General features: G+C 37.1%; 47 protein-coding genes and 1 tRNA gene (1 of these 48 running past the window's edge). 21 read left to right on the top strand and 27 right to left on the bottom strand.

Annotated features, from left to right (window positions below; translation table 11 throughout):
* Nucleotides 1-288 carry the end of an excinuclease ABC subunit UvrB gene (gene uvrB, locus K350_RS29055; RefSeq protein ID WP_081671028.1) on the top strand. 1,833 nt of this gene lie to the left of the window's left edge, so 288 of the gene's 2,121 nt are visible here — the last part of the coding sequence; its start codon lies beyond the left edge, outside the window; the stop codon is at nt 286-288.
* Nucleotides 289-419: 131 nt separating this feature from the next.
* On the opposite strand, the gene K350_RS0115565 is transcribed toward uvrB, so the two are convergent.
* The 4 genes from K350_RS0115565 to era form a co-directional block, all read right to left on the bottom strand.
* On the bottom strand, nt 420-626 hold the full coding sequence (locus K350_RS0115565) for a hypothetical protein (protein WP_037575958.1): 207 nt from the start codon (nt 624-626) through the stop codon (nt 420-422).
* A 115-nt stretch (nt 627-741) separates the two neighbouring features.
* A complete protein-coding gene (locus tag K350_RS0115560) occupies nt 742-960 on the bottom strand; it encodes a hypothetical protein (RefSeq protein ID WP_028980698.1) in 219 nt (72 codons plus the stop codon).
* 11 nt (nt 961-971) lie between these two features.
* Nucleotides 972-2,282 carry a ribosome biogenesis GTPase Der gene (gene der, locus K350_RS0115555; RefSeq protein WP_028980697.1) on the bottom strand — a complete coding sequence of 437 codons (1,311 nt, stop codon included), beginning with the start codon at nt 2,280-2,282 and terminating at the stop codon, nt 972-974.
* A gap of 69 nt (nt 2,283-2,351) precedes the next feature.
* Nucleotides 2,352-3,248, bottom strand: a complete 897-nt coding sequence (gene era / locus K350_RS0115550; RefSeq protein WP_028980696.1) for a GTPase Era — start codon at nt 3,246-3,248, stop codon at nt 2,352-2,354.
* 302 nt (nt 3,249-3,550) lie between these two features.
* Between era and K350_RS0115545 the strand changes: the two genes are divergently transcribed.
* The 5 genes from K350_RS0115545 to K350_RS0115525 all read left to right on the top strand — a co-directional run bounded on the left by K350_RS0115545 (nt 3,551) and on the right by K350_RS0115525 (nt 7,582).
* A tRNA-Met gene (locus K350_RS0115545) sits at nt 3,551-3,623 on the top strand.
* Nucleotides 3,624-3,806: 183 nt separating this feature from the next.
* Entirely contained in the window at nt 3,807-4,238 is a 432-nt protein-coding gene (locus K350_RS0115540) for a hypothetical protein (protein WP_156027059.1), read from the top strand.
* A gap of 159 nt (nt 4,239-4,397) precedes the next feature.
* Nucleotides 4,398-5,174, top strand: coding sequence for a helix-turn-helix domain-containing protein (locus tag K350_RS29050; RefSeq protein WP_051313188.1), 777 nt, complete (start codon nt 4,398-4,400; stop codon nt 5,172-5,174).
* Nucleotides 5,175-5,281: 107 nt separating this feature from the next.
* Complete coding sequence (locus K350_RS0115530) at nt 5,282-6,403, top strand: FAD-dependent monooxygenase (RefSeq protein ID WP_028980694.1); 1,122 nt, start codon at nt 5,282-5,284, stop codon at nt 6,401-6,403.
* Nucleotides 6,404-6,415: 12 nt separating this feature from the next.
* Complete coding sequence (locus K350_RS0115525; protein WP_081671027.1) at nt 6,416-7,582, top strand: FAD-dependent oxidoreductase; 1,167 nt, start codon at nt 6,416-6,418, stop codon at nt 7,580-7,582.
* Nucleotides 7,583-7,696: 114 nt separating this feature from the next.
* Here K350_RS0115525 and K350_RS0115520 read toward each other — a convergent pair whose 3' ends face one another.
* The 4 genes from K350_RS0115520 to K350_RS31345 form a co-directional block, all read right to left on the bottom strand.
* A complete protein-coding gene (locus tag K350_RS0115520; protein ID WP_028980692.1) occupies nt 7,697-9,223 on the bottom strand; it encodes a hypothetical protein in 1,527 nt (508 codons plus the stop codon).
* Between the two features lie 233 nt (nt 9,224-9,456).
* Complete coding sequence (locus tag K350_RS0115510; protein ID WP_028980691.1) at nt 9,457-10,788, bottom strand: pectate lyase family protein; 1,332 nt, start codon at nt 10,786-10,788, stop codon at nt 9,457-9,459.
* Nucleotides 10,789-10,967: 179 nt separating this feature from the next.
* On the bottom strand, nt 10,968-13,373 hold the full coding sequence (locus K350_RS31350) for a glucuronyl esterase domain-containing protein (RefSeq protein ID WP_162144183.1): 2,406 nt from the start codon (nt 13,371-13,373) through the stop codon (nt 10,968-10,970).
* A 559-nt stretch (nt 13,374-13,932) separates the two neighbouring features.
* Nucleotides 13,933-15,906, bottom strand: coding sequence for a glycosyl hydrolase family 8 (locus K350_RS31345; protein ID WP_051313186.1), 1,974 nt, complete (start codon nt 15,904-15,906; stop codon nt 13,933-13,935).
* A gap of 632 nt (nt 15,907-16,538) precedes the next feature.
* On the opposite strand from K350_RS31345, the gene K350_RS0115490 reads away from it, so the two are divergent.
* Nucleotides 16,539-19,925 carry a T9SS type A sorting domain-containing protein gene (locus tag K350_RS0115490; protein ID WP_028980690.1) on the top strand — a complete coding sequence of 1,129 codons (3,387 nt, stop codon included), beginning with the start codon at nt 16,539-16,541 and terminating at the stop codon, nt 19,923-19,925.
* A gap of 84 nt (nt 19,926-20,009) precedes the next feature.
* Here K350_RS0115490 and K350_RS32030 read toward each other — a convergent pair whose 3' ends face one another.
* Both K350_RS32030 and K350_RS0115480 read right to left on the bottom strand, forming a co-directional pair.
* Nucleotides 20,010-21,713, bottom strand: a complete 1,704-nt coding sequence (locus K350_RS32030; protein ID WP_081671026.1) for a family 16 glycosylhydrolase — start codon at nt 21,711-21,713, stop codon at nt 20,010-20,012.
* A gap of 47 nt (nt 21,714-21,760) precedes the next feature.
* Nucleotides 21,761-22,051: a GNAT family N-acetyltransferase gene (locus K350_RS0115480; protein WP_028980689.1), complete on the bottom strand. Its 291-nt coding sequence runs from the start codon at nt 22,049-22,051 to the stop codon at nt 21,761-21,763.
* Between the two features lie 106 nt (nt 22,052-22,157).
* Between K350_RS0115480 and K350_RS0115475 the strand changes: the two genes are divergently transcribed.
* Nucleotides 22,158-24,242 (top strand): carboxy terminal-processing peptidase, encoded by a 2,085-nt coding sequence (locus K350_RS0115475; RefSeq protein WP_028980688.1) that lies wholly within the window; start codon nt 22,158-22,160, stop codon nt 24,240-24,242.
* Between the two features lie 11 nt (nt 24,243-24,253).
* On the top strand, nt 24,254-25,300 hold the full coding sequence (locus K350_RS0115470) for an LIC11966 family surface protein (protein ID WP_037575955.1): 1,047 nt from the start codon (nt 24,254-24,256) through the stop codon (nt 25,298-25,300).
* A gap of 158 nt (nt 25,301-25,458) precedes the next feature.
* Here K350_RS0115470 and K350_RS0115465 read toward each other — a convergent pair whose 3' ends face one another.
* Nucleotides 25,459-26,106 (bottom strand): carbonic anhydrase family protein, encoded by a 648-nt coding sequence (locus K350_RS0115465; protein ID WP_051313185.1) that lies wholly within the window; start codon nt 26,104-26,106, stop codon nt 25,459-25,461.
* A 148-nt stretch (nt 26,107-26,254) separates the two neighbouring features.
* Nucleotides 26,255-29,626, bottom strand: coding sequence for a transcription-repair coupling factor (gene mfd, locus K350_RS0115460; RefSeq protein ID WP_028980685.1), 3,372 nt, complete (start codon nt 29,624-29,626; stop codon nt 26,255-26,257).
* A gap of 375 nt (nt 29,627-30,001) precedes the next feature.
* Between mfd and K350_RS0115455 the strand changes: the two genes are divergently transcribed.
* Nucleotides 30,002-34,588, top strand: coding sequence for a T9SS type A sorting domain-containing protein (locus K350_RS0115455; protein ID WP_028980684.1), 4,587 nt, complete (start codon nt 30,002-30,004; stop codon nt 34,586-34,588).
* Nucleotides 34,589-34,649: 61 nt separating this feature from the next.
* Here the strand turns inward: K350_RS0115455 and K350_RS0115450 are convergent, their stop codons facing one another.
* Nucleotides 34,650-35,048 carry an acyl-CoA thioesterase gene (locus K350_RS0115450; protein ID WP_028980683.1) on the bottom strand — a complete coding sequence of 133 codons (399 nt, stop codon included), beginning with the start codon at nt 35,046-35,048 and terminating at the stop codon, nt 34,650-34,652.
* A gap of 184 nt (nt 35,049-35,232) precedes the next feature.
* On the opposite strand from K350_RS0115450, the gene K350_RS0115445 reads away from it, so the two are divergent.
* Together K350_RS0115445 and K350_RS0115440 are read left to right on the top strand one after the other, a co-directional pair.
* Entirely contained in the window at nt 35,233-37,512 is a 2,280-nt protein-coding gene (locus K350_RS0115445; protein ID WP_037575953.1) for a TonB-dependent receptor, read from the top strand.
* Nucleotides 37,513-37,602: 90 nt separating this feature from the next.
* Nucleotides 37,603-38,289 (top strand): type 1 glutamine amidotransferase, encoded by a 687-nt coding sequence (locus K350_RS0115440; protein WP_028980681.1) that lies wholly within the window; start codon nt 37,603-37,605, stop codon nt 38,287-38,289.
* On the opposite strand, the gene K350_RS0115435 is transcribed toward K350_RS0115440, so the two are convergent.
* From K350_RS0115435 to K350_RS0115415, 5 genes are all read right to left on the bottom strand, one after another.
* The gene (locus tag K350_RS0115435; protein ID WP_028980680.1) at nt 38,269-38,895 is read right to left on the bottom strand and encodes a LysE family translocator; all 627 of its coding nucleotides are present in this window, start codon (nt 38,893-38,895) and stop codon (nt 38,269-38,271) included. The genes K350_RS0115440 and K350_RS0115435 overlap by 21 nt on opposite strands.
* A gap of 172 nt (nt 38,896-39,067) precedes the next feature.
* Nucleotides 39,068-39,832, bottom strand: a complete 765-nt coding sequence (locus K350_RS0115430; RefSeq protein ID WP_028980679.1) for a TPM domain-containing protein — start codon at nt 39,830-39,832, stop codon at nt 39,068-39,070.
* Between the two features lie 13 nt (nt 39,833-39,845).
* Nucleotides 39,846-40,589 (bottom strand): TPM domain-containing protein, encoded by a 744-nt coding sequence (locus K350_RS0115425; RefSeq protein ID WP_037575951.1) that lies wholly within the window; start codon nt 40,587-40,589, stop codon nt 39,846-39,848.
* Nucleotides 40,590-40,592: 3 nt separating this feature from the next.
* Nucleotides 40,593-41,030 carry a TPM domain-containing protein gene (locus tag K350_RS0115420; protein ID WP_028980677.1) on the bottom strand — a complete coding sequence of 146 codons (438 nt, stop codon included), beginning with the start codon at nt 41,028-41,030 and terminating at the stop codon, nt 40,593-40,595.
* Between the two features lie 6 nt (nt 41,031-41,036).
* Nucleotides 41,037-41,615 (bottom strand): LemA family protein, encoded by a 579-nt coding sequence (locus tag K350_RS0115415; RefSeq protein ID WP_028980676.1) that lies wholly within the window; start codon nt 41,613-41,615, stop codon nt 41,037-41,039.
* A 405-nt stretch (nt 41,616-42,020) separates the two neighbouring features.
* Between K350_RS0115415 and K350_RS32745 the strand changes: the two genes are divergently transcribed.
* From K350_RS32745 to K350_RS32385, 8 genes are all read left to right on the top strand, one after another.
* Nucleotides 42,021-42,158 carry a hypothetical protein gene (locus K350_RS32745; protein ID WP_211236754.1) on the top strand — a complete coding sequence of 46 codons (138 nt, stop codon included), beginning with the start codon at nt 42,021-42,023 and terminating at the stop codon, nt 42,156-42,158.
* Between the two features lie 179 nt (nt 42,159-42,337).
* Nucleotides 42,338-42,940, top strand: coding sequence for an outer membrane beta-barrel protein (locus K350_RS0115400; RefSeq protein WP_028980674.1), 603 nt, complete (start codon nt 42,338-42,340; stop codon nt 42,938-42,940).
* An 80-nt stretch (nt 42,941-43,020) separates the two neighbouring features.
* On the top strand, nt 43,021-43,335 hold the full coding sequence (locus K350_RS0115395; RefSeq protein ID WP_028980673.1) for an ArsR/SmtB family transcription factor: 315 nt from the start codon (nt 43,021-43,023) through the stop codon (nt 43,333-43,335).
* A gap of 56 nt (nt 43,336-43,391) precedes the next feature.
* The gene (locus K350_RS0115390) at nt 43,392-44,207 is read left to right on the top strand and encodes a sulfite exporter TauE/SafE family protein (protein WP_028980672.1); all 816 of its coding nucleotides are present in this window, start codon (nt 43,392-43,394) and stop codon (nt 44,205-44,207) included.
* 8 nt (nt 44,208-44,215) lie between these two features.
* Nucleotides 44,216-45,631 carry an MBL fold metallo-hydrolase gene (locus K350_RS0115385; RefSeq protein ID WP_028980671.1) on the top strand — a complete coding sequence of 472 codons (1,416 nt, stop codon included), beginning with the start codon at nt 44,216-44,218 and terminating at the stop codon, nt 45,629-45,631.
* Between the two features lie 203 nt (nt 45,632-45,834).
* Nucleotides 45,835-46,404 carry a YeeE/YedE family protein gene (locus K350_RS0115380; RefSeq protein WP_211236753.1) on the top strand — a complete coding sequence of 190 codons (570 nt, stop codon included), beginning with the start codon at nt 45,835-45,837 and terminating at the stop codon, nt 46,402-46,404.
* 12 nt (nt 46,405-46,416) lie between these two features.
* Nucleotides 46,417-46,863, top strand: a complete 447-nt coding sequence (locus K350_RS0115375) for a DUF6691 family protein (protein ID WP_028980669.1) — start codon at nt 46,417-46,419, stop codon at nt 46,861-46,863.
* 184 nt (nt 46,864-47,047) lie between these two features.
* Entirely contained in the window at nt 47,048-47,203 is a 156-nt protein-coding gene (locus tag K350_RS32385) for a hypothetical protein (RefSeq protein ID WP_156027058.1), read from the top strand.
* A gap of 176 nt (nt 47,204-47,379) precedes the next feature.
* Here the strand turns inward: K350_RS32385 and K350_RS0115360 are convergent, their stop codons facing one another.
* Nucleotides 47,380-47,679 carry a hypothetical protein gene (locus K350_RS0115360; RefSeq protein WP_028980668.1) on the bottom strand — a complete coding sequence of 100 codons (300 nt, stop codon included), beginning with the start codon at nt 47,677-47,679 and terminating at the stop codon, nt 47,380-47,382.
* A gap of 260 nt (nt 47,680-47,939) precedes the next feature.
* On the opposite strand from K350_RS0115360, the gene K350_RS0115355 reads away from it, so the two are divergent.
* The gene (locus K350_RS0115355) at nt 47,940-49,421 is read left to right on the top strand and encodes a hypothetical protein (protein WP_156027057.1); all 1,482 of its coding nucleotides are present in this window, start codon (nt 47,940-47,942) and stop codon (nt 49,419-49,421) included.
* Between the two features lie 75 nt (nt 49,422-49,496).
* Here K350_RS0115355 and bcp read toward each other — a convergent pair whose 3' ends face one another.
* The 8 genes from bcp to K350_RS32545 all read right to left on the bottom strand — a co-directional run.
* Nucleotides 49,497-50,012: a thioredoxin-dependent thiol peroxidase gene (gene bcp / locus K350_RS0115350; RefSeq protein ID WP_081671025.1), complete on the bottom strand. Its 516-nt coding sequence runs from the start codon at nt 50,010-50,012 to the stop codon at nt 49,497-49,499.
* Between the two features lie 121 nt (nt 50,013-50,133).
* Entirely contained in the window at nt 50,134-50,556 is a 423-nt protein-coding gene (locus K350_RS0115345; RefSeq protein ID WP_211236752.1) for a hypothetical protein, read from the bottom strand.
* 102 nt (nt 50,557-50,658) lie between these two features.
* Nucleotides 50,659-51,786 (bottom strand): T9SS type A sorting domain-containing protein, encoded by a 1,128-nt coding sequence (locus tag K350_RS0115340; protein WP_028980664.1) that lies wholly within the window; start codon nt 51,784-51,786, stop codon nt 50,659-50,661.
* A gap of 495 nt (nt 51,787-52,281) precedes the next feature.
* Nucleotides 52,282-52,686 (bottom strand): hypothetical protein, encoded by a 405-nt coding sequence (locus K350_RS0115330; protein ID WP_028980663.1) that lies wholly within the window; start codon nt 52,684-52,686, stop codon nt 52,282-52,284.
* 206 nt (nt 52,687-52,892) lie between these two features.
* Nucleotides 52,893-53,222 (bottom strand): hypothetical protein, encoded by a 330-nt coding sequence (locus K350_RS0115325; protein ID WP_028980662.1) that lies wholly within the window; start codon nt 53,220-53,222, stop codon nt 52,893-52,895.
* Between the two features lie 4 nt (nt 53,223-53,226).
* Nucleotides 53,227-55,041 (bottom strand): eCIS core domain-containing protein, encoded by a 1,815-nt coding sequence (locus K350_RS31340; RefSeq protein ID WP_051313184.1) that lies wholly within the window; start codon nt 55,039-55,041, stop codon nt 53,227-53,229.
* Nucleotides 55,042-55,498: 457 nt separating this feature from the next.
* Complete coding sequence (locus K350_RS31335) at nt 55,499-56,116, bottom strand: FISUMP domain-containing protein (RefSeq protein ID WP_051313183.1); 618 nt, start codon at nt 56,114-56,116, stop codon at nt 55,499-55,501.
* A gap of 552 nt (nt 56,117-56,668) precedes the next feature.
* Nucleotides 56,669-57,671, bottom strand: a 1,003-nt coding sequence (locus tag K350_RS32545) for a hypothetical protein (protein ID WP_028980661.1), incomplete at its 5' end; no start/stop codon positions are given.

Raw genomic sequence — 57,671 nt, 5'->3', positions numbered from 1 at the left:
GATTCCCGAAAAGAGACCAGAACATACTATGTTCAGGAAGAACATAAAGATCTTGCCGCAGATCCGGTATTGCAATATCTGAGCAAACCTGAGCTGGAAAAGATGATTCAGAGAACACAGAAGGAAATGGAAAAAGCAGCAAAAGAAATGGACTTCATGGAAGCTGCCCGTTTGCGTGATGAATTATTTGAGTTAAAAAAGCTTGCAGAAAAGAATGATTCTGGAAGTGTACAACAGCAAGAGAAGAAAAGTAGCGAAACCGGAAAAAAAGCCAAAAAATCAAAATAGAATTCTGTCAAGAATACAAAGCTTTAGGTAATCTGTTGAAATTATTCTAAAGCTTTTTTCAATTGATACAAATAAAAAAGCCCTAGTCTAACCAGGGCTTTTTTGAATGTCTTTTGACCAGAGGTCACTAATTAGTGAGCAGCTGGAGCTTCTGCAGGAGCAGCAGCAGTAGTGTCAGCAGGAGCAGCAGCAGTTGTATCTACTGGAGCAACTGGAGCCTCTTCAACGTGAGCAGTGTCAACAGTTTCAGTAGTTGCAGCCTCTTCAGCTTTTTTCTCAGAGCAAGAAGCGAATGATAATGTACCAGCTACGAATAATAACGCAAATAATTTTCTCATAGTAATTAAAACTTTTAATTTAGATTTAAGATGCAAATATATAGATATTTTTAAATCGCAAAAGGAAAAATGGGATTTTTTTAAAAAAAAAATATGTTCCCACTTCCACAATAAACTAATCTTCTAGCAGTTTTTTCAACTTCTTTTTTGCTTTTTTTCCAGCCTTTTCTCCCTCTTCTGCTGTCGCTTCAGCAGCTTCGCCGGTTGCCTCAGCAGCTTCCTCGGATTTTTCTTTCAGTTTATCAAGTGCTTTTTCAGATTTGGATTTTTCCTCGCAAGAAGAAATCATCGCAACCGCTAAAATAAACAAGCTTCCAAATAAAATCTTTTTCATAGGTAGTGAAATTATTTTTTTCTGAATACGATATTAACAGGGACACCTTCAAATCCAAAGTGTTCTCTTAGTTTATTTTCAAGAAACTTTGCGTACGGTGCTTTTATATACTGAGGCAGATTGCAGAAAAACGCAAACGTAGGAGAATGTGTCGGCAACTGCGTTATGTATTTGATCTTGATATGCTTACCCTTCAAAGCAGGAGGGGGATATCTTTCAATTTCAGGTAATAAAGCCTCATTCAAAGCAGAGGTTGAAACCTTCTTGTTTCTACTTTCATAAACGTCAATTGCTGTTTCTATTGCCTTATGAATCCTCTGTTTATTTAAAACAGACACAAAAATAATTGGAATAAAGTCCATACCCGCCAGTTCTGACCTGATCTGATCTTCGAATTTCTTAGCCGTATTGGTATCTTTCTCAATCAAATCCCATTTGTTGACCAGGAGTACTATTCCTTTCCTGTTTCTATTGGCAAGTCCGATTATATTTAGATCCTGAGTTTCCAGTCCATTCTTGGAATCAATGATGATGATACAGACGTCAGAAGCCTCTAGAGCTCTGATAGATCTTAAGACTGAATAAAACTCAATATCTTCCTTTACCTTTGCCTTTTTACGCAGACCTGCAGTATCCGTAATAATAAATTCCTTATTGAATGCGGTATACTTAGCATCAACAGCATCTCTGGTCGTTCCTGCAATATCGGTTACAATACTTCTTTGTCTTCCAAGCAATACGTTAAGAAAAGAAGATTTGCCGACATTTGGCCTTCCAATAATGGAAATTCTTGGTATACCTTCGTCAGGATTTTCAATACCGTCATTTGAAAAATGCTTCACAACATCATCCAGTAATTCACCAGTACCTGATCCGTTCTGAGAACTGATAGGATATACAACGTCACCAATGCCAAGTGCATAGAATTCTCCTGAAAGATTTGCTCTGTCATGTGTGTCTGCTTTATTGGCAACAAGGAAAACCGGCTTTTTAGCTCTTCTTAACTTATGCGCAAATTCTTCATCAAGCGGGTGAAGACCAGCAAATGTATCAACAACAAACAACACTACTGTAGCTTCTTCCAATGCTACATCAACTTGCTCCTTTATTGCTTCTTCAAAAAGATCATCAGTATTTGATACATATCCACCTGTATCTACTACAGTAAAAAACTTCCCGATCCATTCTCCATACCCGTAATGTCTGTCTCTTGTAACGCCACTTACGTCATCCATGATCGCAGTCCTGGTACCTACGAGACGGTTAAATAGTGTGGATTTTCCCACGTTAGGTCTTCCAACAATTGCTATAATATTAGCCATGCCTTCTTTATATAATTCTTAAATACTTTTACTTTTCTTTGATCCGGACCATTCCGATATAATATTGGCTTACTGCAGATAACCAAACCGTTTTAACTTATCGGCTTTGGTTCTCCACTCCGGCTCTACTTTTACATGCTGCTCAAGAAAAACTTTCTTTGCAAAAAACTTTTCCATTTCTTGTCTGGCCTGGGTACCTGTTTTTTTCAAAGCCGCACCTTTATGGCCAATTAAAATACCTTTTTGACTGTCTCTTTCGACAAGAATATCGGCTCTTATAGAGATAAGATCATCCTTTTCTTTAAACTCTGAAATAATTACCTCGCAACTATAGGGTACTTCCTTTTTGTAGTTGAGCAGAATCTTCTCTCTCAGAATTTCTGCTGCAAAGAAACGCTCTGGCCTGTCTGTCAGCTCATCTTTGCCATAATAGGGTGGATGAACAGGCATATGTTCAAGAATTGTGTTAAAAAGCAGTTCAAGGTTAAATTTCTCTAGTGCAGAAACAGGCAAGACCTCTTTTGCAGGAAATACTGTAGACCAGTAATTAAGCTTTTCCTTAAGCTCATCTTGACTTTTTATCTGATCTACTTTATTTACAATTACGATAATCGGAGCATCCATCTTTTTGATCTTTTCAGTGATCTCAAAAACTTCCTCTTCCTTTTCGTAAATATCGGTAACAAATAAAACTACATCCGCATCCTGCAATGAACCTGTCACAAAGCCCATCATCGCTTTATGAAGTTCATATTGCGGATTTAGTATTCCTGGAGTATCCGAATAAACGATCTGAAAATCTTCCCCGTTCAGAATTCCCATAATTCTATGGCGAGTTGTTTGTGCTTTAGAAGTAATAATTGACAAACGCTCGCCAATAAGCGCATTCATTAATGTCGATTTACCTACATTGGGCTTACCAACAATACTTACAAAACCGGCTTTATGAGATTTAATTTCAGACATTAGTACTCAGATTTTTTATCTAAAAGGAAGGAAAATTTTAATTATTGAAAATTAATCAATAAATAATTTTTACGTATTCCGTTGATTCTCTTTACCTTTAGATAAAATGGTTATTTTTTCAGTAAAAAGAATTTCAAAGGTAGTTGATTTAATTAAATAAAGCATTACATTTGCATCCGAATTACAGAAACAAGGAGAAAAAATCCTGAACAATTCTGGGAGATTCCGGGTTAATATAAAGTTGCCCGATTACGAAAAGCAGAAGGCTTTTAAAATATAGATTTAAAGTATTAAAAATATAGCGCGGGATGGAGCAGTTGGTAGCTCGTTGGGCTCATAACCCAAAGGCCGCAGGTTCGAGTCCTGCTCCCGCTACTAAGTAAAGCCTTGAAGGAAACTTCGAGGCTTTTTTGTTTTTATGCAGTTAAGCTTTTTATCTGTTCTCCTTCATCTTGATTTTTACATCCAGACGCTTTAAGCAAATCCAATGGGATTCACCTCCCAACTTAATGAGGAAAATTACCGCTCTGCAAAAATGCCGAATTCATTAAAAAATTTATGATCTGTAAAATTATAATTTCTATACTTGTTGCGTGCTTCATGCTTTGCTCAAATTGTTTACATGTTTTTGGTCAAGTTACAAATGAAGACAAAAGTAAATTTATTATTGGAAGCTGGAAAGAATGCCATAGCTTAAAATTTGATCCTCATTTTAATTGCGAAAAAGAAAATATCATTTACGTTTTTAATTCCGATTATACTTACTCAGAAATACAAAATTTTCAGGAAGATAAAATTAATACTACTAAATACGGGAAATGGGGTTTAACTAGCAAGCATTTAACGTTAGACCTTGATGATATTGAAAACCATAAAATTCATCCATTTACAAACCCAATTTTTTGGATTAACAATGACCTTTTCTATTTGAAAGGCAGAGAGGGGAAAGACCGTACAATCGTTTACACTTATTTTCAAAAAATTAAATAAAACTTATCCTTCCAAAGAGTGACACTAACCTGCAAAACTGATTACACCTAGGAATAACAGTTTAGCCCAGAAATTAATGAATAAACTAATACATTTCATATTACGTTTTTAATACTGCACATACTTCTTATACCTTCAACCTAAACACTTCGTACCAGAATGCAGCATCAGGAATTTGAAGCACCTAAAGAGCTAAGAGATGCCATACAAGGCTTTTGGTACAACAGCATAGACTTCGAAAAATTACCCTCGGGGTTAGAGGTATTACCTGATGGCTATGCTGAAATTATATTTCATTTCGGAAGCGACTGCAGTATTTCTTATCATGGAACATTATTACCATTGCCATCACCTTTTCTTATAGGATTGTTGGACAAGCCAGTTCATTTTTACGGCAAAGGTCATTTACAAATTATTGGAATCAAGTGCTTTCCCTGGACTGTGTTCGATTTGCTGGGATTGCCAGCATGTAAAGAAAGTGTACGAACGTTTGAACATCCTGTTGCACAACTTCATTCGACCTTGGAACAACTGATTTATGAGGGTAAAATATCAGAGGCTCTGGCAGAAGTAAAACAGTATTTCCTTAATGTTCACTCACAAATAAATCCTGACCTCATGCTAGTCAAAGCGGGACAGGCAATGAGAGAAGCAACCGGCACCATACCTGTAGGTCAAATCGCCGCTACTGCTCATTCAACAGTCAGAACGCTGGAAAGGAACTTTAAGAAATCTTCTGGTCATACTGTTAAAGACGTGTCCGCTCTGATACGATTTGAGCAGGTTCGAAATCAATTATTGCTCTATCCTGATACCAACATTGCAGGTTTAGCTTATGAACTGGGCTATACCGATCAATCCCATCTTAGCAAAGAATTCAAGCGCTTCAGTGGCACTACACCAGCAGCATTTGCGCGAAAAGCAAAAAAAAACTAACATCCTACAAACAACAATTTTGTCGCTTTTTTACAATCCTACCTAAAGAACTTTCCTGAATTTTGTGATTCCAATCATTCAATGGTTAAAAGATAACTCCGTTAAAAATGGAATTACTACAAGATAAAAAAGTACTCGTTTCTGGAGCAAGCATCGCCGGACTTTCAACTGCCTATTGGATGAATAAAATAGGCTACAAAGTAACTGTTGTTGAAATTGCAAATGCTCCTCGAACTAATGGTGCCGCTATTGATTTTCGTGGGAAAGCTATAGATAGCATTAGCCGCATGAGTGTTTTTGAGCAATTAAAATCAAACAGACTCAATGTGGAAATGATTGAATTTAAAAATGCAGTTGATGTCACGGTAGGCTCAATATCGCTCAAATCTGAGAATAATGAATTACCCAATGATGAAATCGAAATTGAACGAGATAAATTTATAAGTATTCTTTTTGATGAGTTAAAGGATGATGTTGAATTTATCTTCAACAATAGTATCATAGCATTAACCGAATCAAAAGATGATATAAAAGTAACTTTTAAAACTGGTTCACAAGAAGCGTTTGACCTTGTCTTTGGCTGCGATGGTATACATTCGGGTGTAAGAAAAATCTGGTTCGGAAACGAAAGTGAATACTCTCATTTTCTTGAAGCATATTTTTCTATTACAATCGTAAACAAGTTGTTGATAAAGGAAAAAACAATGCAAATGTTTAATGTTCCTGATAAGGCCATTACTCTCAATGCCTACAACAATAAGACTGATATAATTTTTTGTTTCTTCTCGGAAAACGAAATTCCCTATGACTATCGTGATGTCGAACAACAAAGAAAAATCATTTCAAGACAGTTTGACGATCAAAGCTGGAGAACCCAGGAGCTGCTGCACGAAATGATGAATGCACAAAATTTTTATTTCGATAAATTCTGTCAAATAAAAATGTCTTCGTGGACAAAAGGGAGGGTGGCACTGGTGGGAGATGCTGGTTACTGTGCATCACCAGCTGCGGGAATGGGGGCGTCTTTATCAATATGTGGTGCAACCACATTAGCAGACGCTTTGCAAAAATACAGTGGAAATTTTGAGTTGGCTTTTCAAGATTACAACAAAAAACTAAGAACGTTTATTGAGGAGGTTCAAGCTACAGCCGAAACAAACATAAGAGAGAATTTTATTCCAAGAACTGAGGAAGCTATTCGCATGAGAAACGAACAGAAAGAATTCTAGCTGAATTCATGAATGCTGTCAAAAATAAATTTACGGAACATGAACAATCTTTTATTAAAGAATAAAAAGGTAGCCATCATAGGAGCAGGACCAGTAGGTCTTACAATGGCTAAATTACTTCAACAAAAAGGAATAGACGTAACAGTATACGAAAGAGATAAAGACGCGCTTACAAGAATTTCAGGTGGCACTCTTGACTTACATAAAGGCTCAGGACAAGATGCATTGGAAAAAGCAGGATTGCTTGAACAATATTATGCATTGGCTAACCCCATGGGAAGGACCATAGCCAATGAACAAGGAAAAGTATTGTTTTCTAGAAAACCAACCACTGAAGATCAATATGACAATCCTGAAATAAATAGAAACGACTTAAGAAAAATTTTGCTCGAAAGCTTAACGAGTGAAACTGTTGTCTGGAATAAGAAGCTTACAGGGCTTGAAGAATATAATGGGAAATGGCTATTACATTTTGATAATGACATTAATGCAACAGCAGATTTTGTTATTGGAGCTAACGGCGGAATGTCTGCAGTAAGAAAATATGTTACGGATGCCGAAGTCGAATATACTGGAACACTGATTTTACAAGGTGACGTTTCCGAGCCGAAAGTAAATTGTCCGCAATTTTATCAGCTATGTGATGCTACTATATTGATGACAGCACACAAAGGTAATTTGCTTGTCGCTAATCCTAAAAATGGCAGCCTTCTGAGTTACAGTGTGATTTTTAAAATGCCAGTAGAATGGCCACTTGAAAATGACTTAAAATTTCATGATACAAACAGTATTGTCTCATTCCTTTCCAATAAATTCTCTCATTGGCATGAATCATATCGACAATTGTTCAATTCAACTGCGGCTTTTGTTAAATGGCCAACCAGAAAAATTTCATTAGACAAACCCTGGAATAATCATCGTCCATTGCCTATCACACTTATTGGAGATGCCGCACATATAATGCCGCCCTTTGCAGGTCAAGGAGTAAACATTGGACTTTTGGATGCATTAATTCTATCCGATAATCTTACTAATGGAAAGTATGCAACTATCGAAGCAGCCATACAAGACTACGAACAACGTATGTTTGCATATGCAAATGAAGCTCAATTAGAAACAAGCAAGAACGAAAAGGAGATGCTTTCCCCTGAATTTTCTTTCCAGAAATTTTATCAATAAGTCCTGCAACGACTATGAAACCAAAGAATCGAAAGGAAAGTAAAAAAAGGTGCCCATTCTAGAGCAAAGAGAATGAACACACCTTTTTACCATTTCTTCTAATCATAAAAGCGATTATTCCTTTATAACTTTCAATACACACTGCTCTCCATTCGCACCGAAAATCTTAAGGAAATAAAGACCAGATGGGCCGGTTAGCTCCAATGAAAGATCTGACATATCATTATACTTATTTCTACTTATGGGATGTCCTTCTGAGGTCAGCATTTCAATTTCAATGGAACCTTTTATCTTTCCTGATGCCAATTTTATCCAACCATCTGTAGGATTAGGAAAACAAGTCATTTCATAACTGCTTGCTTCTTCATTGTTAATTCCACTTATTACTATATCATTTTCGAAAAAATAAACCTTGCCCATTGGTGAACTTATACCTGTTCTTCTTGTCGGAGATGCTATAAGAGAGACTTTGCCATCTCCTGAAATTGCCAGAGACGATCCGAACCTGTCATAATCTACAGGTTCTGACGAATAGATTTCATCAAGTTTTGACCAGCTAGCTCCTTGTCTGACATACACAAATACTTTACCTCGGGCTGTTCCCCCTAATTTTCTCTCTCCATTTCCAAAAAGTATAATATTGCCATCGTCAGAGATAACACATCTTCCCATATTGTCATAAACTAATCCGGAAGAATCAATAAAGCTTGCCTGCTCTGTCCATGTGTTTCCAGACTTTCCAAATACATATATCTTTCCTCTGAATTTAATCTGATCTATTTCCTTTCCTGAAGCAGCAATTACAGCAGTATTCCCATCGCCAGATATATCCACAAATGTGCCGAAACGATCATAAGAATTCTTATCTGTTGCCGAAAATTTAGTAATCTGGCTCCACACTGACCCTGTGCGTGAATAGACATAGACCACCCCTTGCTGGCTGAACTGTTGACTTTTATAATATGCTCCTATCATTGCTGTATTACCATCACTGGTCAGGCATACAGATTCTCCAAAACTATCTCCGTTGCTTTCTCCCATTATATCTCCTTGCTTAGTCCACGTATTTCCTGACCGAGTATAGATGTAAACTTTTCCTTTTGAACTAACCCTTTTAGCTCCTACAATTGCAGTTTTGCCATCACCTGCCATGCTTACACTCCACCCATAAACGGAAGACTGTGTCGCTTCACCGGATATAAACTCTGCCTGTTTGCTCCACAAAGAACCTGTACGACTGAATATATACACTTTGCCAGCATTTTCGATAGTGTCATTTTTTTTGTAAGGAGCTCCTACAATTGCAGTATTACCATCAGAAGAAAGGCTCACAGTCATACCGAACCTGGCATTCATTTCAGGGTCATCTGCTATAAGCTCAGCCTGTAAAACCCATTTCCCATTTTCGCGCACATATACCAAGGCTTTACCTGTATCTGGTTTTCCGTTTACAATAAATCCATGTGCACCAACTAAGGCCGTGCTACCATTGTTAGAAAGACTAACAGATGAACCAAAAAAATCGATAGCCGATCCATCTTTTACAATGGCACTATCCACTTCAGCCAAACTCTGAGCATATAACTTAAATGTCGTTATAACTAAAAAAAACAGAAGTAATATTTTCTTAATTTTATTCATTTGGAATTAAAAGGTTTACAAATCCAAATATAAAAAACATTCTCAAAGAGATATACACTTCAGAAGAATTCATGTTGCTTAAACATTTGACTTTGGAACAAAAACTTAATCGGGCAGATGATATAAAAAAAATAACTTAGACCTTATGAAGGGGGAAATATAAGTCAGGCAGTGCCAAGAAAGTTTTCATCTCTTGCCATTGCCCATACTTTTGATAGATAATTCACAATCACTTATTGCTTTTGAATTTTCACAACCTTATGATCTAATTTTAAAAAATATATACCTGCTTTATTTCCACTTAAATCAATTGTCTCAGATTGACCTTCCAAAAGAATTTGCCCTTGCAGATCAGATAAAACCCAGGTATGCATACCATTTAAGTTTATCAAACCTTGAGTTGGGTTTGGATAAACCTGCATGGCCAAATCTTCTTTTGTACCAACTAAGCTTGTAACTACAGAAGGCGCAAGAACCTTTCCCACTCCTACATACTGATTAACTTTAGAAGGAACCTCAAGCACCGGGTAAGTGATGGAAGCACATTGGTAAGGAGGAATGTAGCTGCTACTCTCAAACTCTTCAGTGTTGCTCAATGGTGATGCATTTGGAGATAAAGCATTTGGCAGTGTAATGGCAGGCATTCTATCACAGTTTTTGAAAATATTATCCTTCAATGATGCCCTTCCACCTTCTGACAATTTTCCGAAGAGTGGTTTCTTTACATTTTCATAATAGTTTTTCTCCAGATATGCATTGGAATTAATTCTTACATTTAGTCCATTGCCTTCTAAACATCTGGTAGTATAATTATTAAACATATGTAATTTGCCGAAACGCATGAGGGGCATGCGAGACCCTATATTTTCAAATTTGTTATGATGCATGGTAATCTTCCTGTCATAATCATCAGAGTTGCCTTTTCCAAAAAGGCAGGCTTTGTGATGATCATGAAAGTAATTCCATGATATGGTGATGTACTGACAATCGTTTTTAGCATCCAGAAGCCCGTCATAGCGGTCATAATCGGTCATCACAGTAGGATCCTCGTTATAAAATTCGCAATGGTCTATCCAGATATGGCTTGACTTTCGCTGAGCTTCGGGCAAAGTCTCATCATCGGCCTGAATCGCAATACAATCAGGATCAAAGTTAAATCCAGATATTTTGTTTTCACCATCATTAGTAATAGGAACACCTTTCATTGTAAACTTCAGGTTGCGAATGATGATGTTATGCTGACACTGAATACTCACCCCTATCTGATTGATAAAGCCTTTAGTTCCTACACCAAAAAGTGTTTTATTAGATCCTAGCTTCAAGACATTAGGACCTTTAAATTCCCGGTCTATAAGTATAATGACGGGATTAGTACCAGAAGCATATTGTTGTAGTTCCGCAAAAGTAGTAGGTACAACTACCGGACCACCTACCCCTCCTGTTGTTCCGCCTTCCAGCGAAGCATATCCGCAAGGTTCTGAATCCTGAACTTGAGCGCTCAACTGCAGCGAACCAGCTGTGAGAATTGACCCCAACAGCAATTTTACTATTCCCTTTTTAAACATCTTTATAGACAGTTATTATTTCAACGAATTCTGGTATAAAACAAAGGAAAACCGTAAAGGTAACGTTTCCGAAAAAATTAAATAACGACCTCAATAAAAAACAAGACGCCATCTTATAGGATGGCGCCTTGTTTTGCTATTTTAAGAGGTTTAATTTAAATCTAAACTTAGGTTAACTTTTACTCCTTTATCAATTTAATCACCTTCGATCTCTCATCCTGAGTAAATTTTAAAAGGTATATACCCTTTGCATAGTTTTGAGTCATAAGTGACGCTTTATCGTTTGATTGACCTGAATCCAATATTTGTCCCATTTGGTTCATCAACTGGTAAGTAAAATATCCTTTAGCTTCAATATTAAATTCAGAGATGAAAGGATTTGGATAACTAAGGATACCCAAAGAAGAATTCTGTTCTTCTATGCTCGTAATCACTTCATCGACCAACCTGGCCACGCCGAACAAAGATGGATCTTGCCATGCATTATCAGCAGTTGAGTTCCATGCAAGCTTCTTATCTCTCGTACCACTATTATCATCATCATTAATCATGAATTCAATACCCAGCAATTGATTCGAAGCAGGATTACCCTGTACAGTTGTCCATGGTATTCTAGCTTCAATGACATAACCATTAGCACTGCTCACTGCACTATAAGTAATACCGGCTGTTGACCTACCCGTGGGCAGTGCCCCTACCGTAGTTCCATCATTCCATCCAAAGGTATATTGAACATCATTGGCGCCATAGGTAGTAGCTTTGTCATTATTAATATCCAGATAAATTTCTACAGCATCATCATCAAATATATTTTGACTATCATTTTGCTTAGTATTATCACTAACTTTAGCAAAGACATAAAGATAATTATTGTCCCATAGAAATTTTGCGCTGCCACCAAGATCACTAGGTCCAGATACCGTACCGCTTAACGTATTGCCAGCCATGACAGATAAAATATTGGGGTTATCCCATATACCAGCATCGTCAGTGCCATCAATTATCGGAGCTATCGCTGTTCTTTGGATTTTGAATGGAGGAGCATTTATGATTACTGTTACAGTAGCTGAAGTTCCGGAAAGATTTTCTGCATCGGTTGCCTTTGCAGATAATGTATATGTTCCAGCGGACAGATCCTCCAGTGACAAACTGTATGGTGCTGTAGCGTCTTCTCCTAATTTAGTTGTTCCATTGAAAAATTCCACTTTAGTAACATTGTTATTTGCATCTGTCACAGATGCAGAAAGTAAGAGCGAAGCAGGTGCTTCTAAATTGTTGCTTGCAACCGGAGAGGTCAATGTTGGCTTAGGTGCGTTGTTGTTTGGTTCTACAAAAGTAATCGTAGGAGCTGTCCAGTTTATGGCCGAGGTTAAGCTCAAATCCTGCTTTGTGCCTTTGGTAGGATTTACCCTTATATTTGTATTTGCAGTAGTGCTGTTTTTTAAGAATTTATTTATAAAAGCTGTTGCCGCATCATTTTGTGCTTGTGCTGCAGAACAATGATTATGATCTGGAGTGAATATAAAGCCAAACCTTTCCGAAACGCCCATGGCTTTCCAGACCTCTGCTGCTGCCATACATGATTTATAACCAGACTCATCGCATAGCCATTCTTGGGTTGGGTTTCCTAATACCAGCAAAGCCCTTGGAGCAATCATCGCAACTAATTCATGGTGGTCGTGAGGTAGAGTGTTTGGATTTAAATTTTTCATGCTCGCCTTAAACCAACTATAGTTAGTGTTGTCAATTTTTTCAACATTTACACCTGTTCTGGTTGTATAAGCTTGAGACATTCTCCATGAGTTGATACCTCCTCCACCTGATTCCTGAGCAATAGTAAGTGCTACCCTTTCATCAAATGCACCACCAAACAGGGCCATTTTACCGGCATAGCTGCAACCGGTAACGCATATCCTTTTAGGATCTGCATTCATCTGAGATTTTACGATTTCGATTCCATCAATTAAACGGCTGATCCCCCAGGACCATGCACTGTATTTACCAATATTTGTGCCTGGGTAAAGTTTGAAGTAAGGATCATTTGCATTCATTGATCCTGAGCCTGCGCCATAAGAGACCACCTGATCATGATTAAACGGAATTTGTATAACACCAGTAAAGAGACTTGACGATAATGAACCAGTACCAGAATTCATTCCAATTACAACAGGGAATGGACCTGTACCAGATGGTATTGTAACATTAGATGTTAATGTCAATGTTTGGCCGCTTACTGTTACATTTACAGTAAGTTTTCCACTTGTATAGGTAGCTGTGACATTTGAAGGCTTTGGAGGCTTTGGACCAATTTCGTACTGCTCTATATCAGACTTGATCTGATTTCTTCTACACGTCCAATCATCAAAGGTCGCTACTCTTCCACCATTAGTAAATGCAAAAGGATCTGGCAAATAGGTATTAGAAGTGTTTGTGTTTCCAGCAGCAGTATTACAACCGGCAGCAGGAGTTCTGTTTTCAACATCAAATACCAGTGGTACTTGACCCAACAAGTTATTGATCATCCCAACGTTTAGTATAAGCAGTAATGCAAATGCTTTAAATCTCATATGTATATTTGTTTTCATTTTTATTAAGCAATACTTTTTCACAACCATCCGCAAAAACCCTATTTTACTTAATATTAAAGAGTCTTGAATGGCTTATTGATCACCCAGAGTGATTGATCCTTATATTTTATTGATTTTGAAAATGTTCCTCAACAATTCAGACATAGTGATCCCCTCAGTATTCAATATGCTGAATTCCATAAGCTTTATGCATAAGTGTTTTAACTACACCAACTTTTTTAAAAGGTAAACCAGATATTCACTTTACAATCCAATAATTTCTCAGAATTTAAAAAATCAAATTTTTAAAGTAGATCAAATCAATCTTCAAAAGTTTATGACTGATTGATCATTACTTTTATACTTCAATTAAAATTATGGAAGGCAATAATCAAGAGGAGTTTACTAATAAGCATTACAATGAAACCTTTGTGGCATGTAACAGGAGGTGACAGAGCAATGACTATGCTTTATTGAACGGTAAAAATATTAGTTCTGAATGGTTAAAAAATTATAGGTTCATTAAAATAATCTATACGCAGCTATTATAGGTGTGCTGCGTATAGATATAGCTAAATTATTTAATAATGACCTTCTCTGTGAAGTTATTCTTTACATCCTTTATATTAACAAAGTAAAGCCCTTCTTGTAAACCAGTAACTGGAACTTCAGCTTTGCCATTTTCTATAAGACCGTTAAGTAAAATTCTTCCGGAAACATCTCTTAATTCATAATTACCATTAAGAACTAAATCTGAAGCAAGAGAGATTTTCTCTGATTGAACAGGGTTTGGATATATATTCAGTTTCATTGAAGTATTTGCTGGATTGTTGATCGCAGAAACTACTCCTTCTGGCTTCCAGATTTTGAATTTACCTGAAGCGTGCAGCAGGCCAAGCATTTGAAGTAATCCATCATAATACCTGTATTGTCCTGTTGGCATAGCCTGATTGTAAAGTTTGTCTACAAAATCCCAAGCAAAAATATTATTTGAAGCCAACGTCCCTGCGCCATTCATGGCATATAAACCAGCTGCTGTATGTGTATTGTCTGTTGGTGTTCCATCCTGGTGATATAAAGCAGGATAACTGGATCCTTGTGATTTAAAGAATGACAAAAGCTTATCTACCTGAGCAGAATGCCAGGAATTACCAAACCAGTGTGCATCCATAGCAATGTTAGAAATTACTCTCCAGGAGTCATAAGCAAAGTTTCCTGAATTAGTATTCCATGAAACAACCTTTGGCTGACCATCAAAAGTCATATAATCAGTTACAAGTCCGTTATTAGGATTCATTGCCTTTAAAAGAAACGTTCTGCTGGAGTCCGCTGCGTCAGCCCAGAATTGTTTGTTTGTGTCTGACCACAATGACCAAAGTTTATAGAAACCTGGAAGATGATAAGAAGGATCTGTAAAATCTGCATTATCACCCTGAGGCACGAACACAACCTGCTTAGAAGTTTCGTCAAACATATTTGTAAGTTGGTCAACCACACCACCATTTCTGGATTCAAGGTTTAACATATCTGATAAAAGTTGCTGCGCTTCTGCTTTATAATTAAATATCCCCTCTCCATTGCCCCATCTGTTTGCTGCAAAAAACAAAGCCATAACCATATATTCCTCACCATCTGGTGCGCTATTCGGATCCAGGATTTCAAAAGTAGAAGCATCAACCTGCCATGCAAAATATCCAGCTCTTGGGCCTGTTTTATGTTGCATGTATGTCTTAGCAAACTTCCATAGTTTATTAAATTCTTCTTTCTTATCAAGTTGCACAGCTATCATCATTCCATAAGACATACCCTCTGAACGGATATCTTTACTGTCAATAGCATCAATATATGCCATATCCGTGCCGGTCTCAAAATATATAGCTTCTGAAGTTTGACTGCCATGAAACAGTTGTTGAAAAGCCGCTTCAACTTTATTGTTGATGGCCACTTCTGACTTACCCATTTCCTTAAACATACTTCTGTAGATGTCTGTATAGTAAGCACCTTCTGTCGGAGGTACCGGTGTACCTAATTCTACTTCAGGAATGATTTCAAGGTTAAAATCATCAAAGTAATAATTAGCTGCTTCAGCACCAACAAATATGTTGAAGCGTAAAGCGCCTGCTCCTTCTACATCAGATGTATAAACCATTTCGATGTACTTCCATTCAGAGTTAAGAGTGTAATTAGACCCGGTTCTATAGGTATAACCAGGAGGTCCATCCTGAGCCGCAACATGGATAGACAAATCCTTATCAGCTTTGGCATAAAAACTAATGATGTACTTTGCTCCCTTTTCTGCAGCCCAGTTACTCGGTGCATTAAGCTGAATATTATAATTGTTAGCTGCAGCTGTCAAAACATTAATATGGGCTGCATAATTGCCGCTGTGCGCATCGGCAAACTTATAGTCAATAGTGGCTAACCCTTCCGGAGTCTGGAACCCCCACCAGTCTTGGCCATTTTCAAAACCAGGGTTAGAAAAAATGTTTGCTGCTTTTATTCCCTGAAATGTTAACAGAAATAAAAGACTAAGAAGATAGATGTGTTTCATGCATTATAAATTTTTTTGAATTGTAAATTTAATAAAAAAAAATGATACAGGAATTGAACAATTATGAGAACGAATTCACGATTTAACATGAATAGGAAGATTCATCTTGCTTTTGTTCAATTCAATAGAATTAAATAATGTGTCTATAGAAATTGCACATTCCCTTTATAGAATACCAGTCCAATATGAAAGCCAAATAGTACACTAAATTTTTTTATGTTTCTTTTGTAGAGCATTTATTTAAAGAAAAAAACCATGATGATACCTTCAACTCTTACTTTTTAAAAAGTTGTTATAACAATATCTGAACAATAAAATCAGGAAATAATCAAAGTTAATTTCTTATAATAAAGAATTTCATTACGTCTTATTATCAGTTTTCAATAATAGTCAGCCAAGAATAATTGCCATAACTACAATATAATTTTCTCCCCCTTGAAAGTCATATCCAAGACATTCAAAAGGGGAAGCTACCATATATTAGAATTTATAAAAATCCTGCGTTTACTTTTCACGCCCAAATTAGTACTTACCAGGTAGAGGATTAGTATGTCAAAGCCCCAAATAGGGAATTGAGCCTCATTTCTTCTCACTAAAACAATGAAATCTGATATTTAACATTTAAACGAATTATGAAAAAGGTTTTGATCTGGTCAGTAATGCTTGTGATCACCGCTATTTTAAATTCATCTGTATTCGGACAATGCACAGGTGAGACATATTCAATAGTAAACCAATGTCCAAATCAATCTCCTCAATTAACTGTTTCACCAGTAGTAAGCGGAACTGATTATAAGTGGACAGTAGGGGGATCACAGTATGGAACAGGTTATGATTTTACTTACCAAACTGTCTTATCCACACCTGTCACAATAAGCTATCAAAAAATGGTGGATCAGACAGGGGGGCCTTCAGCGGGAGCCTCAACGCCATATCCATTGCCCGCAGGCACAACCAATCTGACTTCAAAATATTATGTCAATGTGAATTCGACAACGGCTTTTAAGCTCAATTCTATAACAGTACCTGTTAAAATATACTCTTGTGACGCCGCGAAGACGTATCGTTTAAAAGTGCTGGTAGGTCCGACAGCCACTCCTAAAAGTGCCTCCATCTGGTATACATTCAAATGCAGTGACCTTATTAAGACCAGTGATAACCAGACGTTTCTTGTGCCTATGCAGGTAAATGAAAGCCCTACCAATCCGGGGCTTGAAATAGCTTCAGGTGCTGATACTATTTCAGTAATATACAGTGATGGAACCAACCCTGCTGGAACTTCTCCAATTGATGGACTTGTAGCCTTTCCCACAACATCTTTCAACAATAGTTATACTTTTGGAACAACTACCATTACGCATTCCGCTATAACGAACAGACCAGCATTTCTTGACTGGGATATTACAACAATGTGTAATAAGGTGGATGTCCCTGTTGCACCAACAGCCTCGGCAAGTTGCTGTGTGCCAGGAAACGTCAACATTCCAAGCATTACTTCCAGTACCGGTAGCAATATAATAGATCAAGTCCCTGTATCTCCGGCAGTAACCCTTACAGCGACGTTACAAAACGGTTATTATTATCAGTGGTTTAAAGACAACCTGCCACTTGCGGCCCCTGCTCAGAATGGGAATACACTAAATATTACTACGCCAGGTCAATATGTTGTAAGGGTAGCCGAAAAGCTTGCAGACGTAGCCAAAACAGCTTGTTATAAAAGCGACTTAGAGATTATAAATAAAAGAGTACTTTTTGCCCAAACCAACAAAGACATTATTTGTCTGGGACAAACTGTCAACCTCAATGCATTAGGAGCTACAGGTACAACCGCAGGCTCTATTATATGGTCAGGTGCTACAGGCATAAGCGATGTAAACTCTAAAACTCCTGTATTTCTTCCTTCCGGTCCCGGAAAATATACCCTTGAGGTAGATGCAGAAGTACCTGTAGGAAATCAAGTAATTAATGGAGACTTTGAAATGTTCACTGTAGGGGATGCTAGCCCCGGATTTACCTATAGTTCTTATTACAAATTTATTGATCCCAGCAGTGCCGTTGTTGGGACGCCTGCTACATTCTTTGGGGTTAATAATAGAAAAGGTCTGACGTGGCTTCAAAATGGAAGCTTTTCTTTATATAACTATGTGCTCTCGAACAATGATGGTTATACAGGAGTAAAACCTTGTCCTGACCATACAACCGGAACGGGAAATCTTTTCTTTACTGATGCTGCCGCTAAAAATATGACAGGCGTTCCTTTAACGGATTCCTATATGTGGTCTCAGCAAGTTTCTTTAGTGGCTGGACAAGTCTATGAATTCGCAGCCTGGTTTACTAATGCAAATTCAGAATATTGTGACTGTAAAGATCCATTTGATAATACTGATTACCTTATTACTGACCCTTCTAAACCTGGTCAGCCTCGGATAAATTTTTACGTTAATGATGCATTGGTAAATCCTACGCCAATTACCATAGACGGAGAAACCTGCAAATGGCAAAAGGTAAGCTATAAGTATACCGCAACAACAACAGGAACAGCGACTATTAAGATATCAGAAATCTCCAGAGCCGACGCAGGAAATGATTTTGCAATGGATGATATTTCCTTTGGTTCTCCAGGAAGGCAAATATCTTCAATAGATATTGAAGTTCAAGACTGTGATGATTTTGATGCAACGGCAGTTTGTAATTCCGGAACTCTTACTTTAAATGCAACTTCCACAAATGGATACTTTTCCAAATGGACACACACTACAAACGCAGTTGTAACTAATTCAGCAACTATAGCGAACCCCAACAACTCAACAACAACAGCAGTGCCAATTGCTGACACAAAAAATTATACAGCCGAGTTTAAATTTGTCCGCGGAAACCTGGTTCCTAATCCAGATTACACATCTTCCACAAAAAATGGAACAAATATGTCTGATAGAACAAATCAGGTTGGAAATTATGGTTTCAATGATGGAGATTATGAAGTGGGTAAAAGTCCTGCAATATTTTCAAATACACAGGATAAAATCTATATAGCAGTTCAAGATCATACAACAGGGAGTGCAACTTCTTATGACTATTTTTCTGCAAGTGGAAAATATGACGCTTCTAAATCAGTTGTTTTTAGTCAGACCGTTACCACTACTGTTGGAGATGATTTAGGTTTTTCTGTTTGGCTTGCAAATATTCACAAAGAATTCACAAAGGCCACTCCAGACACACTTGAGACTTCACCATATGGTGTTGGAGCTAAGACAACCAAACTGGACCTTTATATTAACAATTCCTTTGTTAAGAGATTTGTTCTTCCTTTAAATACAAACTGGACAAACTTTGGATATACTTACAAGGCAACTTCGACAAGCACAACAGTAGAATTAAGAGTACCCAACCTAACCTCCAACAAGCCTTCTGCTTTTGCAATGGATGATATTCAGCTTGGCAAAATTGAAACAAAGATCAAGGACGTAACACAAGTTTGCGCACTCCCTGTTACATATCTATATTTCAATCTTAAGAATAATAATGGTTTCAATCACTTAAATTGGGGAACAACACAAGAAAAAAATGCCGACTACTTTCTTGTAGAAAAATCTACTGACGGAATTAACTTTATCCCCGTTAGCAAAATAAATGCACATGGTAATGCTTCCGGAATATTTCATTATAGTTTTTCAGATCCGGTAAAAGCTATTGGTCTTTACTATAGAATAAAACAAGTTGACTTTAATGGAAATTTTGAATATACCAAGATTTTATTTGCAGAGACCAATGGATCTGATGAAGATGTTCTAGCAGTATATCCTAATCCCAGTTCAGCATCCTTTACAATAAAGACAAATATAAAGGTAGGAGAAACAATTCACATAAAAATCATTGATACAAAAGGATCCGAGGTAACTAGCTTCACACACCAGGGTAATGAATCTATCGTTGTTGGATCAGATCTTCTTCCCGGAATATACATTCTGGAAGTCTTCGGAGAATATCAAGCCTGGAAAAAGCGAATTGTTAAGCAATAATTGTAAAACAACTTATAACCAAAAAGGTCCCCTCAAATTTATCTGAGGGGACCTTTTTGGTGTATATTTTCAACCGCATTAAATCTATTCCTTTATAACCTTTTCCTTGATGATACCTTCCCCGGTTTCGATTTCTAAAATATAAACGCCCTTTTGAAGACCAGCTGTAGCTATCTCAATTTTGTAATCACGAGTGTTCTTTTGATCAAATACAATCATTCCTGATTGATTGTAAATAGTAATGTTGCGCATAAGAACATCTGATTCAACTAAAATCTTATCAGCTGAAGGATTAGGGTAAACAGATACTTTAGATTTCACCAAAGGATTAAACGTGCTTAGTACGTTATTTTTCACCAGGCTTACATTGTCGAAGTGCAAACTACCCAAGGCTTTGCCCAGATCAAAGATTATCCTTGCTTCAGGATCTGTTGCGGCAGACATAGTGAAAGTATAGGTAACTGTTTTCTTTGTAGATCCTGCTGTCTGCGTTGCTCCGGAATAAACAGTCCAGGGATCTTTGCTCATCCCCACACTAGCAGTAAAAGATGTTTGCTGACTAGCCCAGACATCAAATGTTAAAGTGTAAGAATTGCCTTTCTCTACTAAAAGTCCATCCTGCGAAAATTGTATATCCCAAGCATTGGTACCGCTTTTAGAAATATTATATACTATTTCTCCCTGATCAATTGTAGATGATGCGAGGCTGGAAGGCACCGTCTGAGACCATCTGAAAAACCCTGCATCAAATTGTCCATTCTGTATCATCTCTCCCTTCTTTCTGAAAATTGGCTTTATTGTTGTATTTACAGCCATATTAAATTGAAGAGGATTATCAAGATCCTGGTATGTTCCTTCCCATTTTATAAACTCATAGCCAGGAGCTGGTACGGCTTCTACTGTAAGATCTGAGTTAGCAGGGACCTTTCCGTTCGGAAATGATGCATTTACAGTTCCGCCTGCTACCTGTTGTACCAATAAATCATATTCCGATTTTTCCTCACTGAATTGGTATACTCTAACAAAGTCTACTTCAAATTTTTGAGGAAAAATTGTTGAGTCAATTCCCTGAGAGCCTGCCCAGTCGCCCCCTACAGCATTGTTTAAAATAAGATGCATTTTCTGATCAAAAGGCCATTCTTTATAAGTATCTGTTGGCTTTCTGTCAAGAGAATAATATAATACATCATTGACATAGAACCTTAAACTGTCTGCATACCATTCCAATGCATAAGTATAAAAATTGTCATAAGGAGCTACCAGCTCAGTACTACTTCCTCTGCCCCCAACCGTCTTATGATTGTAAGTTTCTGTGTGAGTTGTAAAAAATACTTTGTCAGGGTCATAACCGACACTTTCCATCAAATCTATTTCTCCACTTGAAGGCCAGTTACCGTAGACACTTTCACTTGGCAAAAACCAGATCGCTGGCCAGATTCCCTTGCCTGTAGGCAATTTAGCTTTAACCTCAAATCGGCCATATTTCCAGTCTCCATTTCCCAGAGTTTTTATTCTTGCAGAAGTAAATTTCTTTCCGGAATAATTTTCTTTCCTGGCTTCAATAATCAGCTTCCCGTTGTCAACACGTGCATTCTCCAAACGATCTTTAGTATAATATTGCAGCTCATTATTACCAAATCCGCTTCCGCCAGCATCATAATCCCATTTTTCAGGATTAGGCAAACCTGAATAATCGAATTCTTCTGACCATATTAGTACCTTGTTGATTTTCTGCGCATAAAGCGGGCTTAATAAAAGACAAAGTGAAATGACGAATATAGCTCTCATTAAAATATTATTTTTTTCCCCTAGTTAATACAATTTAAGAAATTTAACTATGATTTTAAAATAACATCCTGAAATTCCGTTGTCTTATCTATGATAGCCTTTGCAAACGGACAATAGGGTATTACTTTCATCTTATTGGACCTTGCAAATGAAATTGCCTTTTCCACTAACAAATGTCCAATGCCTTCGCCCTTAAGACTTTCGTCAACTTCTGTATGATCTATTGTCATTAAATGTTCTGACTTTAATGAATACTCCAATTTGGCCAATATCTTATCACCTATTCTTATAAAAAACATTCCTCCGCCCTCGTGAACCTGTTGTCTGATTTCTCTCATTTTGTAAGTAATATTTCAGATAATATTGTAGCAATATAGTATTAATGACTCGTAAAATATACGTGTTAAAATTGTTAAATTTGATTAGACGAATCTATCATTCTAAATGAAAAACTTCTGGGTAATTTCCATTTTTATCATATCAACCTTTGCTTCGAATACAGATGTGACAGCTCAAGCACTCAATTTAAAAAAAGAAACACAACTGCTTGAGACTTCCCTCAGTTCTAATCACTATTCAAAAAAACAAATGGATGACGAGCTTTCAAGCAAATCATTTTCAAAGTTAATTGACCTGATGGATCCTGAAGCTATTTATTTCACATCTCAGGATATACGCATACTTAAGTCTTTTGAAAATCAAATAGATGACGAATTAAAAGGAAAAACATGGAAGCTTCTGGATGTTGTAATACCAATTTACAGACAACGACTGACTGAAGCGGAGAAAGGACTCAGTGACATTTTATCAAAGCCTATTACATTTATCAAAGGAAAGGAACTTTCCATAGACACCGCTACCCACTTACCCTTTTCAGAATTCGATGAAGATATAAAAACAAGATGGAAAGATCATCTTACTGTTGAAGTGTTAAATCAAATGTACAATATCTGCTCAATAGTCGGGCAAAATAATCTATTGACAAAAGAAGCAGAGGCAAGAGAAAAAACAAAAATCATTGAAAAACGAAGAGTCAGAAGAATCTTAGATCATCCAGAAGGATTTGAAAATTATGTGGCATCGATTTATTTCGATGCAATTACAAGTGCATTCGACCCGCATACTAACTACATGTCGAAGACAACCTGGCAAAATTTTAAATCACTCTTAACCTCGGAGGAACTTTCATTTGGAATAAACCTTGATGAAAGTGAAACCGGCAACATCGTCATAGAAAGCCTCGTGCCCGGTGGCCCAGCATGGAAATCAGGCCAACTGAATAAAGATGATGTGCTGCTTGAGCTCCATTGGGAAGGGAAAGAAACAGTGGACCTCACCGCTTCTGACATACAGGAAGTAGAAGAGCTCATGGGCCAATCCAATACACAAAAATTAAATATTAAAATAAAAAAATCAAGTGGAGAGATCCTTACAGTATCTCTTATTAAAGAGAAATTAGATAATGATGACAATACAGTCAAAGGCCTGATTCTATCAGGCTCCAAGAAAATCGGCTACATTTCTTTGCCAGGATTTTACAGTGAGTTTGAGAATCTGAACAATGGTTGTGCAAATGATGTTGCTAAGGAAATCATCAAGTTGAAGGAGCAAAAAATTGATGGGTTAATTTTAGACATCAGATACAATGGAGGAGGCTCTTTATATGAAGGGATGAACCTCGCCGGAATATTTATTGATGAAGGCCCTCTTATGTCTTTGAAAAACAGAGATGGTAAAACAAGTGTTCTTAAAGACATGAACAGAGGGACAATTTATGATGGCCCTCTGCTGCTCATGGTAAATAGTTCAAGCGCCTCCGCTTCAGAGGTGCTAGCATCAACGCTTCAGGATTATAACAGAGCGGTTATAGTAGGTGGTAATACTTACGGCAAAGCAAGCGGACAAATCATTATACCTTTAGATACAACAGTTGGCAAAACTCCTAATCAGTTAGATAACACAAATTCTCCTCATGGTTTTTTAAAAGTCACAATTGAAAAGCTATACAGAATTAATGGCAAAAGTGCTCAACTCAGAGGAGTGAAGCCAGATATAACACTTCCTGATATTTTTGATGTTATTGATTACAAGGAATCCAATTACAGCAATGCTCTTCCGTATGATTCCATAAATAAGAAAATTATCTATCAGCAATTACCTGCATTGCCAATCAGTACGTTATCAAAGAGCAGTCAGCAAAGAATTATTAGTAATTCAGCCTTCCAGGATCTTAACAAATTTATCAAGACCTATTCAGACTGGATGCAAGCACCTGTTCCCTTATACCCACCTGATTTCAAAAAGTACAATGATGATCGTCAGGTTGCATTAAAGACTTTAAAAAAATCAATTGTTAAAACTACAATAACTTTTAAGGTTGAAAATACGTCCTATGAAAACCAGGTATTACAGGCTGATCCATACAAAAAGGAACTAAATGATCTATTGTTAAAAAGGACCCAGTCTGATATTTATATTGAGGAATCATATTCCATCATTACAGATTTAATTAATTCAAATAATAAATAAAAAATGCGTTTATGAATCACATCAAAAAAGTTATCTTTTTCTTTTTAGTATCTATACTTTTTGCTTTATCAACCAAAGCGCAAAATTTCACCAGTGCGGGAGAATACATGACCTACATGGGAGAACTGAATCGAAAAATCACAGAAGACTATATGTCTTATACAAGTGCCGTAGCACATGGGAAAAGCGCCAGAAAGGTTGAAAACAGAAGAAAAGAGATCATACAATCTACAAAAGATGCAATAAAGAAAATTTCAGCAATGCCTCCTTTTAAAGGGGACAAGGCATTAAGAGACTCAGCGGTTTCATACCTGAAACTTACACAACATGTACTTAATGATGACTATGCAAAGATCCTGAACATGGAAGAAATTGCAGAACAATCTTATGATGCAATGGAAGCATATCTTTTAGCTCAGGATCTTGCAAATGAAAAGATGAACGATGCAGGAAGAAAACTTTATTCTACTGAGAAAGAATTTGCAGCGAAGAACAATATTAATCTAGTAGAGACCAAAGATGAGCTTACTACTAAAGTAGAGAAAGCACAGCGCGTGAATACTTATCAAAGAAAAGTTTACCTTATATTTTTCAAAAGCTACAAACAGGAGGCGTATCTTCTTGATGCACTTCAAAACAAAAATGTCAATGGAATTGAGCAAAACAAAAACACCTTACTAAAATATGCTGAGCAAGGTCTTGCAACTCTGGACACTATGAAAGCCTTTAGCAATGACAGAAGCATTGTCAATGCCTGCAAACAGATGCTTGAATTTTATAAAACCGAAAGCAAAGACAAAATATCCAGCCTGACCTCTTTTTATATTAAAGAAGAAAACTATCTGAAAATCAAAAAGGCCTTTGAAACAAAAAAGGAATCTGCAAGGACTCAGGCAGATGTTGATCAATATAACAAAGCTGTAAATGAATTCAACCAGGGTGTGAATGAATTCAATATGACGAATAATAGTCTGAATGATACAAGAAATAAACTTATCGCAAACTATAATAAAGCGGTAGATACTTTCTTAGATAAGCATACTCCTAAGTATAAATAATAGAAGATAAGATTAGAAATTTAATCCCCATTTTAAATACATAAAACCTCATCTCTAGCCCTTCTACTAAGAGAGAGGGCCTTAGGGAGAGGTCATTAAAATAAAAAAGGAGCATCTGTATGAGATGCTCCTTTTTTTATCTATTAGAAGTTAATATACTATTCGTAAAATGTTACCTGGCCATTATCCATATCATAATAAGAACCCACTATTTTAATTAACCCTTCATCTTCCATCTCCTTTAAAATAGGACTTTGCGCGCGTATTGCGCCTACAGTAACCTTAACATTCTCTCTAATTACCATATCCACAAACTCATAGTTCTTGGATGTTTTCTCACCATGATAATGATTACAATTCTGGATAGCGGGCTCCACTTTTTTTAATAATGTAGTTAAGTTCCCTAATTCGACATGATCTATTGCTCCCTTTATTGCACCACAATATTCATGACCGATAACAAGAACAAGTTTCGCTCCTGCTACTTTGCAACTAAACTCCATTGAACCCAGAATATCTTCGTTAACAATGTTACCTGCTACACGTGCAACAAATAGATCTCCGATTCCTTTATCAAAAACATCTTCTACCGGCACTCTTGAGTCTATGCATGAAAGAACAATAGCCTTAGGAAACTGCCCATTGACAGCATCTCTGATTTGCTTAGAATGATCACGCAAAGTTAAGGTGCCAGAAGTGAATCTTTTATTACCTTCTTTAAGTTGCTTCAACACCTCATCAGGCGTGAGCTTCTGCTGCTCTTCTGCAGTTAATACTTTTTCTATAAGGGGATTTAATGCTTCCATAATACGCTCTATACAATATTTTAAACTGAAAAAAGACAGATTCAAAACTAACTAAAATGAATGGAACTCTATGTGTATTTTTTCGACAATAAAAATAAATATTCAAAAAGACTCATGAAATAAGCAGATGAAATAAGAGAAGGATCTCTTACTTCACCACCTCTGTCACAACAACAGGATTTATTTTTTGAAGAGTATCCATTGCCTGATGCATAAAGTCAATATCTTCGAATACAATCATCGGCTTTTTATTGACTTCTTTCAGTTTACACTTTTTAGGGTTCTTCTGAGCAAAAAGAAGGATTTTGCCAAATATATCCGACTTGTAATATGCATCATTATTCTGAACAAAATACCCCTTCATTGTTCCGTTCTTGATTGTGAGCTTTTCAAAACCAAGACCTTCTGCAAGCCATCTAAGCCTTACCGTTTCTACAAGATCTTTAACTTCATCCGGAAGCGGACCAAAACGATCTACGATAGATGCCCTATACTTTTCAAGCTCCTCTTCAGTCTTAATATTGTCAAGGGTAGAATAAAGACTTAATCTTTCAGAAATATTGGAAACATAAGTCTCTGGTATAATCACAGCAAGGTCAGTTTCAATCTGGCAATCGGTAGACTTATTTAAATCTTTTGCATCCAGCTCTTTCTTGAACAGCTCTGCAAATTCAGTTTCCTTAAGCTCTTGTATCGCTTCATCAAGGATTTTATGATACATATCAAATCCAAGATCAGAGATAAACCCACTTTGTTCCGCACCAAGTAAGTTCCCTGCTCCACGAATATCCAGGTCTCGCATTGCAACCTTAAAACCATCGCCAAGATCAGAGAACTCTTCAAGAGCACTTAATCTCTTTCTTGAATCAGCCGGTAATGTAGATACAGGAGGAGTAAGAAGATAACAGAATGCTTTTTTATTGGAACGTCCTACTCGGCCCCTCATCTGATGCAAATCAGATAGGCCAAACATATGTGCTGAATTGATTATAATGGTATTAGCATTAGGAATATCCAGACCTGATTCAATAATATTGGTTGAAACAAGCACGTCATATTCCGCCTCCACAAACTTCAGCATGACCTTTTCGAGCTTATCGCCTTCCATTTGCCCATGAGCCACGCCCATTTTTGCATCTGGAACGAGCCGCTTGATCCTATCAGCCATCTCTTCAATGTCTTTTACTCTGTTATGAACAAAGAACACTTGTCCACCACGCTTCAACTCATGACTCACAGCATCACGTATAACAACATCATTGAATGCATGAATTTCTGTAGTAACCGGTTGCCTGTTCGGAGGTGGTGTAGCAATAATTGACAGGTCTCTGGCCCCCATCAATGAGAAATGCAGAGTTCTCGGAATAGGCGTGGCAGTAAGAGTCAACGTATCCACATTGACTTTAAATTCCTTAAGTTTATCCTTAACCTTCACTCCAAACTTCTGCTCTTCGTCAATAATCAACAATCCAAGATCTTTAAACTTCACATCCTTACCGATAAGACGATGTGTGCCTATAAGGATATTGGTCTTTCCTTCTTCTACTCTTTTAATAGTCTCTTTTATCTGCTGAGCAGTTTTAAAGCGGTTTACATATTCCACATTAACCGGGAAGCCTTTAAGTCTTTCGCTGAACGTTTTGTAATGTTGCATCGCCAGGATAGTAGTTGGGACAAGTACTGCAACCTGCTTTCCATCTGTGGCAGCCTTGAAAGCAGCTCTAACAGCGACCTCTGTTTTACCAAACCCAACATCTCCGCATACGAGACGATCCATAGGATGAGGAAGCTCCATATCAGCTTTTACATCAGCTGTGGCTTTAGCTTGATCCGGCGTATCTTCATATATAAATGAAGACTCAAGTTCTGCCTGAAGGAAAGTATCTCTGTCAAACTTAAACCCTGGAGCTGCTTTTCTTTTAGCATACAAGCTTATCAGCTCCTTGGCAATATCTTTTACTTGTTTCTTAACACGCTTCTTTTTAGTATCCCACTCTCCGGAGCCAAGTTTACTGATGGGAGGAGGAGTTCCCTCTTTACCAGTGTACTTAGAAATTTTATGAAGCGCATGTATACTTACATAAAGCAAATCGTCATCTCTGTATACCAATCTTATTGCTTCCTGCTGCCTTCCGCCAACTTCCACTTTCTCGAGTCCTGCAAAGCGGCCAACACCATAATCCGAGTGAACAACAAAATCTCCGGGGTGCAAAGTCCTCAGCTCTTTCAAAGTCATTGCTTTTGACTTTGAAAATTTCTCTTTGGTTTTGTACCTGTGGTATTTCTCAAAAATCTGATGATCGGTATAGCAAACAAGCTTTAACTGTTCATCAATAAAACCCTGCCTGAGCGCAGCATTCATTGTCTGAAATTTCAGAAACCTATCGACTTCATTAAAGATTGTAGTCAGCCTTTCGATCTGATGATAAGACTCTGCAGCAATAACATTCGTGAAATCCTTTTCCTGATATGACTTTAAATTTTCAGCAAGCAGGTTAAACTCTTTATTAAACGGCGGCTGCGGCTTAGACGAAAATTCAATGAGATTTTCAGTATCATAATAATACCTTGTTCCAAACTCAAGAATCTTGTACCCCTCAAACAGCTTTTTAAATTCTTCCGGGTTTTCAAAGAGCTGAGCAGGGGAGGTAATTAACTTAGAACCGCCAGTTTCCTTTAATATCTGTTCAAAGGAGAGTGTTGCTCTGTCAAAATATCTTTCTATAATCTCTAGCGTCAACTCAACATCTTTAACCCAGATAGAGGTATCATCAGGAAGGAACTCAAGCAAAGATTCCCTTTTCTCCTGGAGTAATTTGGTCTGCACGTTGGGGATAATAGAAAACGTTTTTTTATTCTCAACAGACAGCTGTGTATTGGGATCAAAGGTCCTTACACTTTCGATCTCATCCCCGAAAAGTTCAATTCTGTACGGATAGTCATGAGAGTAACTGAATATATCGACAATCCCTCCTCTGATGGAATATTGGCCAGCCTCGTACACAAAATCCGTTTTTTCAAAGTCATAAGTGGAGAGCAGTTCTGTAACAAACTGAAGATCTACTTTCTCTCCGACATTGGCAGTAAAGCTATTGCTCTTGAGAGATTTCTTATTGATTACTTTTTCAGTAAGTGCATCAGGATAGCTGACTATGCAAAAATTATCTTCCCCCCTGTTATTCACCGCACTAAGTACCTCTGCACGCATGAGCACATTAGCATTTTCAGTTTCTTCGAACTTATAGGGTCTTTTATATGAGTTAGGGAAAAAATGTACACTAAAGTCTTGCAGAAGCACTTGAAGGTCATTCTGAAAAAAGGAAGCCTCTTCCTTATCCTGAAGAATGAATAAATGATTTCCAGGGCTTAAACTGCAAATAGCTGCTGATACTACTGCATCCATACTGCCATTTAATCCTTTCAGGCGGAAACGTAAATTGCTGTCAGACTTTATCTTATCATGGAGAATCTGAACCAGTGGATCTTCCTGATAAAGCCTTATTAAATCTTTTACTTTCAAACTATTCTCGTTGTGAATTACAAAGTTAAAAACAATGCGAGGCAGTATAAAATTCTTTCAGGATAAATAATAATCAAAGAGGCAAAAAAGTTTGAAAAAGTCTGTTTACTAATCCGCCGCAAAAGGGTATTTGTAGGATATAGCTAAGATAAAACTTGGCTAAAATAAAGGTCGGCGATAAAATTTCTTAGGAAAGTACAATACGGTGGGGGAAACGTTTTCTTATTGTCACACCCTATGTTACCCGGGACAGGGTAACATAAGTGTAACAACAACTCTTTAAAAACACATTAAATAAAGAATATGAAAACAAATTATACTCACTGTCTTTTACGGCGACACTGATTCAAGGTTTCAAAAAAATTAAATACATCAATGAAGAGACTTTTACTATTTGTTATAAGTGCCTTTCTTCTTCAGGTTCAAGGTTATTCTCAGGTACCAGCTAGCATCAATTCAGGGAATCCGAATTTCCCTTTCCCTCAGTTTAAAGAATACAACAAGGGTGCGCTTAAAACGATCGCCAGTTTTGATCATCATTCGGCTGGTGTGACGCACGCCGAACTGGAGCTTCGGACCAGGGAAGCATATCAGATGATATGTAACAACATGACTTATAACGTCACTCAGGGAACAACTGCCGGCCCTCTGACTGTCAATGGTGTGCGATACATAATGCCAAACATTAATGCCCCTATAATGCATTGTACCTGTGTTGAAGCAGACGGGTATTATTTATTGGCAGCAGCATACATGGGAGATAAAAAAACCTATGACGGCTATTACATGTGGATGCATGACCGCCAGTTTCAAAAGACTACGAGGTTTATTGACAACGTGATGAATTCTCCAGGATATGCTTATAGCCCTGGAATCTCCGGAGCCGGTTCCTTCGGGCCTTCTACTAACGTTTATGGAGGAGCACTAGGAGGAAATTCCGCTTCAGACGGAGACGTGGATATTGCTCTTGCTATGCTTGTTGCATGGAAGCAATGGGGTGACAATGGAACCATTTGTATTGACCCGGAACTAGGAGCTATCACTTATAAGGATGAAGCTATTAAATACATCTCAACAATGGTTGATACTTTGCTTTACACTCCATCACTTCCGGTGAAAAAATATGTATCAGGAATAATCGGATTAGATGGTTATATGAAAGGTGGAGATACCTGGACTGAGTTGACTAACTGGGCGCAGGGCGGATCATATCTGGGAATGAATCCCGAAAGAACAGGCGGAGACCAACAACACATCGATTATTATGCACCTGCTTACTTCCGTTCTTTTGCAGAAATGCTTCAGGCAGAAGGAAAGTCTCCCTGGCTGATCAAACAGTACCAAAGGGCGGAAGCATCAAGTGACTGGGCAATGGGAAAAATGGCAGAACAGGGTTTGGTTGGATTTGCTGGCTGGTGGGCATTGACTGGAACCAATAATGCTACTTTTACAAGCTTTAACGATGGTGAAGATTTCAGGGTAGGATGGAGAACTGCTCTAAATTATGTATGGAATGGTAACCCTACTACTTCATGGGACCCAAGCAATACCCCTACTGGCCATCAGGTAATTCCTGGCGGAAACACATATGAACTTGATTTCGCCAAAAACAATGAGAAGTTCCTTTTAGACCCTCAGTCATATGGCAATACCCCGTATCCACTTCCCACCCAGAATCTTGATATCTGCGGGCCATCTACAATGACAACATATCATAGTCCGACTGGAGCCAACATGGGAAGCTTGTATTTCAGGCTGAACAAAGCTTTTGGTGCATTTACACCATCTGCTGTAGCTGTGCAAAATTTCAGACTTATGTCTGAAATGTATAGAAAATTGGAAATAACATGGGACGGAGCAGACGGCGGTGCTCAAAAATATACAGATTCAAACCCTTTGTACTTTCACGAATTCTTCAGATTTCTCGGCATGATGGTACTTACAGGAAACTGGCATGATCCTCTTGACATGGCACCTGAAGCGAATATGAAGATTTACAAGTCAGTGGATAAAACCTACGCTTACGTTGGAGATACGCTTACTTATAAAATTACGTACAGAAACTTTGGAAAGCCCACTGCAACAGGGGTTGTAATTACAGACCTGCTTCCTACAGGATTATCCTTTCTATCTCAAAGCCCAAGAAATGTAGGCGTTACCTTTTCCCAGGCGGGAAGCAACCTGACCTGGACAGTAGGGAGTGTAGCGGGAACTGAAGTTGCTCTTCCGGCAAATTTAGGTTTAACAATGGATACCATTACCCTTAAAGTAGTGGTAAACAGCAGCGCGCCACCCAGAATTTGCAACTCTGCTAATATTACAGCCACCAATGGTTCGGGATGGACAAGCAACGAATATCCAAATAACATTACTGAAACTATGGAAAGAAACTGTGTTGATATACTCAATGAAAAGCCTCTTTCAATAGTAAAATCTGTAAACAGAAGCATCGTGCAGGTTGGTGACAGTATTGTTTATACAATTAAAGTGAAGAACAGTTCCGTGGCCTTCCTAAATGGTGGAAGACCCGGAGTTCATTTTTCAATGGGCTTACAGCCTTTTACGAATCCGGCAAATGAACTAAAAATGAATTTCCGATTTTTTCACGGAGCACAGGAAGCTTATATTAACCTTAAAAACTACAGAGTCTCCTACTTCCTAAAGGAAAACGGACCACCTGCATGGCAGGTGGCTGTTGGTACTGCCGAGGGATTTGGAACGGCACCTCCAACATTGGGAGTTCAACCGCTTGTTCCGGGAGCCGGATACAATCACAGATTCTTCATAACCTTTCCTAGTGCGTTGACTACGGTAACACAGCATCTGGCAGAATATCGTGGTAATAAGGAAATGATACACCGAGGAGAACTCGCACCTCCCCGCATGGAAGCAAGAGTATTTACCAATCCGAACGGAAGCTTTAATTTTAGCGATGACTGGAGTTATGAGGCTGCCTTAAACACTACAGGTGCTTCAGATGATCTACAGACATTGATTACCAATGACTGGTCTGATCCCAACAACCCTAATGTGCCTCTAAATAAGTATCACCCTGAAGCCTGCGGAACCACAACTAAAATTTCCGACAATGTTCTTGTGGAAGAATGGGATGGCTACACCTGGAGAAGAATCTTAGGTACCTCGCCAGCTGCAGGACGTGAACTTAATAATGTCATAGTTAAAGACACACTTCCTAAAAGTGTTACTTTTGGCGGATATATTACTGGCTATCCCGTAGGTACTTTGGCTGGAAATATAATTACCTGGCCGACGGTCCCTCAGCTTCTGGTAAATGATTCTATTGAATACAAATTCTGGGTTAGAGTAAAAGATGCTGCTTACTTCAATTGCCCAACAGGGCCAACACCCGACGAAATTATTAACACTGGCTATGCAAAAGCGGACAATGAACCGTGGGTAAAAGATACAGCTAAAACCAAAGTTAGCTGTGACGCTGTGTTCATACCAGATCCAAGCATCACCAAAACGGCTGATAAAGTCAATTATTCAACCGGTGATGATATTACTTACACTGTAGTTTACAAAAACAAATCCGGCACAGTTGTATCTTCAATTGGAAGTGCTGCTGACTGGAAACAGGTGGAAGGCAATCCATTCACTTTTACCGGAGGTAATATGATTATCAACGGTGCAGGTGCTAGTGGAAGTACAGGTTCAAATCTTATGACCCATAAATATTCACATGGGAAAAACGGATCCATTAATACAACCATTAATCTAGCCACCTATCAGGAGATATATGCACTTGTTTTCAGACAAAACGGAAATAAGTGGTATGAGATACGTTTCAAAAAGGAATACAACGGAATAGTGGTAAGCTTATGGGATCATGGTTATACTGCAGCAGGCTATACTCAGCTATTGTCAGCTCCTACCAATACAGCATTCCCTGCAGGATTTACTGATATAGATATCAAGCTGGAGTTGTTCGAAGACAAAGCGTCTTTCTCTCTGGTAGCAAGTGGTGTGACAATGCCCGGAACTCCTCAGTATATCCAAACAGGTCTGCAAAAGCTTGCGGGCTATGCTGGGTGGAGAAGTACCAACAACGATGCTTCTACAGTTAAAAAATGGAGCACCTGGCTGGATTCCGGATTTGATGTCGTAATGAGGGATCCAATTCCGGGAGGGGTAACATTTGTATCTGCAACAGATGCAAATCTTAGTGGTTGCCCAAGCTGCACACCAACTCCAATTTCGGGTTCTAATACCGCAGGTAATGTTACATATAATAAAATTGATGGGCCTGTTTTGGCGAATGACTCTGTGAAATATGTATGGAAAGGAAAGATTGCTAGTTGTCCGGTAACAGGGCTCCTTATCAATACTGCATATGTTGATATCAAAGGAATAACGCCATCTCCTTCAGCACAGGTAGTAACCGGTTGTGATGTGACCATTACCCCCCTTAATTTCCTTTCATTTGAAGTTAGTCAGGCAGAAAAAACAGTCTTCTTAAACTGGATAACTTCCAATGAGCAAAATGTATCCCACTTCAACATTCTTATAAGTCAGGATGGAAAAACATGGAGTGCGATTCCGGTAAAAGTTCCTGCGAAAAATCAACCACTGAATGAATATCAGTTTGCTGTTGCAGCCGGTAATTCAGGAATTACTTATTACAAAATTCAGGAAGTGGACAAGGATGGCAAGACAGATTTTAGTAAAGTGAAGAGCCTCAACTTTGGCATCAACGATGAAATTTATGTTTATCCAAACCCGGCTGATGACAAAGAATATATCAGATATAGCCTGGCCGGAGAGAAGATTCTAACTGTTATAATTTTTGATGTACAGGGGAAAAAGGTATTCGAAAATACTTACACTTCCCTTGCTGAAAAAGGTGAGATTACAATAGACCTGGACATTGCCTCAGGAATTTACATCCTGGAAGTCATTGCTGATACTTTTGTAAAAGACATCAAGCTCATAAAAAAGTAGTGTATATGAAAAAAGTAATGCAGTAATAACTTTAAAAAATTACTGCATTACTTCTATTTTTTTAACTATCATAATCCTTTAAAATCCTCACTGGCTTCTTATCTTCTCCCACTGCAACCATAGTAAACAAGCCCTCAATAGCCTTTTCTCTTTTTTCGTGATACATCTCTTCCACAAAAATTTCCACTTTTACCTGGATACTTGTGTTCCCTACATGTTCAATCTTACCAATTATCTCAATGATTGTTCCGGCAGGAATAGGTCGCTTAAAATCTATCTTATTTGTTGAAACAGTAACAAGTCTCTGCTTGCTGAATCTAGTTGCTGTAATAAATGCAACTTCATCCATATAGGCCAAGGCAGCCCCTCCGAAAAGGGTATCATAATGATTCACGGTATTAGGAAAAATCGCCTTAAACTGACGTGTCTCAGCTTCTTTAATTCTGGTCTCTAAATCCATTCTCTCTTTTTTCTACAATATAAATCGGGATTAATCATTAAAAAAATGTCAATGCTAATCGATTCATTAGAAGCTATAACTAAGATGTTGGTTATTATGATTATCTAGTTTTTTAGGCTACCCTAAATTTTAGTTTAACATATATCTAAAATTTATGTTTATATTTAACAAAATTTTAATTTAAATGGGACTAAAAATAAAATTTATCCTTTTTATACTGGCTTCAAGCATTTTACTCATCCGAAATGAAGGCTGGAGTCAGACATCCAATATAAAAGGGAATGTTAACTCCTCAGGAGAGCCTGTAATCGGAGCACTGGTAATTATAGAAAATCTGAATCAAAGCCAGTTGACAGATACACTTGGAAATTTTATCTTTTCGCAGATACCAGAGGGAAGCTATAAGATTAAAGTACAGGGGATAGATTATCAGAATTATGAAAGAAGTGTGACCGTAAAGGCCGGTGAAAACAAAAAACTTGACATACAACTTGACGCACTCAAATCAGAGCTAAACGAAGTCGTTGTGACAGGAACAATGAAAGAAGTAAGTAGAACTTCATCTCCGATACCTGTAGAAGTATATACTCCAAACTACTTTAAGAAAAACCCGACGCCAAGTCTGTTCGAAAGCCTGCAGATTGTCAATGGTGTACTGCCTCAGCTAAACTGCAATATCTGCAATACCGGGGATATACATATCAACGGGATGGAAGGTCCTTATACAATGATTACCATTGACGGAATGCCTATAGTAAGCAGCCTTTCCACAGTTTATGGCCTAAGCGGAATACCTAACAGTATGGTTCAAAGAATAGAAGTTGTTAAAGGTCCAGCCTCTACGCTATATGGATCAGAGGCCGTAGGAGGGTTGATCAATATCATCACTAAAGACCCGGCGACATCTCCTCGCGGAACTGTTGACGTTTTCGGTACGTCTCAGCGAGAGCTTAATGCGGACGTATCTGTCAGAAGTAATGTTGGAAAAACCACTTCATTATTAGGCATCAATTATTTTAACTTCAAAAATAAACTTGATGTCAATAGCGATCGCTTTACAGATGTGACACTTCAGGACAGAGTTTCTGTTTTTAACAAATGGAATTTCAAAAGGAAAAATAACAGACTGGCATCTATTGCCGGAAGATATATCTATGAAGATCGCTGGGGAGGTGAGGTAAATTATGAAAATAAATTTCGTGGTACGGACAGTGTTTACGGAGAATCTATATATACAAAAAGATATGAGTTGATTGGAGTTTACCAGCTTCCGCTTAAAGAAAAGATAACATTTCAGTTCTCACTAAACTCACATCATCAAAATTCGGCCTATGGTATAATACCATTTATTGCCCAGCAAAATATAGGGTTTGCTCAGTTCTTGTATGACAAAAAACTTTCTGCAAGACATGATCTTTTAGTTGGTTTGCCTTTTCGATATATTTATTATGATGATAATACACCCGGGACCAGGACATCCGATACAAATGATCCTATAAACAAACCGCAGAAGACATTTCTCCCAGGAATATTCGTGCAGGAAGAGTTTGCTATAAACACCAAACTTAAAAGCCTTGCTGGTTTGAGATATGACTATAACTCCATTCATGGTTCCATTTTAACACCTAGACTCAGTTTTAAATACGATCTTTCAAAAACAAATATCATCAGGCTTAGCGGTGGCAATGGCTACAGAACAGTAAACCTCTTTACTGAAGATCATGCGGCTTTGACCGGCTCAAGAGAAGTTGTCATTTCACATGAACTCAAGCCCGAGAAATCATATAATGCAAACCTTAATTATCAGAAATTCATAAACACCAAAAAAGGATTTATAAGCCTTGATCTGAGTGTGTTCTACACCTATTTCACAAATAAAATCATCGGAGACTTTCTTACAGACCCGGACAAAATCATTTATGACAATCTCAATGGCCACGCTATCTCCAAAGGAATTACTTTAAATACGGATTTCAGTTTTTCCTTTCCTTTAAAAATCATCGCAGGTATAACATTGATGGATGTTTATTCAGTGCAAAAAGATAGCAACGGGGTAAACAGAAGAGTGCAGCAACTGCATGCGCCAAAAGTTTCCGGGACGTTTGCTGTTACATATAAAATTAATCAGCTTGGAATTGTTATTGACTATACAGGAAGAGTAACAGGACCAATGGAACTTCCTGTGCAGGCAAATGACTATCGCCCTTCTGTTTCACCATGGTACAGTATTCAGAATATTCAGGTCACAAAAAAAATCAACAAGCAGTTTGAAGTATATGGGGGAGTTAAGAATCTTCTGAACTATCTGCCAAAGTATTCTTTGCTACGTTCGGAAGATCCTTTTGACAAAAGAGTTAACGATCCTGTGAGCAATCCAAATGGATATACGTTCGATACAAGTTACAACTATGCCCCTATTCAGGGGATAAGAGGATTTGCAGGAATTAGGTGGATTCTTCAGTAAAAAGTCCAAAATAAATCTTGCACAAGATCTATAATTCCCGTCCAAATAGTATATTTGAAAAATCTGATTTTTAGAATTGAATAATTTATTATGAACATTCATTATTTAAGGCATGTAGAGTTTGAAGGGCTTGGATGTATAAAAGAATGGGCAAAAGTACCCGATAACAGACTCACTGCAACTAAATTCTATGAAGACAATAAGCTTCCTTTTGTAGAGCTGTTTGACCTGTTGATTGTAATGGGTGGCCCTATGGGAGTTTACGATGAAAGGCAATACCCATGGATGAAGAAGGAGAAAGAACTCATTGCTAAAGCTATAGATAAAAATAAAAAAGTACTTGGCATATGTCTGGGTGCTCAGCTAATTGCGGATGTATTGGGGGCAAAGGTTTATAAAAATAAAGAAAAGGAGATCGGCTGGCTACCTTTGAACTTGACTGAAGAAGCTAAAAACAATTCCTTATTTAGTGATTTCAAGCTCAAACCTACCGTATTCCAGTGGCATGGTGATACATTCGACATTCCTTCAGGAGCTAAAAGAATTGCTTCGAGTGAAGCTTGCGAAAATCAAGGATTTATATACGGAGATAATGTTGCAGCATTTCAGTTTCATCTTGAAGTGACGGCAAGCAGTATAGATAAAATGATAGCCAACTGTGGTCAGGAACTTGTAAAAGCACCCTACATTCAGACAGCAGAAGAATTGCGTAATGAAGACCACATCACCTCATCAAATGAGATGATGATTAGCTTCTTAAATAAATTTGTAAACTAAATCGCATAGCTGGTATACACCTAAAACTATCAGCACATAACCGATTAGTTTGTTTACAAACTGGCTCTTCAGATTAACCTTTGCCGCAATAGAGTGGCTAAGAAAAGCAATAAGCGTAAGTACCAGTATAGTACCAATGCATATACCTGCTATAAATACATTAAGCAGAAAATCATCTTTGGCAATCCATTTATTGCTCATAAAAATAGAGCCCCAGAAAACCCAGAAAGGAATCTGTAAGGGATTGATAACACCAAGAAAAATTCCGTTCAGAAAACTCCTTCCTTTTTTTAACTCCCTGCTTTCTCCTTCTTTTTCCTCTTTCCTTAAATAATACACTGCTACCAAGAGGAAGACCGGAACAGAAACCATGCGGATGATTGAGTCGAGATGGGTTTGTGTCATTAAAACACCAATTAACTTAATGGCAATAGTGCTATAAATTAATTCTATCAAAGTTGCCCCCAATGCAAAGTAAAGGCCTGCTTTGAGATTGACAGAAACAGTGGTTTGAACAACACCAAGATTTATAGTACCCAAAGGAATGCTCCCTGCGAAACTAACTACCACTCCTATCAATAAATGCCAAATAATATCTACTACCATAAACTTAATCAAAATGTAAAGCTACGAATTTAAATGTATAGCTTTCTATAAGACATATTTTGAATACATTAATTCTAAACCAGAACTTAAACGTGGATTTTTAAGCTTCAGTATCTAAAGATTAGATCGCTGATATATAGGACATTAAAACGCAGACTGTTTATAATGCCTATCACCAGACACCAACAGCTCCCCCGCCCCCTCTGAGCAAAGCAGCCTTTCTGGCTTCATAAGCACCCTGATTTTTGGAAAAAGCATCGAAGCCTCCTCTATGCGCACCAAAAGTGTTCATGAGCATCAGACTCGTAAAAAAACCAGGCTTTCTTGTGCTGAAATGATTTTGAAGCACCACTCTATATTGCAGAATGGGAAAAAACAAAACAAAAAATAAAACCATCAGGGTAACAAATATGAAAAATGGCCCTCTATAACTTTCGTGTAAATCACCTTTCTCCATTTTTCCCGACAAAAGCAGTTTGATCTGAGAAATTGAATTGTCTATTCCTTCATAATAATTCTTTTTTCTTGTCTGAGGAAGAAGATACTGATCCTCTATTTTCTTTAAAAGATCGATATCAATTTTCCCAGATAATTCTTTGGATGGAATAATAGCATATTTGCTGTCAGTAGGATCCAGGATAAAAATGATATTGGATGGATTTAATTTATTCTCACTGATCCATTTTGCTGAAAGCTGCTCTGCATATTGCTCCATATCGGTGTGAACTGCAGAATCAACTGAAATTACAATTACCTCCGCAATTGAAGAATCTTTTAAATACAGCAAATGCTTCTCAAGACTAACAATTTGTTCCGACGAAAGTAAATCTGCATTATCAAACACAAAGCTATTTTCAGGAAATCTTGAAAGTATATCAGCCTTTAGATTCAGGATTGAAAAAAGTCCCAGAAATATTATCAGAAAATATTTTCTCATGCAGATTTAATTTTTACCATTTACCGCCGGATCCGCCACCGCCAAAGCCGCCACCGCCAAAACCACCGAAGCCTCCTCCACCGCCGCCAGAACTCCAGCCACCACCGCCATAGAACGGTCCTCTGGAAGAATATGTAGTATGACCTCCGCCTCCTTTATTTTTAAATATACTATAGAGTATAAAGAACAAGATGATTAAAATAATCGCTGTTCCAAATTTATTGCGACCTCCCTGTTTCTTAGGCTCAGCCTTATATTCACCTGAGGCCAGTTTAATAATAATGTTTGTAGCCTCATCAAGACCATCATAATACCTTTGTTCACGAAAAGTCGGCTTGATTACTTCCTCAAAAATTCTTTTCGCCATTGCATCAGGAACTACCCCTTCCATGCCATAGCCTGTTGAAATAAAGAAGTCATGAGACTCCATTGCTACAAGAATAACGATTCCGTTATTTTTACCTTTGACTCCGACACCCCACTTTTGACCCAGTCTTTGAGAATAATCTGCCGCCTCATAATCACCTATAGACTTTACAATAACTACAGCGATTTGAGTTGAAGTTGTGTCTTCATAATTCAGAAGCTTTTGTTCTAAAGCCTGATTTTCTGAATTAGAAAGAATTCCGGCAAAGTCGTTTACCAACCTTGGAGGAGATGGTCTTTCTGGAATATCGTTCTGGCCAATCAGAAAATTAGAAAATCCGAGAGAAAATAAAAGGACTAATAAATATCTGTACAATTTCACTACTTCCATTTATTAATCCTTTCCAAAAGAAATATCATCACTCAACTCATTAATATCATCCTTTGAATAAGGAAAATGAGTTTTCAGCTGTTCTCCAGCTTTTATAATGCCCTGGCAAAGGCCATCTGTAAACTTTCCGTCTTTGAACTTATCCTGCATCATCACTTTAATATCGTCCCAGAAATGATCAGAAACTTTTGAATTGATACCAGCATCACCCAGAATTGCAAATTTGTGATCTTTAACAGCCAGGTAAAACAAAACGCCGTTTCTCAGCTTGGTCTCATGCATTTTTAATATTTTAAAAACATCCACTGCACGGTCAAGAACGTCTTCCTTGCAATGGCTTTCCAAATGCACCTGTATTTCTCCGCTGGTATTTTTCTCAGCTTCTTTAATGGCCGATACTATTGCAGCCTGTTCCTGTTCAGAAAAGAAGGATTTTGCCATACATTTTTAGAATTTAACTTCAGGTGCTTTTTCTGCTCCGGCCGCTGCCTGGAAATATCCTTTTTTCTCAAAATCAAACATACCCGCGATCATATTCTGAGGAAATTTCCGAATATAAGCGTTGTAATCCATAACCGCTTCGTTAAAATTTCTGCGTTCTACAGATATTCTGTTTTCCGTACCTTCCAACTGAGCTTGCAACTCAAGGAAATTTTGGTTGGCACGTAACTGAGGATATTGTTCTACGGAAACCAAAAGACGAGAAAGTGCAGAAGACAATTGATCCTGGGTTTGTTGGAAATTTGCAATTTGTTCCGGAGAAAGTTTGCTCGCATCCACATTTACAGAGGTTGCTTTTGCTCTTGCTTCAATTACTTGAGTTAATGTACTTTTTTCAAAATCTGCAGCGCCTTTAACTGTATTTACAAGATTTGGAATAAGATCAAGCCTTCTTTGGTATACGTTCTGAACCTGAGCCCATTGTTGTTCCACATTTTCTTGTTTTTCTACCATTGTATTATACCCGCAGGAACTAAGAGAGGCTACCGAAAATAGAAGTAAAAGGTTAAAAATTAATCGTTTCATTTTTTGATAATATTTTAAGTTAAAGGCAAAATTAAGAATTAACACTATTGTTTTGAAATTTAACCGGGATTAAGCATTAAAACAACATATCTGTTTTAATCAATTCATTAAAATTTTCTAATAATTGACGATTATAATGATTAACAGGACTTTTCAAAGACCAATGAATATTTTGTATTTAAAGGTGTTTATCGAGATGTTAAGGGCTATAAAAATAAAAAGCCCCAAAAAGGGGCCTCTTATTTTACAAAAGAAATTAATACAGGTTATGAAAAAAATAGTGTTATTTGTAGATGAATACAACTACTGGATCAAAGGTAACCAGTAAAGTATATTTATCTATATGATATTTTAAAAAGTAATCCACAATCCTGAAGATTATTGATTTAGTCCAATAAATATTCCATGAAAAAAAACAAAGTTCTTCTGATTCTTGCTCTTCTGTTTTTACTTATCATGTTGTATATCAGCTATGATATGATGTCCAGAACGAAAAAGCCCTGGGAGAAAAAAAAGAATCCGTTGAAAGAAATAAACAGGTAAGAGAATAGCCTTTTATTTGCCAGTGTCTTAATTTTCTCAGAAATCTTCCAACTTTTTTTGAATTTAATTTTTTAAAGGAGCTTAAATAAGACAAACACAAGCTCGGATTTCCAGTTCATAAATTGATTTTCTTGGTGTAACCCAATTTCGGCAAAATCTCCATTCTTAAACTCACATTTATGAAGAAGGCTCTCCTGATTTTACTCCATCTGATACCTACTCTCTCATTCAGTCAGTCGTTAGGATTGAAAGGAGGATTTAATATTTCTAATATTAAAAGCAATTCTTCTACCTTTCAGACCTCTGCTATCGTTGCGCCCTCATTTGGAATTGCCTTTTTCCCAGGCATATCTAAAGTTTTTGATATTGGAATAGAACCAACCTATTCAACATTCGGGGGAAAGGATGCAATTTCTTTTGCAGGACTTAATGGCACAGCTGTAAGCAAAATTGCCAAAGTAAAATATCATTATATAGAGGTCCCGGTTTCTCTCAATTATTATCCTTTGCATGAAACCAACATTGTCGGATTACATGCTGGTATGTCACCCATGTACTATCTTTCCAAAAAAGAAGAATTTGCTATTTCTTCATCAAAAATAAATGACTTTGTTATTGCGCCATTCGCCGGCGGGACATTTGGCTACAAATTCGCTAAAAAGGCTTTTTTTCATCTGGTGGCACGATATCAGTTTCCTATGTCCAATATTTACAAAGATGCTCCCTACACAACTAAATTTAATTCGGTTAACTTCTTTGTAATTCTTGGTTGCAGGTTATAACCCAAAATCATATCTAATTTTCTTCATATGAAACTTTTTACATATATTTACGTTTAAATAATAATCACAACGCTATCAGAATGGACTCAACAACAGACTCTAAAACCGGAATTAGTATTGAAAAGCTTGAAAAAGCTTGTGCTGTCCTTAAGACAATCGCGCATCCTATGCGTATGTCCATCATTGAGTTGCTTGAAAAGAATACCAGGATGAACGTAGGCGAAATGCAGGAGCATCTTAAAATAGAGCAAGCGGCTCTATCTCACCATCTGATTGCCATGAAAGACAAGAAAATCCTCAAATGCCAGAGAGAGGGCAAAAACATGGTTTATGAATTAAAAGAAAAACGCATCATAAAAATTTTAGAGTGCGTTGCTCAATGCGAATGTGATTGAGTTTTTTTTCTTAATACATGTAATTATTTAAATATGTAAATATCTCAATTTAAGCTATGGAGATTTTAGGTTATTTGTTCGCGGTACTAATTGGTCTCACGCTGGGCCTTATTGGTGGTGGAGGCTCAATACTTACGGTACCTGTACTAGTTTATCTTTTAAAACTAAGCCCTGTTACATCTACAGCGTATTCACTTTTTGTTGTAGGCTCTACTTCATTGGCCGGAGCTATTAGTTACTTCAGGAAAAAGCAATTGTGCTACAGGGCTGCAATCGCATTTTCCTTACCATCTTTCATGTCTGTATTCCTGACCAGAAGATTTCTGGTACCTCTCCTGCCAGATAAAATTACAGAATATTCAGGCTTTGTACTGAACAAAGAAGTATTGATCATGATTGCCTTTGCCATATTGATGATTGCTTCATCCTATTCCATGATCAAAAAGCAATTGAACAAAACCATAACAGAAGAGGAGTTTAATCCAGCAACAGTTAGGTTTAATTACCCAATGATCATTGTCGAAGGACTTATCCTTGGAGTACTTACCGGATTTGTCGGAGCGGGCGGAGGCTTCCTGATTATTCCGGCATTGGTACTACTTGTTGGACTGCCGATGAAAGTTTCTATTGGCACATCTTTACTGATTATTGCAGCGAATTCTCTTATTGGTTTCACCGGTGACCTATATGCAGGTTTAAGTGCTGACTGGAATTTTCTTCTTGTTTACACCGCTTTTGCGCTAGCCGGAATTTTCATTGGTACGATTTTATCAAAAAAAGTACAGGGGGATAAATTAAAACCTGCTTTTGGTTACTTTACACTTGTTCTTGGATTATTTATTATAATAAAAGAAGTATTGTTTCACCCTTAATTATTGATATGAAAGTTGAACAAATTTATACCGGTTGCCTCGCACAGGGTGCATACTATATCGAATCTGCAGGAGAAGTCGCAATCATTGATCCTCTAAGAGAAGTCGGACCATATATAGCCCGTGCTGAAAAAGCAGGAGCTAAAATCAAATACATATTTGAAACTCACTTTCATGCAGACTTTGTATCCGGACATCTTGATCTTAGCAGAAAAACCGGAGCCCCCATTATATATGGCCCCACAGCCACGACTGAATTTGATTCGATAATTGCAGCCGATGGACAGGAATTTAAATTAGGTAATGTAACCATCAAGGTATTACATACTCCGGGACATACACTTGAAAGCACAGTTTACCTTTTAAAAAACGAAGAAGGAAAAGACTATGCCATATTCAGTGGCGATACTTTGTTTCTCGGAGATGTGGGAAGACCTGACCTGGCCCAGAAAGCTGGTCAGATCACAGCTGAAGATCTGGCAGGTATGCTTTATGAAAGCCTCATGAATAAAATATTGCCACTGGCTGATGACATCATTGTTTATCCTGCACACGGCGCTGGAAGTGCCTGCGGAAAAAACATGATGAAGGAAACCATCGACACCTTGGGCAATCAGAAGAAAACCAATTACGCTCTGAATCAGCCAGACAAAGCATCTTTCATAAAAGAAGTAACAGATGGACTTTTACCTCCTCCAGCTTACTTTCCGCTCAATGCTGCTTTGAATAAAAAAGGTTACGAAAGCTTTGACGAAGTTTTGAATCATGGACTTAAGCCGCTTACCCCCTCAGAATTAGAAGATGTTGCAGAAGTCCACAATGCTCTGGTACTAGATACAAGAGCCAACACGGAGTTCTACAAATCTTTCATTCCTCAATCAATCAACATTGGTCTGAACGGAGACTTTGCTCCCTGGGTCGGCTCACTGATTGCTGATGTGAAGCAACCAATAATACTGGTAACAGAACCAGGAAAAGAGGAAGACGCAGTAACCCGACTAAGCAGAGTAGGCTTTGACAATATACTGGGTCATCTCAAAGGTGGCTTTGAATCCTGGCTGGCAGAAGGAAAAGAAACTGACTCAGTAAATCGTATAGATGCTGAAGAGTTTTCAAAGAGAATTAAGATCGGAGAAAGCAAAGTCATAGATGTTCGAAAAGAAACGGAATACTCTGCAGAACATGTACAGGAGGCATTTAATAAGCCTCTTGCCTATATCAATGAATGGATAAAAGATATCAATCCAAAAGAGCATTTCTATTTACATTGCGCCGGCGGATATAGAAGCATGATGGCCGCATCAATATTGCAGGCTAGAGGCTACAGAAACTTTACGGAAATAGCGGGAGGATTTGGAGCTATATCCAAAACTTCTGTTCCCAAAACAGATTTCGTTTGTCAAAGCAAATTGTTGAAGGTGTAGGATAAAAATAAAGAACGCATAAACTGCTTTAGAAAAGCCTCTGCTATGGTTATCAAAAACACAAAAAGGTAAATTCATACCATAAATCCTCAAAAGCAGAGACACATTATTCAGTCAGAAAAATAAAATATCATGGTAAATAAACGTTTCAATGGAGTTTAAAACTTCATCAAAGCATTTATTTCCCAAAAGTAAAGTTCATCATGAATATTATAGAATTTCTATCTCAACCCTGGCCATGGTATGTGGCCGGACCACTAATCGGATTAACTGTTCCCATTCTCTTAATCATTGGTAACAAATCATTTGGCATAAGCTCAAACTTAAGACATATCTGCGCTGCATGTATTCCTGCAAAAATTCCCTTCTTCCAGTATGATTGGAAGAAAGAAGCCTGGAACCTTTTCTTTGTAGCTGGCATCATTATCGGTGGATTTATTGGAGCCAATTTCCTAAGCAATCCCGAATCTATAGAAGTAAATCAAAAGCTTGCAGAAGATCTTTCAGCTTATGGTATTACAAATTATCAAAACATAGTGCCTGAAGATTTATTTAACTGGAATGCATTGTTCTCACAAAGAGGATTCTTACTAATGGTTGTGGGCGGTTTTCTCGTAGGCTTCGGAACAAGATATGCCGGAGGCTGTACTAGTGGCCATGCCATTATGGGATTGTCAACACTTCAATGGCCATCCTTGATAGCTACTATTTGCTTCATGATAGGAGGTTTTATCATGGCTAATCTAATTCTTCCCCTTATTCTTTCTCTTTAAAATTTTATTCAAATGACTCATCAGGAAATAAATAAACCTGCCCCTTGGTGGCATTATCTAAAATATGTGATAGTAGGGATAGCCTTCGGAATTGTATTTGTAAAGGCTGAAATCATAAGCTGGTTCCGTATTCAGGAAATGTTCAGATTGGAATCCTTTCATATGTACGGCATAATCGGAAGTGCTGTAGCAACCGGGTTAATCTCCGTTTTATTAATCAAAAAATTCAACATAAAAACCCTTAGCGGAGAAGAAATAAAATTTCATCCTAAAACCTTCAACAAGGGTCAGATATATGGTGGCCTGTTGTTTGGCCTTGGCTGGGCTATGACAGGAGCTTGTCCGGGACCATTATTTGCTCAGATAGGAACAGGTGCAACTGTTATTACTATATCCCTTCTCAGCGCCATTGCAGGCACATGGGTCTATGGATATTTCAGGGAAAAACTACCTCATTGAGAAATAATTCTGAACCAGCTATAAACAATTTCCCGCCTTTTCAATCTCAGTATATGAAAACTTTATTATGATATCGAAAATCAAAAAAAATGGGCAGGGAGAAAAAAAATTTTCGGAAGGAAATGAACAAGTCATAAACAATCTTTTTACCGGCCAGTTAAGGCGATATCGAAACACATGAAATATGGGTTTAATACAAGAAAATGAAGAGCAAACAGAATGGATATTTACAGGGATACCTGACTATTCCGGTAATTTCTTCAACGATATAGTGAACATTGGCGCAGGCATCGAGACAGGATTAATTTACCTGAAAAAAATTGTGTTAAAGAACCTCTAAAAAGAAAATTTAAAACCTCAACGCTCTTGAAAAAAGTTTACACAATAAAGACTGGTATTGAGAATTGCGCGGAATATAAAATTGACACAACCATTATATCGGATTTGTCCCATAAGCATGAAAAAAAAGCCCTTCTTAACAGAGAGCTTTTAAATATTCAATTATTGAGAGCAGGTTTAAGCATTTGGACGTCTTTTTACTTTTTTATCCTGCTTATCCTGCACTACTTTAAACTTTTTGTTAACAACAACCCGTCTTCCGTTACGGATTTCTTCAACTTGTCTGTAAATGAATTTATCTCCTGCAGCGGTACTCATTTTCCACTTAAGATAGTAGACAACCAAAGCTACAAGTGCAAGAGCAAAGAACGAACCGATTGCAATAGTTTCATACTTGCGCTCTCCGGCGGCATAAGTACTTAAGGGAGATACAATAAATAAGACAAGTAAATAAGGGAGAATTCTAATTTTATTCATTTCTTATAATTTTTTGTGTGCATTTTTTGCTATTAAAAAAAATTAATTATTTGCTAATGAATACTATAAGTCAAAGTAAATGTACGAAATGATAAAAAATATTACAAGCAATTGACATAAAAAAAACTAAAGAAAAAAATACCTGTTTTCCTATCGTAGCCAACATGATAGCGGCAATTTTCTGAATAGAGCATTAGTTCCCTTATCAGGGAACCTGCGAATTCAGTGATACAGCACCGTTGTCTTAAGGGAGTATAATTATGAGAAAAGGTATTTTACTGCTGACCATTGTCTTTTGCATGACAATGACAGCCAATGCACAACACGAGATTACCGCGCTAAACCTTACTATTCAAAATCCGAAGGATGTATATTCTGTAGCTCAGGCTGGTAAAGGGCTTGCATTTTTGTTTAAGACGAACAAACAATATCAAACCATTATACTTTCTGATGATTTTAATGAGCAGAGGAAAACTGTTTACAAAAGAAGTGCTGATGAAAAGAAAGAAGAAATACTCGGTGGCCTTATAGATTCTATATATGCCGTGTTTTACTTTCATCATCCAAAGTCCAATATTTTATCTCAACTGAAAGTTAACAAAGTTACAGGTGAGCAAGCTTATGAGAAGTTCTTTGTCCTTCAACCCAAAGAGCAAGTCCTTAAAGGCTTTAACATGGATGGCAAATTCTACATACTCACAGTAATGCAGTACAAGAATGATGTGAACGTTTATACAATCTCTCCTCACGCAGCAACATTGGAGGCCGACATGTATAATATGGAATTCCCAACATTCTACGGAAGACTCAGCAGAAAAAGCGATGGTACTGAAGAGGAAAAGCCACTTGTAATTGATGATATTAATCCCGAGACGGTGAATACAATCAGATCCGTGCACTCCGATAAAAAACTGTATCACTCCAAAGGTAAAATCTTCTTCACCTTTGATGATGCAGACAGAACCCATCTTATAGAAATAGATACCTATAAAAAATCTTCAGTATATAAAAAATTAAACTTCACACTCGAAAGAACAACGAACGTGTCAAGGCAACAAGGCAATAGCTTCATTACTGACAATACATTATTCAGAATAAGCATGAATCCTGACCAGATGAACCTCACTGTGCTCAACCTTGATACGATGAGCTTGTTGGCTACATACAATATTTTCCCTGAAGAAAATGAAGTGAACATAGCTAACTCGCCAATGGTGCAGGAAGGTATTATAGTCGGCTTTGACAACAATGATGAAAAAATAATCAGGAAGACTTCTCAATTCTTCAAAAAAGCACTTGGTGGAGATATTGCTATCGTTGTAAATAAAACAGAGAAAAATAAGCTGGCTGTACAAATCGGTTCTTATGAAGAATTTACTGTATATAAAGGCGCTGGTACGGGAACGCCAATAAGCTCGGGGTCTTCCTTCAGTCCATACACTACCGCATCGCTTGGATATGGTTATCCAGGTTTTGGATATTCATCTTACTTTCCAAACAGCGGTCCGACAATGACGAGAATAAATCTTGTGCATTTTGAAAGCTTGTTTGACGATACCTTTGAGCATGTTGAAGGCAATATACCAAAGAGCGCCATGCAGAAGATTACTGATTATAAAGAAGATAAATTCGGTCCTGCAGGGCCGGAAGTTAACAATACAACTGCATACAAACAAAATGTTATTCTGGGGTACCTGAATAAAAGGACAAATAAGTTCCAGTTACTAGAGTTTAAGAAATAACATAAATGTCCTTATAATAGCAAAAAGGCTGCCCCATTAGGAGGCAGCCTTTTTCATTAGCAGGTTAATACCTTATTAAAACTCTTTCCTGATTTGCTCAGTATGTGCGCCGGGAACAACCTCGTCAATGATTTCACTTATAAAACCCTTTTCATCAATTATAAACGTAACCCTGGAAGTTCCCATGAACTTCTCTCCACCTCTTTCTTTTTCTACCCATGTACCATATTTTTGATGAATAGATTTGTCTACATCTGCAATAAGGGTGAAAGGCAAGTTAAACTGATTTTTGAAAGTTCTATGAGAAACTTCGTCATCCGGGCTTACGCCTAAAACAGTGTAACCTTCTTTTTGTAGAAGTTCATAATTGTCTCTCAGATTACAAGCTTCTTTAGTGCAGCCCGGAGTATTGTCTTTTGGATAAAAATATAAGATTACCTTTTTACCTTTAAGTGAACTTAGTGTAACAACTTTTCCATCCTGATCCTTGGAAGTAAAATCCGGTGCAACATCTCCTACTTTAAGTTTTGTTGGCCTGATGCAGGACACAAAAAATAAAACTATGATTAATGATCGAATGAGTCCTTTCATAATTGATACTATCTGACTTGTGTTCACAAAATTACTTCAGATATATCAAACCAAAAAATCATACCACAAAGTGAAAAAGTTCCTCCACCTCTAGTGGTAGTATTTCCTTTACTTTATTCAACTACCTGATAAAAACAACATCTTTATGAATTCTGCTCTTGTAATCATCAAGCGTTGTTGAAGGAAATATTTCAATAAAATCTATCTGACCATGGGTGGCAGAAACTGCAAAACCCTTCTCAGGATATGCATGCAAGTTACTGGTTTTGCCTGCTCGGGATGAAAGGCGATGACCTGCACCATAGTCTGATTTTATCTTGTCGAAGGACATATTACCTAAACGTTCTTCATCACTGATATAGATCATTACAAGCTTATTCCCATCAAAATAAAAATATCCCGGAAGCGCATCTGGTTTATTCACTCTGGATAAGCCCTGCAACTTTATATAACTGACGTTTTTATCTATTTCACTATCTTTTATTCCAAATTTCTCTATTAATGAAGAATAATCATATCCCTTGTATTTCAGCAGTTCTTCCATTTCAGAATATTTATATCCAGTTCTACTTATTGAGTTAATTACCAGGAATACTAACGTAAAGTTGAAAGCGAGGTTCATAAGACTCATTGATTAAAGTCTTATTTACGGTATTACAATTTTTTCAGATATTCTTCCTGATTCTGTTCCTATGCTCAGAAGATAAATTCCAGGAGTTAAGTCTGAGATATCATATACCATTTTAGCAGCGTTAGCTTCAAAGGTCCTGTTACCAAGCGGAATATTACCTCCTGTCATATCTGCCAGGCTGATATGTATGATACCATGAGGTTGGTCTTGAAAAATAATATTTAGCTTACCTGAGCATGGATTGGGAAAAACTTTTATTTCAGCCATTTCTCCCGTTGCCACAATTGAAGATATTTCCAGTCTGCCCTCATTATCAAATTCCACAACTCTGTAATAGAAAGACCCCGAGATCTCTTTTGTATCTTCAAAAATATAATTGGCGATAGCTCCTGAATTACCTCTTGCTTTTACTTTTCCAATAGAGTCAAAATTAATTCCATCAGAAGATCTTTGTATTTCAAAATAGTTACTGGCTCTTTCAGTTAATGTACTCCACCTCAATTCAGTAGCAGCGTTTTTATTTGTGGCACTTATATCAAGAAAATGTGTAGCAAGGGCACAGCTCTCAACAAAGTAAATATCATCAAGGCCAAAATCATTTCCACCAGAAACCGTATTTTGATCTAATATTTTAATAACAGCAGTCGTTGAAGATCCGGAATTCCACATTATGTCAAACTTCTCCCAGGTGTATACTGAAGAAGGAGCATAAAAAATACTTCCAAGGGTATCTGTATTAATTGAAAACTGAAGCTGTGCTACCTCTCCTCCCACTGCGCTACAGACCCAGGAGGAAAAGTTATACTCAGTATATGGCTTAACATTTATAGTCTGTGACCAAACGGTTTCAGGGTTTCCGGCACCATTAACAATTAAAAAATTTCCATCACCACTTGTATGATCCACTCCGGAAAAGTCTCCATGATAAGTGCTAATATCTGAACCTACAGTATACCTTCCTTCCGGGTAGAGGCAATTTTTTGTATCACAGAACTGATACGATGATATAAATCCGGAATTACCATCAGAAAAATCACTGTTAACAACAAGGTTATTAAAATGGCATTGTGCAAAGGCCCTACAATGAAAGAAAAAGGCAGCCATTATAATAATTATAATCTCAGGGCGGAAAACTGATTTCATAAATACTACAAATTTGTTTATCTCAAATGTAGTAAAAAAAATGAGGGGTTAAAAAACAGATCCTGTAGCTCTTTTTGAAAAGACGGAGTTATAGATAACAGTTTTACTTTCGCTTATACTTGTTAAAAAAAATATTAATTAGAGATGAAAAACCTTTAAATAAAGCTTATCTCATGCATCAGAAAATTAAAATCTTCTAATTACTTATGGACACAGCACTTCAAGTTTTTTAATATCCTCATCAGGATCTTTGGCAGATTTGTCATTCATAAAAATGTACCCAAGGGTCAACGCTTTTCCATTTAGAAAAAAGGAATAATAAACTGAATTTCCATTAGAGACAAATTTATAACTTACTTTGTTTACTATCCCCACTTCATCTACCTGAATATCCTTATAAAATACATCATCAACCTTGTTAATAGAATTCTGATATTGCTTTATTATAGCCTTCGAAAAGTCAAGTGGAGTTGCGGTCTTTTTTAAATTTAAAGACTATACTGTAATGACCAATGAAGGTAAATTACTTTGAGGAAGATACAACATATAAGTGCTGTCCTTGAACTCTGATTTGTCAATTAGAAGGATACCATCCTTCTCTTTTATAAACTCCTTATAGCCTTTGTCAATCGGAATTGATATTAAACAATCTTTATTATCAAAGGCAGGGGATTTTAACTTAGATTCATGTGCGTTACAGCTTGTCCTACCTGATAAAATGAGAAATAAAAAATATATAGGTATAAGATTCATCTTAGAATAAGTAAAAAAAGTATACAATCCTTTAGGAGTTGCGATCAACATAGAAATACTTTGATCAGGGACATTCAATTTTAAGGTATCTTTGTCAAAATATAAAATCCTAATGGAATCAGGATTTATATAGACAATTGTTACCACCTTTTCATAGATAAAATAGAATAATTGAAATTCCTGATATTATTCGCAGTAAATCTAAGGTTATACATTGACCCCCTCTCAATCTATGAAGTTTTATAGATACGTCGACAAAATATATTCTGCTATAAATATTCTAACTTTACCTCTTTAGACTAATGCTTGTAAGTTGTTTAATAATGCAAAAAGAAAAAAATAATGATCAACAATCATTTCTCAAACAAATTTTTAATTGAAGGACACTGGAAATCGTTAACCTCATTTCTTGCAGCGAAATCAGTAAAGTCTCCATAAGAAACATCGCTCTGAACGGATAAGTCATTCAGAAATTTTCTTGTCTCATCAGATAACTCAAGCTTATTTGATTCCGTCATAAATTGAACAACCAATTTTGACTTCGAAGAATTTGTGTCTTTACTTATTTGATTTGCCAGCTCACAAAGCTCACTTAAATCAGTACTTATATCCTTTTTCATTGAACAGCGGGAATTAACAAAAGGCAATGCCAATAGTATTAAAATAGAAAATATTCTTTTCATAAAATTAGTTACTCATATATGCTTTAAATCCGGAAATTAAATTACCATAAGATAAAGTCAAATTCCTGGAATCAATCTTATCTGAATTTTCCTCCAATATTTTAATACAAGCGGTTTTAACAAAAGAGCTGTATTTATTTATATATTCTTCTTTCATATTATCTGTAACAGGTAAGTTCATAGAGCTAGTTAACTCAGCCTTTAAATAGTCCTGCGCTTTGCCTGCAATAAACTTGACTACAGCATTACCAGGAATTGGAATTGCTCCCCAGACATTATCAAACACTACTCCCAGCCCGGCTTGCATATCCTTAATGCTACTGCCATATGAATCTAAGGTATTATTTAATATAATAGCAGAATTAACAACCATGTCATATGCATCTATTGAGGATGTACCATTAGCTTTCTCATTCAGACTATCAGCCAAAATAATTTTAGTTGCACTTATCGCATTCGAAAATGCACTTTGCATCATACTTTTTACTAAGACAGGATTCGTAACATCAGGTGTCCCTTGCGTTGCAAGGTTTTTAATTCCTGCAGAGCCTAACTGTTGATCTCCTTTCTTTCCTGAAGCATAGTTCACCAATAAATGTTGATGTTTCCCGATAAATTCTGCTAATTCCGGAGTAGTTACCCCTTCATAACTATCTAACCCCTTCTCATGCCATGAATCAACTAAATCTACTTCTGAGTTTATTTCAACTCCATATAAAGCTTTTAAAAACTCCAGCTTCTCCTGATCACTTGGCGCTCTGGTGATGTTTATAACCTTCCCATTCTGCTTCATTACATTTGGATCCCCATTTTTTATCCAGGACGGATCATTGGATGCTTTTAAAAAGCCAATAATAAATGTCATAAAGTTGGGACCACTATCAGCATATTTTAAAACTGTAGCCCATTTTTCTTTGGAAGCTGTTAAAACATATTCATTAACCCTTTTCTGGCTTATCGCATGTATATAGGAAAATGAGCCCAGATTGGTCATTCCTGGGACAACGACATCTGAAGAAAAAGTATTATCCTGAACATTGATATCTAAGGTCGGCTCTTCTTTTAATTGAATACCGTTGCTCTTACCATTAACCGTTGAAGACATGCCTTTCGCTGATCTTTCACCCATCTCATCTGCTTCTTTCTCCAGGCCTTTGTCATCATTAATATTTGCTCCCTTCTTCTGCACTGTAGGCTGCACCCTACCTTCCCTCTGTTGCACCACATGAGTTAGTTCGTGCCCCAGAAGTTCCTGCCCACTTTGTGATTCCGGACTGTACTTGCCGGGAGCAAAGTGAATGTCATTACCTTGAGTAAAAGCATGTGCGTTAAGCGCCTTTGATTGAGAAGAATTTGTATGAATGTTTACATCAGAAAAATCCTGTCCGAATGATGATTCCATCTTCTTTTGAACCACCTGAGGCATCTTACCAGATGAAGAAGTGTTGCTTTGGGACAACTCCTCAGATTCAACATTCATAGCTGGTACAGGTCCTTTACGCTGAATAGGCAATTCCTCCTCTTCAGCCGCCTGAAGCTGCAATGGCACAGGTCCCTTTCTTTGAACTGGCTCTTCTTCCTCTTCTACCATCATTGAAGGTACAGGACCTTTTTTTTCATTATTCCCCTCTCCTCCTTCTGCACTATCCCATTTCCTTTGTAATACTTCCGGAGATGAGGAATCTTGAGAATGCTCTTCTTTAGATTCTGTATTTTGCGAAGATTTTTGATCAGCAGTCTTTAATTGTGTCTGCTGCGATTGATGTAGATTACGATTGTTATTAGCCCCTTGACGGCTTTTATGTAAAAATTCTCCCATAACAGAATGAGTATAAAATAAGATAAAACGAAAAGACGCAATTACACCAATGAAATATGATATTGTGTAACCCTAATCTCTAACACTTCCTAATAAATGACGGCTTCAGGACTGTTCAAAAAAAAATCCAAATGCTAGTGTAAACAATCAGAAGCTGGTAAATTCTGCTAAATAAATATAACTCAATGAAAACAAAAATAGCAAAACTGATCTATAAATCAAGCTTTAAAAGTGACAGCTTTAAAAAATAACCATTTCGTTACACACAAAAAAAGGACTGCCTTTACGACGTCCTTTTTAATATGGTTCTGTAATAAAACCTTACTTGATAAGCTTCAAATCCGAATCATCTTGAGACCTCCATCATGTAAAATGAGAGGCTATATCTCTTTCTTATACCTAATAATTAAAAGGTAACCAGCCTGCAGGAAAGCAGGATGTTAATTATATTATTATTTTAATTCTTTAGACAACGAACACACATTTGGCCTCCTTCAAAATTTCTGCCGCGATCTATCGAATTATCATTTCTTGAAAAAGTCCTCGTCAATATATCTCCATTTGGATTACCATTTGAAATTTTGGTAGACGTCCAAACATCTCGACTATTAGCAGGTCCTGACGGAATAGTAAAATTAAATCCGGTGGAGCCTCCATTTTGCAATTTCAATCCTATGCCCTTATCAACACCTCTATCGACCCCATATCCAATTTTAGCTGTGTCAGCATTTGACATACCTAAATAATTTTCAAGAGTTCTAAAATCCAAATCTGATGGCAATCTCCAACCATTTGGACATGCAACTTTTGCTCCATCTAAATCATATATCTTACCGCCAGAAGATGGATTACAAGAATTACCTTGTGACAATGGACCATCATATCTTAAATCCTCTGCAAACCAAGTCTGATTTCCTATCTTTATTGTCTTATAAACTATCTGATCTCTCTCATCTTTTACTGTTCCCGCATTTGGATCTACCGGATTATTATCACCTTTATCTTTTCCACAAGACATAAATGTAAGACCCGCAATAGCTAAAACCAGGGTCCATGAAAGCATTAATTTTTTCATTTTCTATAAGAAGTTTTTAATTCAAAAATATATTGGTCGAACAAAATTGATGTTTAAACTTAAAAGTTATTCAACTATAACAGCATCATTAATTAAGTTTCATAAAGTAGTGTATTTAAGTTATAGGTTTCGACACTTAGGATGAATTGAATTGCACGTAATCAAAGGTTAATACCAGGTGGCCCATGCGTAAAAAATCTCCCATAGCTGAATACTTATAGTAATTGTTAAATCTAAAAATTAATCACTCAAAAGAAATTTGTCATTTCAATTGAGATGCATTAATCACATTTCAATAAATTAAATTATTAAATAACGGCCATAAAGATTATCTCTGAAAAATTCCAATAGCTATTAACGGATAACCCATAGCCTAATATGTAATCCTATCTCAAATAAATTTGTATTTAAAATAGTAATTCAAAAATAATAAAAGCAATCTATAAATCAAGCTTTTAAAAACACTTTATTAGAACAAGTAAAATAATTTATTACACACAAAAAAGGACTGTCGAAAAGACAGTCCTTTTTAATATGGTTCTGAATTAAAATTTATTTTACAAGCTTCAAATCTGAGCTCATCTTGTAGGCTGCCATCATAGAGTTGTTTACTGCATAAATAGAGCCTATCACTAGAAAGCCTCCGTCATTTGTATAGATGATGTGTTTACCTTCATCGTCTCCTGCGCCCCCGAATTCTGCTGATGCTAATACTTTACCTTCTTCTGTAACTTTGGCAACGTAAATGTTTTTGTCTCCTGCGGCAGTTCTAGTATAACCAGTGATGCCATAAACACCATTCCCTAGCGCTACTATTGAATTTGCCTCTGAGCTGTATGTGCCAGGCACAACAAACTTATCATTAACACCTGATATGCCATTAATATCTGTCTTTACAATATAAACATCTTTCAAACTGGCTGGATCCGTTGACCTGTTTTTACTTCCTGCAATAACATAACCTTCTCCTGTCTTTACCATACACCTTCCATATTCATTGATTTTGTTATGTGGTACAAATGTCAGATTCCATAGAAAGTTTCCATAATCGTCTGCTGTCGTAACAGCCATGTTGGATTCGCCATTCCTAAAGGTGGTACCACACCAGATAATACGTTTATCATCCACAATATCAAATGAACCAATTAGGTCATTTTCATTTACACCTAAAGTCCCCATTTGTCTTTTCCAGATCGTCGTATTTAAATCTGTCTTCAACAAGTACATGTCAAGGGCTGCAGCTTTTGTGTTATTGCTTCCATACACTAAGTAATTGCCATCTGCGGATTGTGCAATACCATAGCCTTTTTCATCCACTGCTGTATCGCCATATGTGTAAAAAGAAGAGTCTAATGGATTTCCATTCTTCAAAGTGAAAACCAGGATATCGGAAGTTTTGTACTTTGTGCGCTTATAACCTGTGATAACAATATTGCCATCCTTATCGATGATCATATCACGGGCTATTTCATCATAACCATCACCAAGATTATAGTATCTTGTCCAGATGGCGTTTCCGTTCCTGTCTGCTTTAACTACAAATATATTTGTATCT

It is taken from the genome of Sporocytophaga myxococcoides DSM 11118 (assembly GCF_000426725.1).
GTDB classification, from domain to species: Bacteria; Bacteroidota; Bacteroidia; order Cytophagales; family Cytophagaceae; genus Sporocytophaga; species Sporocytophaga myxococcoides.
This window is presented reverse-complemented; position numbering and strand designations above follow the sequence as displayed.

Excerpts from the sequence above, each read along its gene's own strand:
- K350_RS0115325 (WP_028980662.1), bottom strand. The coding sequence starts at position 53,222 with ATGAAAAGAATATTTTCTATTTTAATACTATTGGCATTGCCTTTTGTT.
- K350_RS31335 (WP_051313183.1), bottom strand. The coding sequence starts at position 56,116 with ATGAAAAAATTAATGCTTTCATGGACCCTGGTTTTAGCTATTGCGGGT.
- K350_RS31350 (WP_162144183.1), bottom strand. The coding sequence starts at position 13,373 with ATGAAAACAAATATACATATGAGATTTAAAGCATTTGCATTACTGCTT.
- K350_RS0115445 (WP_037575953.1), top strand. The coding sequence starts at position 35,233 with ATGGGACTAAAAATAAAATTTATCCTTTTTATACTGGCTTCAAGCATT.
- K350_RS0115530 (WP_028980694.1), top strand. The coding sequence starts at position 5,282 with ATGGAATTACTACAAGATAAAAAAGTACTCGTTTCTGGAGCAAGCATC.
- K350_RS32030 (WP_081671026.1), bottom strand. The coding sequence starts at position 21,713 with ATGAGAGCTATATTCGTCATTTCACTTTGTCTTTTATTAAGCCCGCTT.
- K350_RS31340 (WP_051313184.1), bottom strand. The coding sequence starts at position 55,041 with ATGGGAGAATTTTTACATAAAAGCCGTCAAGGGGCTAATAACAATCGT.
- K350_RS0115430 (WP_028980679.1), bottom strand. The coding sequence starts at position 39,832 with ATGAGAAAATATTTTCTGATAATATTTCTGGGACTTTTTTCAATCCTG.
- der (WP_028980697.1), bottom strand. The coding sequence starts at position 2,282 with ATGGCTAATATTATAGCAATTGTTGGAAGACCTAACGTGGGAAAATCC.
- K350_RS0115540 (WP_156027059.1), top strand. The coding sequence starts at position 3,807 with ATGATCTGTAAAATTATAATTTCTATACTTGTTGCGTGCTTCATGCTT.
- K350_RS31345 (WP_051313186.1), bottom strand. The coding sequence starts at position 15,906 with ATGAAACACATCTATCTTCTTAGTCTTTTATTTCTGTTAACATTTCAG.
- K350_RS0115435 (WP_028980680.1), bottom strand. The coding sequence starts at position 38,895 with ATGGTAGTAGATATTATTTGGCATTTATTGATAGGAGTGGTAGTTAGT.
- K350_RS0115390 (WP_028980672.1), top strand. The coding sequence starts at position 43,392 with ATGGAGATTTTAGGTTATTTGTTCGCGGTACTAATTGGTCTCACGCTG.
- bcp (WP_081671025.1), bottom strand. The coding sequence starts at position 50,012 with ATGAAAGGACTCATTCGATCATTAATCATAGTTTTATTTTTTGTGTCC.
- K350_RS0115480 (WP_028980689.1), bottom strand. The coding sequence starts at position 22,051 with ATGAGAGAAATCAGACAACAGGTTCACGAGGGCGGAGGAATGTTTTTT.
- K350_RS0115345 (WP_211236752.1), bottom strand. The coding sequence starts at position 50,556 with ATGGAAGAACTGCTGAAATACAAGGGATATGATTATTCTTCATTAATA.
- K350_RS0115355 (WP_156027057.1), top strand. The coding sequence starts at position 47,940 with ATGAGAAAAGGTATTTTACTGCTGACCATTGTCTTTTGCATGACAATG.
- K350_RS0115470 (WP_037575955.1), top strand. The coding sequence starts at position 24,254 with ATGAATCACATCAAAAAAGTTATCTTTTTCTTTTTAGTATCTATACTT.
- K350_RS0115385 (WP_028980671.1), top strand. The coding sequence starts at position 44,216 with ATGAAAGTTGAACAAATTTATACCGGTTGCCTCGCACAGGGTGCATAC.
- K350_RS0115425 (WP_037575951.1), bottom strand. The coding sequence starts at position 40,589 with ATGGAAGTAGTGAAATTGTACAGATATTTATTAGTCCTTTTATTTTCT.
- K350_RS0115375 (WP_028980669.1), top strand. The coding sequence starts at position 46,417 with ATGACTCATCAGGAAATAAATAAACCTGCCCCTTGGTGGCATTATCTA.
- K350_RS0115475 (WP_028980688.1), top strand. The coding sequence starts at position 22,158 with ATGAAAAACTTCTGGGTAATTTCCATTTTTATCATATCAACCTTTGCT.
- K350_RS0115360 (WP_028980668.1), bottom strand. The coding sequence starts at position 47,679 with ATGAATAAAATTAGAATTCTCCCTTATTTACTTGTCTTATTTATTGTA.
- K350_RS0115560 (WP_028980698.1), bottom strand. The coding sequence starts at position 960 with ATGAAAAAGATTTTATTTGGAAGCTTGTTTATTTTAGCGGTTGCGATG.
- K350_RS0115510 (WP_028980691.1), bottom strand. The coding sequence starts at position 10,788 with ATGTTTAAAAAGGGAATAGTAAAATTGCTGTTGGGGTCAATTCTCACA.
- K350_RS29050 (WP_051313188.1), top strand. The coding sequence starts at position 4,398 with ATGCAGCATCAGGAATTTGAAGCACCTAAAGAGCTAAGAGATGCCATA.
- K350_RS0115400 (WP_028980674.1), top strand. The coding sequence starts at position 42,338 with ATGAAGAAGGCTCTCCTGATTTTACTCCATCTGATACCTACTCTCTCA.
- K350_RS0115565 (WP_037575958.1), bottom strand. The coding sequence starts at position 626 with ATGAGAAAATTATTTGCGTTATTATTCGTAGCTGGTACATTATCATTC.
- K350_RS0115520 (WP_028980692.1), bottom strand. The coding sequence starts at position 9,223 with ATGAATAAAATTAAGAAAATATTACTTCTGTTTTTTTTAGTTATAACG.
- K350_RS0115395 (WP_028980673.1), top strand. The coding sequence starts at position 43,021 with ATGGACTCAACAACAGACTCTAAAACCGGAATTAGTATTGAAAAGCTT.
- K350_RS0115380 (WP_211236753.1), top strand. The coding sequence starts at position 45,835 with ATGAATATTATAGAATTTCTATCTCAACCCTGGCCATGGTATGTGGCC.
- K350_RS32385 (WP_156027058.1), top strand. The coding sequence starts at position 47,048 with ATGGGTTTAATACAAGAAAATGAAGAGCAAACAGAATGGATATTTACA.
- era (WP_028980696.1), bottom strand. The coding sequence starts at position 3,248 with ATGTCTGAAATTAAATCTCATAAAGCCGGTTTTGTAAGTATTGTTGGT.
- K350_RS32745 (WP_211236754.1), top strand. The coding sequence starts at position 42,021 with ATGAAAAAAAACAAAGTTCTTCTGATTCTTGCTCTTCTGTTTTTACTT.
- K350_RS0115455 (WP_028980684.1), top strand. The coding sequence starts at position 30,002 with ATGAAGAGACTTTTACTATTTGTTATAAGTGCCTTTCTTCTTCAGGTT.
- K350_RS0115440 (WP_028980681.1), top strand. The coding sequence starts at position 37,603 with ATGAACATTCATTATTTAAGGCATGTAGAGTTTGAAGGGCTTGGATGT.
- K350_RS0115415 (WP_028980676.1), bottom strand. The coding sequence starts at position 41,615 with ATGAAACGATTAATTTTTAACCTTTTACTTCTATTTTCGGTAGCCTCT.
- K350_RS0115525 (WP_081671027.1), top strand. The coding sequence starts at position 6,416 with ATGCTGTCAAAAATAAATTTACGGAACATGAACAATCTTTTATTAAAG.
- K350_RS0115450 (WP_028980683.1), bottom strand. The coding sequence starts at position 35,048 with ATGGATTTAGAGACCAGAATTAAAGAAGCTGAGACACGTCAGTTTAAG.
- K350_RS0115340 (WP_028980664.1), bottom strand. The coding sequence starts at position 51,786 with ATGAAATCAGTTTTCCGCCCTGAGATTATAATTATTATAATGGCTGCC.
- K350_RS0115490 (WP_028980690.1), top strand. The coding sequence starts at position 16,539 with ATGAAAAAGGTTTTGATCTGGTCAGTAATGCTTGTGATCACCGCTATT.
- K350_RS0115420 (WP_028980677.1), bottom strand. The coding sequence starts at position 41,030 with ATGGCAAAATCCTTCTTTTCTGAACAGGAACAGGCTGCAATAGTATCG.
- K350_RS0115465 (WP_051313185.1), bottom strand. The coding sequence starts at position 26,106 with ATGGAAGCATTAAATCCCCTTATAGAAAAAGTATTAACTGCAGAAGAG.